A 57,426-nucleotide genomic window follows, 5' to 3' on the forward strand; every position below is an offset into this window, starting at 1 on the left:
GATTCGGGGTCTGGGTGGGCTTGGGTTCAGGCTTCACCTGCTCCATCTGCTCGGTGCCCTGCAGCACGATCTCCTGCGCTGCATCCGCATCCGCCGAGGACTCCACCTGCGCCTTCACAGCCTGCAGGATGCCGTCCAGCTGGGCCAGCGCCTCCTGCGAATAGTTGTTTTCCATCAGCGCACGGTAGCGGCTTTCCAGCTCAGCCACCGCATCCTTCTTTGTCTGGGCCAGCGCCTGGTGCCCGGCCAGACGGGTGGCGATGGCGGGCTGGATGCTGCTCTGGGCAGCCAGCTGCTCATACTTCTCCATCACCAGTGCCAAGCGGTCCGCCTTGTCGCTGGTCACCTGCTCCGGCTCCAGCGCATACAGGTCACTGGCGGCGTTCAGCCAGTCCATGGCGCGGGCGAAGTTCGTCAGCTCCGCGGCTTTTGGCTTGATCTGGGGATAGGCCAGACCGGCGGCTTCGTTTTTGCCTTCCTGGGTATTGAGACTGCTGTAATCCACCAGGGCCTCGGGCCAGGACATGTCCACCGCCTGCCAGGCGCTCTTCGCCGCGGCGGCGCTTTCCTCCGGGGCGGGCTGGGTGGCGGCCAGGGCAGTCTGCTTTTCGGAGCTGCCGGCAGCGGCTTCAATGGCCGTCTGGCCCTCCTGATAAGCGCTCTCGATGGCGTTCCAGTCCTCGCCGATGTACTCCCGCTTGTCGTAGTCGGCGTAGGCCTGATACAGCTCCAGCATGGTCTGGTCCATCCAGACGGCGTAAAGGGTCACGGTGGCGCCGTTTTCGGCAGTGAGGTTCTTCACGCTCTGGCCATCCTCGTATTCCACCGGACCGTCGGGACGGGTGCTCCAGCCTGCGAAGAGTTGGCCGTCTTTGGTGAACTGGCAGCTGGCCAGATTCACGGCGGTGTCATAAATGGCCGGGGTGGGCTGCATATCGCCCTGACCGCCCGCGGCCTCATACCGAATGTTGTAGGAATTGGCCTTCCACTGGGCATACAGGTCCGCCTTGTCGCCATCCATCTTTGCTCCGCCCAGATTGCTCACCTGCTGACCGTTTGCATAGGCGGTACTGCTGCCGTCCGGCCAGGTATTCCAGCCCGCGAAGTGGTAGCCGGTGCGGGTGAATCCGGCCTGGGGCAGCTGGAACTGCTGGCCGTATTCGCTGTTCAGCGGGTCCATGCTGCCCACGCCGCCGTTGGCGTAAAACCGCACGGTATAGCGGTTGGGCACCCGGCGGGCGTAAACGGTCTGGCCGTTGCCAGGGATGTATTTCTCCCGGATGGGCTGGGTGTACTGGCTGTCATAGAACCATTCCGACCGCTCAGAGCCCACGATGGGATCCTGCTCCAGAAAGTCCTCGGTGTCCACCTGCAGGCCGGGCACGTTGGGCAGGACCAGGGTACGCAGGTCGTTGTTGCGGCCCACGAAGCCGCTGTCCTCCAGCTTGGGGTTATGGCTCATGTCCAGAGTGGTGAGCTGGTTATAAGCCACATACAGCCCCTCCAGCACAGGCAGCTTCAGGGTGAGACTGGTCAGCTGGTTGGAACCGGCGTTCAGATTTTTCAGCTGAGTGAAATATTCGATGCCCTGCCAGCTGGCGATTCCCTGATTCTTCACGTTGATGGCGGTCACAGTCTGCAGCTCCTCCTGGGTGAGCACACCGTCCTGGCCGATGCCGTTCAGGTTCTCCGGGCGCAGGAGCCAGGCGCGGAAGGCAGCGTCGGGGAAATTCTCCTCGCTGATCTGCACGCCCTGCTGGGCGGATGCATCTGCCTGCACCTCCTGCTGAGCGGACACATCCACCTGCACGCTCTGCGGCTGCACCTCGGCAGCTTCTTCCTTTGCCCCTTCTTCCGCTTCGGGCTCGTCGGTGTTTTCCGGCTCGGCCATCTCGGGTGCGGCTTCCTTTTCCGCCTCTTCCGGCAGGGGCACGGCGGTTTCCTCAACATCGGTCATTTCCTCCGGTGCGGGCTCCTCGTCGGGGACAGTGTTGCCGACGGTCTCTTCTACGACCTCGTTCTCCACTGCAGCAGGCTCCGCGTCCTCGCTGATTACCGGCACGTTCTCTGCCAAAATCTCCTGCGCAAAAACAGAAACAGGCAGCGACGTCGCCAGCATTGCCAATGCGGCCAACAGGCTCAGACCTCTGTACCAAATATTCTTCTTCAAAGAATCAACCTCCTCTTCGCTTTTTCCAATCCACAGCAAGTAAATATTATTCAATCTTGAACAAATTACATCATCGTTTATTAACCTACGCAATAAAAAGGAAATAAAATCAGCGAAACAGCGAAAAAGCAGGGCTTTCCCCCGCATAAACTGGGAAAAGTCCTACTTTTTCATTCAGTATTTCCGTTGCCGGTCAGCTCAGCTGCTGGTTGAACACCTCGATCAGGCGGCTCCAGGTGGCGGTGCCCACCTTGCCATCCGCCGTCAGGCCCTGCTGGCCCTGGAAGGCCACCACCGACTTTTTGGTGCCGGAACCGAAGTTGCCGTCCACCCTCAGCTGGGGAACCCCGGAAATGCCGTTCAGGTAGCTCTGCAAAAAGCGTACCCAGTCGCCGCGGCTGCCCTGCTTCATCACATAGCCCGCATACCGGGTGACCACCTTGGGCGGATTTTCGGCCCGGACGGCCTCATACACCTTGGCCAGCCCGGCGAAGCTGTTTTTGCCCAGCAGCGCGTCGGCGGTCAGGCCGAACTGAGGCTGGAACCGGCGCAGCGCTGCCGAGGTACCGCTGCCGAACACACCGTCCGTGGAGATGGTCTGGATGCCGGTGTACACCTTGCTCAGAGCGAGCAGCTTCTGCTGCATGCTCTTCACCGCCGCACCCCGCGCGCCGGGAGCCGCCACAATGCCCGGGTAGATCTCGCCCGCGCCGTAGATGCCCGCGTACTGGGTGTACAGGGCGTTCCAGGTGCTCTGTCCGGTCTTTCCGTCCACCGTGAGCCCGGCCATGGTCTGGAACTGCTTCACCGCCTGCACCGTTGCTCCGCCGTACCGGCCGTCCACCGTGACGCTCTGGATCTGAGGCCATTGCTTGCGGATGCCGTTCAGCCAGGTCTGTACCTGGGCCGAGTCCGGCCCCTTGCTTCCGTTTTGCAGCACCGTTCCGAAGTACGGGGGCACTGCTGTGATTGTTGCCATATCTGCATCCCTCCTTGCGCTATTGTATGCGCCAAAGTTCCGGGATGTTCCTCTCAATTTTCGTGCAGCCATTCCTCCAGCCGCTCCACCGCCTCCAGCGCGGCGAAGCGCACTTCATAGCCCTGGCTGTTTTCCAGAATCTCCTGCTGGGCCGCTTGGGGATATTCGGCGGGCTGGGCGGCGGAAAGACAGAGCGCCGGATAAAGCACACAGAACCAGTTGCGGCCCGCGTGTGCCCCCAGCTCCACCCGCAGCGCGTCGTACCGGCCGGCGGGCAGGGTGAAGTCCTCGTAGGCAGTAGTGGGAAAATACATGTTGGTCACATGGACCCGCACCGCCTGGTCGCTCCCCTGCTCATGTACCACTCGCTCGGCCGCCTGCTGGAAGTCATCCAGGTGGGTCTTGGCCGTTTTCAGAGCGGCTTGCTGGTCCGGCAGACCGGCGAAGAGGGTCTGGGCGGTCTTCAGTACCTCATCCCGCACCATCAGCTTGAGGGCCTGGTCCTCCTCACTGTTGGAATTGGCCTGCACATGCAGGCGCAGGGTATCCTGCCGCAGAGAGGTGCAGGCCGCCGAGAAGGGGCCCAGCCAGCCACTCACGGCGATTGCCAGCACCAACCCGGCAGCCAGGGCCGCATGGGCCACCCAATTTGACTTGTTCTCTTTAAGTACACACAAAAACATAAAACGCACGTCCTTTCCTTGGCAGCTTCTGCCAATAGAATGGACGTGCGTTCGTTTTTTTATTCCGCCGGATTGGATTTTTGCTCGGAATTCTTCCCGCCTCTGTTCCGGGCCGGGGCGAGGCGGCGGCTGTTGACCACACGGGCGCCCCAGCGGTCCGGCTGGGCCAGATAGACTTGGCTATAATCCCGGCGCAGGGCGGCGGCGGCCTGCTTTGCAGCGGCTTCGTTGTCAAACACGCCGAACACTGCCGCACCGCTGCCGGTCATCAGGCTGGCCAGCGCGCCGTTTTCGTTCAGCAGCCGCTTGATGGCCGGGGTCTCCTTGGCTCCGCTGCATTCCTCCAGCGCGTTGCCGCTGGCGGCGCACAGAGCATTCAGGTCCCCCGCCTTCACCGCTGCCTCGGCGGCGGCGGAATCCGGGTGGACACTGCTGCCCACCTCATCGTAACGGGCGAAGGCCTCGGGGGTGCTCACGCCCACGCTGGGCATAACCACCACAAACCAGCAGTCCGGGCAGGGAGGCAGGGGCTTGAGGATGTCACCGATGCCCTGCACCCGGCAGGTGCCGCCCAGAATCGCAAAGGGCACGTCCGCACCGATGGTGGCGCCGATGGCGCACAGCTCGGTGATGGACAGCTTTGCCCCGTACAGCTCGTTCATGCCCACCAGCACGGCGGCGGCATCGGCGCTGCCGCCCGCCATGCCCGCCCGCACCGGGGTGGCCTTGTGAACCTCGATCTCCACACCGGCCAGCAGACCGGTATAGTGGAAGAAGGCCAGCGCCGCCTTGTAGGCGGTGTTCTTTTCGTTGGCCGGGATGCGGCTGCCGGGCAGGCGCAGGATCAGATCCCGGCTTTTGCGCAGCACCACCCGCTCGTGCAGGGTGATGGTCTGCATGATCATATCCAGCGCGTGGTAGCCGCCGGGCAAAAGGCCGGTCACGTCCAGCGTCAGGTTCAGCTTGGCCGGGGCCAGCACGGTTACCTGTTTCATGGCTCACACCTCGTTACAAAAATTCGATTACAGTTTTTTCAGCAAAAAGGACCGCCGGGTGTCGATGGCCTTCACCGGGCACATCTCGTGGCAGCAGAAGCACCGGATGCATTTGGCCGGATGGATGTGCGCCTTGCCCTCCACCGTAATGGTGTGCTGGGGGCAGATCTCGGCGCACTTGCCACAGCCGATGCACCGGCGTTTGTTGATCACCGGGCGGGGGGCCAGCAGCCGTTCCACCGCGGGCACCGCCCAGCGCACCGCCCGGGGGGCCTTGTCGGCAAAGTCCACGCTGCCCCAGCTGGAGGGCAGCCGGTAACCGGGAATGGAGCGGCACAGCTCCCCTTCCCCCTTGGCGCAGGCCAGGTCGAACCGCTCCGGGCACAGGCCCCGGCCGATGGCCGCGTTCAAGTAGGGCACGTCCTTGGGGCGAATATTCAGCATATGGCAGAGGGCAAGGTCCATCTGCAGATGATTCTCCGCCGCTGCCACAAGGCCCACCATACGGGGCGTGCCGCCCGCCGGGCCGTCGCCCTCCTGGGCCAGGATGCCGTCCAGCACTGCGAAGCCGGGCTTCACGCAGCCCAACAAATCAATGAGCATCTCGCCGAAGCGCTCCTTATCCGGGAAGCGCATGTGCCACTCGGCCTTCTGCAGGCCGGGAATACAGCCGAACAGATTCTTGGTGGCGGCGGAAAGGCCGGTCATCATGTGGGTCTTGAGCTTGGGCAGGTTGATGAGCACGTCGCAGTCCAGCACCGGCTCGATCAGGGTGAAGGCACGGACCAGTCTGCCGCCGGATGCCTTTTCCCGGCTCTTGCAGTCGGTGTAAAGCACCGCTCCCTCCTCCCGGCACACGTCAGCCAGGCCGCTCACTTTATAGATGCTCCGCAGGATGGCCGGGTTGTAGACCCCTCCGGGGGAATCCGCCACGGTAATGCTGGCAGCGCCCCGGCGGCGCACCGCCCGGATCACCGCCCGCACCAGGACCGGGTGGGTGGTCACCGCCCGTTCCGGCGCGTGCTTGGCCAGAAGATTCGGCTTCAACAGTACCTTCTTGCCCGCCAGGGTATCGGCGATGGGCAGCTGGCTCAGCAGACGCTCCACCGCGGCGTCCATTGTTTGCTGGTCATAGCTTGCCGCGGCGGCAAAATACACGTTGTTATCCATTCACACCCTCGTCCCGCAGCTGCTGCAAAAAGGCCTCGATCCGGTCCAGCGCCTGCTTCAGATGGCTCACGGAATAGGCGTAGCTGATGCGCACGAAACCCTCGCCGCAGTCGCCGAAGGCGGTGCCGGGCACCACCGCCACCCGCTTGGCATAGAGCAGCTTTTCGCAGAATTCATCGCTGGAAAGCCCGGTGGACTGGATGCTGGGGAACACATAGAAGGCGCCCTTCGGCTCAAAGCAGGAAAGGCCCATCTCGTTCAGGCGGCTGACCAAAAAGCGGCGGCGCATGTCGTATTCCTGGCGCATGCGCTCGATCTCGTCGTCACATTCCCGCATGGCCACCACCGCTGCGTACTGACTGGTGGTGGGCGCGCACATGATGCAGTTCTGGTGCAGCTTGGTCATCACGGCGATCACCTCGCGGGGACCGCAGGCAAAGCCCATGCGCCAGCCGGTCATGGCGAAGGCCTTGGAGAAGCCGTTCACCACCACGGTGCGCTCGGCCATGCCGGGCAGACTGGCGATGCTCACATGAGGATGGTCGCAGTAGTTCAGCTCGGCGTAGATCTCGTCCGACAGGACCATAATGTTGGTATCCCGCAGCACCTCGGCAATGGCTTCCAGGTCCTCCCGCTCCATCACCGCGCCGGTGGGGTTGCAGGGGAAGGGCATGATGAGCAGCTTGGTCTTGGGGGTGATGGCTGCTTTCAGCTCGGCTGCGGTGAGCCGGAACTGGTTTTCCGCCTTCAGAGGCACCGGCACCGGCACGCCGCCGGTGAGGGTGGTGATGGGCTGGTAGCACACAAAACAGGGCTCGGGGATGATGACCTCGTCGCCCGGGGCCACCAGACTGCGGATGCACATGTCGATGGCTTCGCTGCCGCCCACCGTGACCAGGATCTGGCCCAGCGGGTCGTAGGAAAGGCCGAACCGCCGGTCCATATAGGCGGCGATCTCCTGCCGCAGCTCCTTCATACCGGCGTTGGCGGTGTAGCTGGTCTTGCCCTTCTGCAGGCTTTTGATGCCCGCGTCACGGATGCGCCAGGGGGTCTTGAAGTCCGGCTCGCCCACGCCCAGGCTGATGCAGTCGTCCATTTCGGCGGCGATGTCGAAAAATTTACGGATGCCCGAGGGCCGCATTTCGGCGGCCGCCGGGGCAATCAAACGGCTGTAATCCATCACAGCGTAGCCCACTCCCTTTCGTCCGGCTCTTCCTCGGCGTACATCACGCCATCCTTTTTATAGGTGCGCAGCACAAAATGGGTGGCGGTGGACAGCACGTCGTCCATGGGAGAAAGGCGCTTGGCCACGAAGAGGGCGATCTCCTGGAAGCTGTGGCCCGCGATCACCAGCTGCAGATCGTAGCCGCCGCTCATGAGCAGCACGCTCTGCACCTCGTCAAACTGGCTGATGGCCATGGCGATCTCGTCAAAGCCGTGGCTCTTCTTGGGGCGCACCCGCAGCTCGATCACGGCCTGCACCTTGTCGGTGCTCACCTTTTCCCAGTCCACCATGGCCCGGTAACCACGGATCACGCCTTTCTTGGCGTAATCGTCCATCTGGGCGGCCACTTCCTCGGGGCTGATGCTCAGCATGGCGGCCAGTTCTTCCACGCTCAGGCGGGCGTTTTCCTCCAACAATTTCAGCAAACGTTCCATACAGTGGGTCACTTCTTTCTTTGTTGATTGGCCCCTCTGGGGCAAATTCGGCAATTTACCTTGGGCAATACTGCATAATTCCAGGTGGTGGAGCGCACCGGAAAATTTTGGTGCGATACGCCGCCTGAGCCCTTGGGCGTGAATTGTGCGGTGTTGCCCTTATTATAAAAAAAAATACTCTTAAAGTAAACCACGGGGCTGCAAAATCTGCTATAATGGCAATAACGTCTTGCAGCCGCCAGCGGCTGCAAACCGCCGCAAATCGGGCACCGCGCTGTGCGCCGTGCCGCCGCTGAGGGAGGATTTTGGTTTATGAAAGCTGTTATCACCGTTGTCGGAAAGGACACCGTGGGCGTAATCGCCAAGGTCAGCGCCGTGTGCGCCGAACTGAACATCAACGTGGAGGACGTGACCCAGAGCATCATGCAGGATATGTTCTGCATGATCATGCTGGTGAACCTGAGCAAATGCGCTCAGGATATGGAGACGGTCCGCTCCCGTTTTGCCGCTGTAGCCGACGAGATGGGCATGGAGCTGCACATCACCCGCGAAGAAGTCTTCGACGCGATGCATCACATTTGAGAAGGGGGCCGTTCCATTGAGCATGATCAACACCAGCGACATCCTGGAGACCATCGGGATGATCACCTCGGAAAATCTGGACGTGCGCACCGTGACCATGGGCATCAGCCTGCTGGACTGCGCCGACCCGGACCCCAAAAAGGCCTGCGAGAAGATCTATAACAAGATCACCGAAAAAGCCGCCCGCCTGGTGCCGGTGGTGGAGAAGATCTCCACCGATTACGGCATCCCCATCATCAACAAGCGCATCAGCGTGACCCCCATCGCCATGCTGCTGGCCAGCGCCCCCACCGCCGACCCGGTGGACTACGCCAAGGCCCTGGACCGTGCGGCCAAGGCTGTGGGCGTGAACTTCATCGGCGGCTTCGGCGCGCTGGTACACAAGGGCTTTTCCGCCGGAGATGAGCGGCTGATCGCCTCCATTCCCCAGGCGCTGGCTGAGACCGACATCGTGTGCAGCAGCGTGAACATCGGCTCTACCAAGACCGGCATCAACATGGACGCGGTGAAGCTGATGGGCGGCGTGGTGCGCAAGGCCGCCGAGGTCACCGCCGACAACCAGTGCATGGGCGCCGCCAAGCTGGTGGTATTCTGCAACGCCCCCGAGGACAACCCCTTTATGGCTGGCGCGTTCCACGGCGTGGGCGAGCCGGACTGCGTGGTACACGTGGGCGTTTCCGGCCCCGGCGCGGTGCGCGCGGCCCTGGCAAAGCTGCCCAAGGACGCACCGCTGGACGAGGTGGCTGAGCTGGTAAAGCGCACTGCCTTCAAGATCACCCGCATGGGCCAGCTGGTGGGCAATCTGGCCGCCAAGGAGTTGGGCGTACCCTTCGGCATCGTGGACCTGTCGCTGGCTCCCACCCCGGCCATCGGCGACAGCGTGGCCAACATTCTGGAAGAGATGGGTCTGGAGAGCTGCGGCTGCTGCGGCACCACCGCCGCCCTGGCCCTGCTGAACGACGCGGTGAAGAAGGGCGGCGTGATGGCCTCCAACCATGTGGGCGGCCTGTCCGGTGCTTTCATCCCCGTGAGTGAGGACGACGGCATGATCCAGGCGGCCCGCTGCGGCAGCCTGTGCCTGGAGAAACTGGAAGCCATGACCGCCGTGTGCAGCGTGGGCATCGATATGGTGGTGCTGCCCGGCGACACTTCCGCCGAGGTGATCAGCGCTCTGATCGCCGACGAAGCAGCCATCGGCATGGTAAACACCAAGACCACCGCCGTGCGCGTGATCCCCGCCATCGGCCGCAAAGCCGGCGAGGAGCTGGACTTCGGCGGTCTGTTGGGTTATGCGCCCATCATGCCCATCAGCACCTACAGCCCCAGCGTGTTCATCAACCGGGGCGGCCGCATCCCCGCTCCCCTGCAGGCGCTGAAAAACTGAGGTTTCCCCCTCATCTTTATGCAGACAAAACAAAAAAGAGGCCTTCCGCCGGAAGGCCTCTTTTTTTATGTTCTCTTACATTATATAAGAACAGGAAAGCCCCCGGCCCGGGGAGAGGTTCGGGCCAGGGGCAGTTTGTTATGGAGGCAGCGAAGGATCAGCCCTTAACGAAGGCGCCTTCCTTCATGATGACCTTCATGTTGTCCACGGCGATGGCGCGGATGTTCTCCAGGGGGTTGCCCTCGATGACCAGCAGGTCGGCGCACTTACCGGCTTCCAGAGTACCGGTCACGTCGTCCACCTTCAGCATCTCGGCGCCCACCTTGGTGGCGGCCACGATGGTATCCATCTCGGAGATACCGGCGCACTCCACGAAGGAGTACATCTCGCCGATGGCGGTAGTGCCATAGGGAGTCAGGCTGCTGCAGAAGGAGTCGGAACCGATGGTCAGGCCGATGCCCTTGGCCTTGGCCTTGCGCAGGTTGGCGTAGATGCGGTTCAGCTCCTTCTCAACAACGGTCTCACCGGGCTGAGAGTCGTGCATCTCGGGGATGTACACGGGGGGATAGGTCTTGAACCACTCGTGCAGGAACTGGATGGTGGGGCAGAAGTAGATGCCCTTCTCGGCCATGATGTCCAGGCACTCGTCGTTCAGAGCCTGGCCGTGGATGATCAGATGCACGCCGGCCTTGGCGGAATCCAGAGCGCCGCCGAAGCCCTCGGCATGGCTCCATACGGGAATGCCAACCATGTTGCACTCGTCCACAACGGCCTTGATCTCTTCAAAGGTGTAGTGCTGATCGGTCTTCTTGTCCCAGCGCCAGATGCCGCCGCCGGTGGACCAGATCTTGATGGCGTCAGGGCTCTGACGCAGACGGCGGCGAACTGCCTTGCGCAGCTCCCAGGGACCGTCTACACGCTCAGCCCAGGGATGGCTCTCGTCGTTGTACCAGCTGGGCAGCTTGTGGCTGTCGCCGTGGCCGCAGGTGCGGGCGAAGCCCAGGCCGGTGCCCACCACGCGGGGGCCGGTCATAACGCCGCGCTCGATCATGTCGCGGATCTGCAGGCCGCTGCGGCTGATCTCACCAACGGTGGTCAGGCCGTGCTCCAGGCACTCGTGAGCCTGCTGAACAGCAACCACGGTCTTCTGGATGGGATCTTCCAGTACCCAATCGGTGTCGTCATCGGTCAGGTTGCCGGAGAAGTGCAGATGGGTGTCGATCAGGCCGGGCATGATGGTCTTGCCGGTGATGTCGTGGGTCTCGTAGTCGGGGCCGTACTCCTTCTTGGGACCGGCGTAAACGATCTTCTTGTCTTCTACCAGGACCAGAGAGTCCTTGACCGGCTCGGCGCCGGTGCCGTCGATCAGCAGACCGCCAACGAATGCTACCTTACTCATAATGAAACAAACCTCCTGTTTCTTTGTTTGTGTATGTACCGAAGCGTATTTTGGGCGCTTATAGGTTCTTTTTCGATTACTTTTTGCTCTTGGAGCCCTTGGTGACCGCCATCAGGATCAGACCGATGACCAGCCAGCCCAGAACGATGCCCCATTCCACGCCGTTCAGAGCGGCGGGGCTGAAGGGTACCACCATCAGCAGGATCACGATGGAACCGGCGGCAATGGCGGCGGCGATGCCCAGCTTGCCGCCGGGGACCTTATAGGGACGGGGCAGATCGGGCTCGGTGTAGCGCATGCGCAGGCAGGCCAGGCTTACCATGGTGCAGCTGAAGATGAAGGCCAGCGCGGAAACGTTGGTCAGGCTCAGCAGCATGTTCTTGCCCAGGAAGGGGCCGACCACGGTGATGACCGCCAGGATGGTGCAGGCCATCTTGGGGCAGCCGGACTTTTGATCCAGCACGGCGAAGGGTTCGGGCAGCTGGCCCTTGCGGCCCATGGCCAGCATGATGCGGCTGGTTGCACCGAAGAAGGAGTTCATGGGACCCATGGGTCCGAGGGTGGCGATAACGAGCATCACCACATAGAAGATCATGCTGATGTCCTTCAGGCAGGCCAGAGCGGGCACGTCCTTGGTGATGAACTCGGTCCAGGGAACGATGGTGCCGAAGGAGTAGATGCAGATGATGTAGAAACCGCCAGCGGCCAGCAGGGCCAGGCTGATGATCTTGCCGAATTTGTTCCAGTCCAGACCCTCGGCGGCCTCCTCAGCCTGCTGGGGAATGGTGTCGAAACCGGCGTAGAAGAACGGGGTCATAACCAGAACGGACACGATACCGGCGAACATGTTGGTACCGGCGGTCTGGGTGGTGCTGCTCTGCACCTGCTGGAAGGAGGGCAGGATGTTGGCGGGACCGCCCTTGAAGAAGGAGATGCCCATGGCCAGCAGCATACCGGCCAGCAGAGCCTTGGTCAGGAAGGCCTGCAGCTTGGCGGCGCTGGAAGCGCCCTTGAAGTTCAGCCAGATCACGTAGAAGGCGAAGCCCAGCGCGATGATGGTGGGGAACAGATAAACGTCCGCGCCCAGGATGCTGTACAGCTTTACCGAACGCAGGATCGGGAACAGATCGCCGAACATCTGGCTTACCAGAGTGGAGATGGCGATGGCTTCCCAGGGGCACAGGATGCCGTTGCCCAGAACCAGGAACCAGCCGGTGATGTAGCTCAGGGTGTGGCCGAAGGTGCGGTCCACATATTCCACGATGCCGCCGGAGATGGGAATGGCGGCGGTGAGCTCACCGAACACCGCGCCGATGGGCACCAGGAACAGTGCGCCGATGCCGAAGGCGATCATTGCAGCGATGGGGCCGCCGCCGGTGACCATCCAGTCGCCAACCTGCAGCACCCAGCCGGTGCCGATGATGGCGCCGAAGCCGATGGTGAAGAAGTTCCACAGCGACAGTGTCTTTTTCATTCCGCCCTGATCGGGCGCCGCTGTTTGGGGAGAATTTGCCATGAAAAGTTCCTCCTTGTTCAGGGCGTTTGGGTATGCCTGCCCCTTGGCCAAAGGCGGCTTTTTGCCCTGTTTTTTCTTCTCTCTCTCCCGCCCGAAAGAACCCCTTCCGGCGGGCACGGCAACACTATACCAATTTTTTCTCAATGTGTGTACAGCTGGCGCACAATCTGCATTTTTATCGTCAAAATCAGCAAAACCAGTTGATTTTATTGACAAAAGCCCATATAATATATACAAAATAAACAAATTTGAGGCGTTTTTTCCTACATCAAATCCCGGGTTTTTTCCCGTTTCGCGCCTAAAAACAGGAGGTTTTTCTGGTTATATGATCCGTTACATCGCACTGTGCGGCCGCGACCGGCAGGAAAATTCCCAGCTCCTTCACAGCCTTACTCCGCTGAACAAACGGGTGGGTCTGGAATTCGTCTTTTTCGACTCCAGCCGCACACTTCTGGACGAATATGTCCGGGGCCGCCGGTTCGATCTGATCCTGCTGGATGTGGGCGAGGATGGGTCCGGGCTTTCGGCGGCGATCCAGCTGCACCAGCTGCACCCGGCCATGAGCCTGATTTTGCTGGCGAGCAGCGAGCGGTGGGCCATTCCCGGTTACCGCACCCGGGCCTGCGGCTATCTGGTGCGGCCCTTCTCCGGCGCAGCTTTGCAGGAGGAGGTCTGGCTGGCGCTGACCCACTGCGAGACCCCGGATTTTTATTACAGCTTCTCCAGCGAGGAGGGCACCGTGCAGATCAAGCACAGCGAGATCTATTATTTTGAATCGGATGTACGGCGCATCACCCTGGTGGGCGAAAGCGCCAGCTACCAGTTCAGCGGCCAGATCAGCCAGATCGCCCAGCAGATGGAGCCCTTCGGCTTTGCCCGCACCCACAAAAGCTATGTGGTGAATCTGCTGCACGTGGAAAACCTGTTCCGGGATGTGCTCACCCTGGCCAACGGCAGCCAGGTTCCCTGCAGCCGGATGCACCACCAGGAGGTGGCCCGCCGCATCCGGGACCGCCAGCCCTCCACCGAGCTGTGGGCTCCGCCCCGCTGCTGATTTCGGCGTTTATTGCTTTTGCCCCGGCGCTGCCGGGGCCTTTCTTTTTGCCCAAAACGCCCCTGTTCCGGCTCTGTGACCCCTCATATTGACATTTGAATCCGCAGGTGCTACACTGATGCAGCGTATAGGCATTATAATAAAGTATGATCTTATATAAAAAGGCGGGGCTTGCGGCCTCGTTTTTCCAAAAGAGGGGTTTACGCAATGACACTTGATCAACTGCCGATTGGCAAAACCGCCACCATCACGGCGGTGAACGGCTCCGGCGCACTGCGCCGCCATTTTCTGGATATGGGCCTTACCCCCCGCACCCAGGTAACGCTGCGCAAGGTCGCTCCCATGGGCGACCCCATTGAGCTGGAGCTGCGGGGCTACGAGCTGACCCTGCGCCTGGAGGACGCGAAGAGCATCGCCATCGGGGGCGTGCACACCCGCACCCCCGAGGAGGTGGAGGCCGAGCATCATCACCAGCACGACCTGCGCGCCGTGGAGCCCATCGCCCACCCGGGCCTGGGCGAGTCTGCCGCCAAGCGGGGCCGCACCGCGAACGCCCTGCCCGCGGGCACGCCCATCACCTTTGCGTTGGCGGGCAACCAGAACTGCGGCAAGACCACCCTGTTCAACCAGCTCACCGGCTCCAACCAGCACGTGGGCAACTTCCCCGGCGTGACCGTGGACCGCAAGGACGGCCAGATCCGCAAGCACCCGGAGGCCACTGTGGTGGACCTGCCGGGCATCTATTCCCTGTCGCCCTATTCCAATGAGGAGATCGTGACCCGGGATTTCCTCATCAACGAGCGGCCCCAGGGCATTATCAACATTGTGGATGCCACCAACATCGAGCGCAACCTGTATCTGACCATGCAGCTGATCGAGCTGGGCATCCCCATGGTGCTGGCTCTGAACATGATGGACGAGATGCGGGCCAACGGCAACACCGTGCTGGTGAACCAGCTGGAGGAAGAGCTGGGCATCCCGGTGGTGCCCATCAGCGCCGCCAAGAACGAGGGCATCGACGAGCTGATCCAGCACGCCATGCAGGTGGCCCTGAACCAGGAAAAGCCCGCCCGTGTAGACTTCTGCGCCGGGGCCATGCACCGGTGCATCCACGCCATCTGCCATCTGATCGAGGACCACGCCCAGCGGGCCCGGGTTCCCCTGCGCTTCGCCGCCACCAAGCTGGTGGAGGGCGACGGCCCCATGCTGGAGCGGCTGCATCTTTCCGACAATGAGAAGGATCTTCTGGAGCACGCCATCACCGAGATGGAAGCCGACCTTTCCACCGACCGGGAGGCTGCCCTGGCGGATATGCGCTACGCCTTCATCGGCGTGCTGTGCGAGCATACCGTGATCAAGAAGGGCGAGAGCCGGGAGCACGCCCGTAGCGTGAAGATCGACAGCCTGCTCACTCACCGTTTCCTGGCGATTCCCATCTTTCTGGGCATCATGGGCCTGGTGTTCTGGCTCACCTTCGGCCTGATCGGCCAGGGGCTGAGCGACCTGCTGGGCATGGGACTGGACGCGCTCACCGCCCTGGTGGACACCGCCCTGACCAATTACGGCATCAACCCGGTGGTGCAGAGCCTGGTGATCGACGGCATCTTCGCCGGTGTGGGCAGCGTGCTCACCTTCCTGCCCATCATCGTGGTGCTGTTCTTCTTCCTCTCCATTCTGGAGGACTCCGGCTACATGGCCCGCGTGGCCTTTGTGATGGACAAGCTGCTGCGCAAGATCGGCCTTTCCGGCCGCAGCTTTGTGCCCATGCTCATCGGCTTCGGCTGCAGCGTGCCCGCCATCATGGCCACCCGCACTTTGTCCAGTGAGCGGGACCGGAAGATGACCATCCTGCTCACCCCCTTCATGAGCTGCTCGGCCAAGCTGCCCATCTACGCCATGTTCACCGCCGCCTTCTTCCCCAAATATCAGGCGCTGGTGATGATCGGCCTGTACCTGACCGGCATTCTGGTGGGCATCCTGTTCGGTCTGCTGCTCAAGGGCACCGCCTTCAAGGGCGAGCCCGTTCCCTTCGTGATGGAGCTGCCCAACTACCGCCTGCCCAGCGCCGCCAGCGTGCTGCGGCTGATGTGGGAAAAGGCCAAGGACTTTTTGACCAAGGCCTTCACCGTGATCTTTGTAGCCTCCATCATCATCTGGTTTTTGCAGACCTTCGACGCCCGGCTGAATGTGGTGACCGATTCCTCCGCCAGCCTGCTGGCCATGCTGGGCGGTCTGATCGCTCCTCTGTTCGCGCCCCTGGGCTTCGGCGACTGGCGGGTATCCACCGCGCTCATCACCGGCTTCACCGCCAAGGAAGCGGTGGTCTCCACCCTGGCGGTGCTCACCGGCTCCAGCCTGAACACCCTGCCCCAGGCGCTGGGCGGCCTGTTCACCCCCTTCACCGCCTTCGTGTTCCTGATCTTCACCCTGCTCTACACCCCCTGTGTGGCAGCCATCGCCGCCGTGAAGCGGGAGATGGGCGGCGTCAAGGGCGCGCTCACCGTGGTGGTGGCCCAGTGCGGCATCGCCTGGCTGGTCGCCTTCGCGGTGCGCTGCGTTGGAATGCTGTTCGGACTGTAAGCTGATTCCATTTTACCGGCCGGGCGTTTTGCCCGGCTCTGATCCGGAGGTTTTACTCATGAATCTGCCCACCATTCTGGTGCTTTTGATCGTCGTGGTCTGCTTTGTGGCCGCTCTGGTGTTCATCTGCAAAAACGGCGGCTTCGGCGGCGAGTGCAGCGGGGATTGCTCCAGCTGCGCCGCCCGCTGCGAAGCGGCCAAGCAGAACAAGGAAGACGGCAAGAAATAACCTTTTCATCCCTTCGACCCAAAAGGCGGTCGGGAGCTGATGCTCCCGACCGCCTTTTTCTTTGCCCTGCTGCCGCCCGCCGCATAAATTCAGGCTCATATTCATGCATATTTTTCAAATATATATTCAAATAGGACTTTCCTCAGCTTATTTTTCACTTTTACTTATACAGAAAGCCTTCATTTTAGATTCATCTTTAATTAATAAATTCCCACAAAATAAGAATAAATATGCCGTAAATCCCGTTATTTTTTAGACTATATGCATTTTATTCATCAAATCGCACATCGTTTTCCTCTTTTGCCGCGCTGCTTTGTCAAAGTATACAGTCTTATAAAAATTCATTGACATTGTATATTTATTCAGCTATAATGAGTCCATCGCAACCAGAACAGCGGCTTTGAGGGGGCCGCTTCATCAAGGAGGAAACACAGTATGAAAAAGTTGATCGCATTCGCATTGGCATCCATTCTTACCCTGGGCCTGACCGCCTGCGGCGGCGCTTCGTCCACCGCTTCTTCCGCGACGGAAAGCACCGGTTCTTCCACCAGCACCGACGGCGCAACGCCCACCCTGGACGCCATCAAGGAGAAGGGCACCTTCACCCTGATGACCGCCACCGGCTTCCCGCCCTTTGAGTATCTGGGCGCGGATGGTCAGCCTGCCGGTGTGGACATCGAGGTGGGCAAGCTGGTGGCCGATGAGCTGGGCGTGGACTACGAGGTTCTGGACATGGACTTCGGCCTGCTGATCGAGGCACTGAAGAGCGGCAAGGGCGACATGATCGGCGCGGGCATGACCGTAACCGACGAACGTGCCCAGCAGGTGGACTTCACCGTTACCTACGCCACCGCCGGTCAGGTGTTGCTGCTGCCCGCTGACAGCACCATCACCAGCGCCGAGGAGCTGAAGGACGGCGACTACACCGTGACCGTGCAGGCCAACACCACCGGCGACATCTATGTACAGCAGACTCTGGGCATCTCTTCTCCCCTGCAGTTCAAGAACGCGGTGGAATGTGCCGCTGCCCTGGCCGCAGGCAAGGCTGACGCCGCTGTGATCGACAGCGTGGCCGCCAACACCATCGTGAAGAACTACGAGGGCGAGCTGAAGGTTCTGGACGAGATGGTCACCGAAGAGAACTACGCGCTGGCCATCGCCAAGGGCCAGGAGGATCTGGTGGAGTTCGTGAACCAGGTCATCGAGAAGAACATTGAAAACGGCACCATCGACAAGCTGCTGGAAGAGCACACCGCTCTTTCCAGCGAGGGCTGATAAACCCGGAGCGGCGGGGCCCCAAGCCGGGCCCCGCGTTCCACAGTGAGGTTTTAGTATGGAAAAGCTTTTGAACGACCTTTACATGGCCGTTATCTATCAAAACCGGTGGCAGGTGTATCTGGAGGGCCTGGGCAACACCCTGCTCATCACCGCCTGCGCTCTGCTCATCGGCATCCTGATCGGCCTTGTGGTGGCGCTGGTGCGCATCACCTGCGCACCCCGGAAAAACTTCCTGCAAAAGCTGGGCGGCTGGGTGTGCGGGCTGTATACCACCGTGATCCGCGGCACGCCCGTGATCGTGCAGCTGCTGATCCTTTACACCGTGATCCTGGCCAGCAGCGAGGGCATCATCGTCTGCATCGTGGGCTTCGGCATCAACTCCGGCGCCTACCTGGCCGAGGTGGCCCGAAGCGGCATCGCCTCGGTGGACCCGGGCCAGATGGAGGCCGGGCGAAGCCTGGGCCTTGGCTACGGGGTGACCATGCGCAAGATCGTGCTGCCCCAGGCCGTGAAGAACATTCTTCCCGCCCTGTTCAACGAGTTCATCGCTCTGTTAAAGGAAACCAGCGTTGCCGGTTACATCGCGGTGCGCGACCTGACCAAAGCCTCGGACGGCATCCGCGGCATCACCTTCAACAGCGTTCCGCTGTATCTGGCGGCCATCATTTACCTGGTGTTCGTCATCGGCATCACCCAGATTCAAAAGCAGGTGGAAAGGAGGCTGGCGCAAAGTGATCGCGGTTAACAACCTGACCAAAGACTTCGGCGGAGTTCAGGTGCTCAAGGGCATCACCGAGACCATCTCCCCCGGCGAAAAAATCGCCATCATCGGACCTTCCGGCTCGGGCAAATCCACCTTTCTGCGCTGTCTGAATCTGCTGGAGACCCCCACAAGCGGGCAGATCTTCTTCAAGGGGCAGGACATCACCGCCCCCGGCACCGACATCAACCAGGTGCGCCAGCACATGGGCATGGTGTTCCAGCACTTCAACCTCTTCCCCCACCTGACCGTGCGGGAAAACATCACCCTGGCGCCGGTGCAGCTGAAGCTGCAAACCAAGGACGAGGCCAACGCCAAGGCCGAGGAGCTTTTGAAGCGCATCGGATTATACGACAAGATCGACACCTACCCCAGCAAGCTTTCCGGCGGCCAGAAGCAGCGCATCGCCATTGTGCGGGCGCTGGCCATGGACCCGGAGGTGCTGCTCTTCGACGAACCCACCAGCGCACTGGACCCGGAAATGGTGGGCGAGGTTCTGGGTGTGATGAAGGACCTGGCCGACCAGGGCATGACCATGGTGATCGTGACCCACGAGATGGGCTTTGCCCGTGAGGTGGCCACCCGGGTCCTCTTTATGGACGGCGGCCAGGTGCTGGAGCAAAACCCGCCTGCCGAATTTTTTGAACACCCCAAAAACGAGCGTCTTTGTTCGTTCCTGTCCAAGGTGCTTTGAATTTCATACAAGCAAAATCAAACAAAATCAAAAACAACCGGCCCCGCTGCGGGTTGTCTGAAAGGAAGTCATTCTCATGAAAACTCAGTACAACAAGGTTCTGCTGGCCTACTCCGGCGGTCTGGACACCTCCATCATCATTCCCTGGCTGAAGGAAAACTACGGCTGCGAGGTCATCGCCGCCTCCGCTGACGTGGGCCAGGGCACCGAGCTGGACGGCCTGGAGGAAAAGGCCATCAAGACCGGCGCTTCCAAGCTGTATGTGCTGGACCTGACCGACGAGTTCATCGACGACTACGTCTTCCCCACCCTGCAGGCCGGGGCCAAGTACGAGGGCACCTATCTGCTGGGCACCAGCTTCGCCCGCCCGCCCATCGCCAAGCACCTGGTGGAGATCGCCGAGAAGGAAGGCTGCGACGCCATCTGCCACGGCTGCACCGGCAAGGGCAACGACCAGGTCCGCTTTGAGCTGAGCATCAAGGCCTTTGCGCCCGACATGCCCATCATCGCCCCCTGGAGAGAATGGGACATCAAGAGCCGCGAGGAGGAAATCGACTACGCCGAGACCCACAATGTACCCCTGAAGATCAGCCGGGAGACCAACTACTCCAAGGACAAAAACCTCTGGCACCTGAGCCACGAGGGTCTGGATCTGGAGGACCCCAGCCTGGAGCCCCAGTACCAGAAGCCCGGCTTCCTGGAGCTGGGCGTGAGCCCGGAGCAGGCCCCGGACACCCCCACCTATGTGACCATCCATTTTGAGAAGGGCATTCCCACCGCGGTGGACGGCGTGACCATGAAGGGCAGCGACATCGTGCGCACCCTGAACAAGCTGGGCGGCGAAAACGGCATCGGCATCATCGACATCGTGGAGAACCGTCTGGTGGGCATGAAGAGCCGCGGCGTATACGAGACCCCCGGCGGCGAGATCCTCTACTTCGCCCACGCGCAGCTGGAGATGCTCTGCCTGGACAAGGCAACCTCCCACTACAAGGCTCTGGTGGCTCAGAAGTTCGCCGACATCGTGTACGACGGCCAGTGGTACACCCCGCTGCGCGAGGCCCTGAGCGCCTTTGTCACCGAGACCCAGAAGACCGTGACCGGCGATGTGAAGCTGAAGCTCTACAAGGGCAACATCATCCCCGCGGGCACCACCTCCCCCTACAGCCTGTACAGCGAGGAGCTGGCCACCTTCGGCGAGGACGGCATCTACGACCAGAAGGATTCCGCCGGATTCATCAACCTGTTCGGCCTGCCCGTCACCGTGCAGGCAAAGTGCAAAAAGAACTGGCCCAAGGAGTGAGAAGCAATGTTTCAGCATGTGATCGTAAAGACTCCCTGCAAAGCCATGGTGAACGGCATTACCGATCACCCCGAGCTGGGGACCCCCGACTATGAAAAGGCTCTGGCCCAGCACGCAGCCTACATCGAGGCGCTGAAGCAGTGCGGTGTGGACGTGACCGTGCTGCCGCCGGATGAAGCCTATCCGGACAGCTGTTTCGTGGAGGACCCGGCCATTGTGACCAAATACTGCGCCATCGTAACCAACCCGGGCGCAGACACCCGCAAGGGCGAGACCGCTGCCATCGAGCCGGTGCTGGAAAAGTTCTACCCCAAGGAGAAGATCTTCCACATCACCGACCCGGGCACCCTGGAGGGCGGCGACGTGATGATGTGCGGCGACACCTTCTATGTGGGCCGCTCCGCCCGCACCAACGAGGCGGGCATCCAGCAGCTGACCGAAATTCTGGGCCAGTTCGGATGTCAGGTGGTGGAGGTTCCCCTCACCGAGGTGCTCCACCTGAAAACCGGTGTGGTCTACCTGGAAAACAACAACATGCTCACCGCCGGTGAGTTCTGCCAAAAGCCCGCCTTTGCCAGCTACAACAAGGTGACCATTCCCGCCGAGGAGGCTTACGCGGCCAACTGCATCTGGGTAAACGGCACCGTGCTGGTTCCCGAAGGCTACCCCACCGTGCTGAAGGCGGTGCAGGAGCTGGGCTACCAGACCATCGTGTGCGACACCTCGGAATACCGCAAGATCGACGGCGGCCTGAGCTGCCTGTCCCTCCGTTTTTAAACCAGAAGAAGCGCCCCGGGTATCTGAATACCCGGGGCGCTTTCTGTTATCATCCTGCAAAAAGGGAACGCAGCCTTCGCCGCGCTCCCTTTGCGTTTGTATTCAATCGTTCTGCGCCTTGTGTACGATCCACACCTCGTGGGCCGCAACCGTGGTTTCCAGATCGTCCACCTTTTTCTCCAGGCGGTCCAGCCGCTCGTTGGCCTGCACCACGCCGTCCGCCACCTGGCGGATCATGGGCATAATCTGGCTTTCCGCCACCACGTTCATGTGGTTCTTCATCCGCTCCTCGCTGGCAGTGACAGCCTCATTGATTTTTTGCGTCATCCGCTCTTCGCTGGCGGCGATGGCTGCATGGATGGAATCTTCCATATAGCCTTTCATCCGCTCCTCGCTGGCAGCGATGGCTGTGTTGATCAAACCCGCAAGGGCCTGCATGTCTTCCTGGGTCAGCATGGTGCGCTCCTTTCCGCCGGGGGCTGCTTTCTTCACTCATCTGTTGCATTGCTCAGTATAGCATAGCTGCCCCGGGGGAATCAATGCGTTTTTTGCCCAAAACAAGCTGGAAGTTTTTTCCCGGTTTACGGTGCGGGCACCGTCTCCGGCTGCCGGGTACAGATCTGCCGCAGCTTTTCCACCAGGCGCTCGTTGTCCGCCCGGGTGCCCACCGCCAGGCGGCACCAGCTGCTGTCCAGCCCGTGGAAGGTGGCGCAGCTGCGCACCATCAGGCCCGCGGCCGTCAGGGTATCCGCAAAGCCCTCCGGGCCCTGCACCAGCACAAAGTTCACCCGGCTGTCCAGCACCGTCAGGCCCAGCTGCCGCAGCTGTTCGGTCAGCCAGGGACGCTCGGTCTCCAGCAGAGCGCGGGTCTTTTCCAGATGCTCCGGCTGGCGCAGCGCCGCCAGCGCCGCAGCCTGGGCCGGGCCGCTCACTCCGAATCGGGGACCGGCGGCGGCCATCTGCCACACCAGCTCCTCATGGGACGAGATGGCGTAGCCCACCCGCAGGCCGGGCATGCCCCAGGCCTTGGAGAAGCTGTCCACCACCACAAGACCCGGACAGTACACCGCATCCTGCTTGAGGGAGTGCTCCTGCCCGTCCCGGGCAAGCTCGATAAAGCTCTCGTCCACCACGCACAGCACATCCCGCTCAGCGCACAGCTTCACCAGATTCATCAGACTGCTGCGGGGCAAAAGCGCCCCGGTGGGGTTACCCGGATTGCACAGCACCAACATCTGCGCGCCTTCCAGGGCCTGCTCCACCGCGCCGGCCGCGGGCACAAATTCCTGCTCAGGGCCGGCCATTAGGTGCACCAGCTCGCAGCCGGTCTTCTCCAGCGCACGGCCGTATTCCTCGTAGGCGGGCTCCAGGATCACCGCCTTCTTCGGCTGCACCGCCCGGGCCAGCCGCCAGATCACCTCGTCTGCGCCCGAGGCCACGAACACACTCTTGGTCAGCACCTCATACCGGTCCGCCAGGGCTGCCCTTAGCGCGGTGCAGTCCGGGTCCGGGTATGTATCGGCGGCGGTCAGGGCGGCGGCAGCGGCCTGGGCGGCCGCCGGGGGCATACCCAGCGGGTTGCTGCTGCCGGAGGCATCCAGCGTGCGCGTTGCCAGCGGCGGCATGGCCGGGGCCTCGATGCCCAGAAAGTCCAGCAGCGCCCCGGCCTGGGCCATGGTCTCATCGAAGCCCTGCTGGTACAGCGCCCGCAGCTTGTTCACGTCCTTCTCGGTGCGGGTCACGGTGACCGGCGTCTGGGGCCGGATCACAAAGGCCTTGCCTTCCTGCTCCAGCGCCTCGATCCGGCGCACCCGGCGGTTGTAGTCCTCCGCCTGATGCAGGCAGGCCTCCATCAGCTGGGGGTGATTTTTGTAGCGGCGGCGGTACATCTGGTCGATGGCCGGGCCCTGGCCCTTTTTGCGGAAGCCCTTCTGCCGGGTGAGCACCACCACCAGCTTGCCCGACGGGAAGGGCAGCTCCTCCGGCAGAGGAATGCAGCTGGCGATGCCGCCGTCCAGGCAGACGTCCTCACCCACCTTTATCATGCTGCACAACAGCGGCATGCTGCAGCTGGCCCGGCAGGCGTTGAAGAACTCCTCGCCCATCTCTTTATCGTGGTAGAAGATGGCCTTGCCGGTGCGGCAGTCAGTGGCCACCGCCCACATGCTCTGGTCCGAATGGAAAAAGGTCTCGTAATCGAAGGGCACCAGCTCATGGCTGAGCTGCCCGAACAAGAAATCAAAGTTGAAGTAGCTGAAGGTCTTCAGCAGGTGGGACGGCCCCATGTAGCGGGGGTCGTTCACGTAATTCAGGTTGATGTCCCGGCTGCGGCCCGGCTGGCGGGACAGATAGCTCAGCGCGTTCAGCGAGCCCGCGCTCACGCCCACCACATTGGGGATGCGCACCCCAAGCTCCATCAGCGCGTCCAGCACACCCGAGGTGTATACACCCCGCAGCGCGCCGCCCTCCAAAATCAATGTATCGGTCTGGTTCATGGTCTTTCCCTCACTTCCTCCGGGCGGGAGTTCTGCCCCACCCGCTTGCTGGTGCAAAAAAGAAATATACTGTTTAGTATAGTACAAAATTATAAAAAAATCATGCCCCGCTGTGAAAAAACAGACGAGGCATGATTTTTCAATGATAATACCGGCCGACCATCTTGTCCAGGTCCAGCACCGCGCGCTCGGCGCCGCGGGCCACCTTCTTGGCCATCTTTTTCATCTTGCGGGTGTTCTTGCCCTTGGTCCCGGCGGCCACCCCGGCCGCCACCGCCATGGTCGCGGCGGTCAGGCCCGCGGCTGCCATCATGGTTTTCTTTTCCATTTTGTGTTCTCCTCCCTGGGTAAAATCTGCAAGCGCCTGCGCTTGCGTTACAGGGTTTAGTCTGCCCCGCTTTTCCTGACCTATACGGTTTTCTTACGGATTCTCTCTTTCTTTGCGGCGGGAATTGTGATAGACTATATAAGTTAAGAGTCGTTTGCCCCCACTGCGGGCGAAGGCTCTTGTTCAAAGGAGTGACCTGTTTTTGAAGCATAACGCACCTAAAACCATTTTGTGCATTCATGATCTGTCCGGCATGGGACGCTGCAGCCTGAGCGTTGCCGCACCGGTGCTGGCCACAATGGGCCACCAGCCCGTTCTTCTGCCCACCACCCTGCTTTCCACCCACACCGGCGGCTTGGGCAAGCCGGTGGTGCAGCCGCTGGCCGCCTACGGCGAAGCCGCGCTGGACCACTACCGCAAGCTGGGCGTAGAGTTCGACTGCATCTATTCCGGCTACCTGGCCAGCGAGGCCGAGCAGCAGCTGGTGCTCAAGGCCTTTTCCTACTGGCCCGGCGCGCTGAAGGTGGTGGACCCGGTTCTGGCCGACCACGGGCGTTTTTACACCGGCATGCAGCCTCTGCTGCCCGGCATGCGCGAACTGTGCCGCCAGGCGGACCTGATCCTGCCCAACCTGACCGAGGCCTGCTTCTTGCTGGGCCGGGAATACTGCGCCGAGGAATTCACCCCCGAGCAGGCCCAGGCTCTGGCGGACGAGGTGAGCGCCAATGTGCAGCGGGCGGTGGTGACCGGCCTGCCCCTGGCAAAGCACCTGGCTTGCGCGGGTTCCAGCGGACGGGACCGCTTTGTGGTCAAGCGCCTGCGCATCGACCGCAGCTACCCCGGCACCGGCGATCTGTTCGCCGCCGTTCTGGTGGGCTGCCTGTTGCGCGGCAACGCTCTTTCCGCCGCGGCTGACGCTGCCGCCGACTTTGTGGCCGAGGCCATCAACAACACAGCGCCCACCGCGGACCCGGCCTTCGGCGTATGGTTCGAGCCGCTGCTGGGCCGCCTGAGCGGAGGAAACTGAAGATGCCTGTTTTGAACATCGTTCTGGTGGAACCCCAGATTCCGGAGAACACCGGCAACATCGCCCGCACCTGCGCGGTGACCGGCGCCCGGCTGCATCTGGTGCGCCCTCTGGGCTTCGAGGTGACGGACAAGCACCTGAAACGGGCGGGGCTGGATTACTGGCACCTGCTGGACATTACTTATTATGATGATTTGGCGGACTTTTTCGCCAAAAACAGCGGCCCCTTCTTTTATTTCACCAGCAAGGGCCGCCACCGCCACACCGACGTGACCTACCCGGACGGAAGCTATCTGGTGTTCGGGCGGGAGGACGCCGGCCTGCCGGAGCGGCTGCTGTTTGAAAACCCGGACCACTGTGTGCGGATGCCCATGCGCAAGGGCGTGCGCTGCCTGAATCTTTCCAACTCGGTGGCCGTCGGGGTATACGAAGCGCTTCGCCAATGGGATTTTGCGGACCTGGAGAGCCAGGGCCAACTGACCAAATACGAATGGAAGTGAGGAGTACCATGCGTAAGATCGCCGTTTTGACCGACTCTGCCTGTGACATTCCTGTGGAACTTCAGGAAAAGTACGGCATCGACATCCTGCCCTTCACCATCACGCTGGACGGCGTGAGCTATGTGGAGCGCAAGGACTTCACCTTTGATGAATACTACCAGATGCTGCGCGAGGCCAAGGGCACGCCCAGCACCGCCCACATCACCGCCATGCAGTTCTGCGACCAGTTCTGCAAGTATCTGGATGAGGGCTACACCGACGTGCTGTATGTGAGCATCAACTCCACCGGCAGCGCCACTCACGACGCCGCCGTGATGGGTGTGGACCTGCTGAACGAGGAGCGTCCCGGCCACGAGCTGCGGGTGCACATTGTGGACAGCCACACCTATTCCTTCATCTACGGCTGGCCGGTCTGCGAGGCTGCCCGCCTTCTGCGCAACGGCGCCGAACTGGAATATGTGATGAACATGCTCAACGAGCGCTTTGCCCGTGCCGAGGTAGTACTCTCCGCCTTCAGCCTGAAGGTGATGAAGAAGAGCGGCCGTGTTTCGGCTGCCGCCGCCTTCGCGGGCGAGCTGCTGGGCCTGCGTCCCATCATCAGCCTGATCGACGGCAAGAGCAAGGTAGAGGCCAAGGTGCGCGGCGACGCCGCCGTGCCCGGCGCGCTGATCAAGTACGTGCGCAGCCGCGTGGACAACATCGACGAGGACTTCGAGTACATGATCGCCTGCACCGACATCCCCGCGGTGGATGACCTGATCAAGCAGTGCAAGAAGGAGTTCGGCCACGGTCCCCTGCATGTGTTCAAGCTGGGCGCCGCGGTGGCCAGCAACACCGGCCCGGACACCATTGCCATTGTGTATCAGGGTCGCCCCCGCCGCTGATTTTCAATCACAGCAACAAAAAACACCCCGGCAGCCGCCGGGGTGTTTTTCTTTGTGTTCAGGCCTTTCCCTCCGAGCCTGCCAGGCGGATGATCCGCTTCACATCCTCGCACAGGGCGTCGCTGGCGTACTGGCTCACCTTCCAGGAATGGCCCTGGTGGTCCAGCTCGTCCATTGCCCGCCGGTAGTGCTCCAGATACTTCCAGCGGATCTCGGTACCGAAGTTGATCTTGGCCACGCCCAGCCGGATAGCCTGTTTGACCAAGCTCTCCTCCATGCCGGTGCAGCCGTGCAGCACCAGCGGAAGATCGGTAAAGGTGCGCACCTGCTCCAGCACCTCCAGGTGGATATCCGGCCTGCCCTTGTAATAACCGTGGGCGTTGCCGATGCCGATGGCCAGGGTATCCGGCCGGCACAGCTGCAGAAACTGGCGCACCTGCTCGGGGCGAGCGATGTTTTTGTTCTCCAGCGCCACGCCGTTTTCCAGCCGGAGCAGCTCGCCCACCTCCGCCTCCACCGGCACCGCCCGGTCCCGGGCCATGGCCAGCACCTGATTGGTGAGAGCCGCGTTTTCTTCCACCGGCAGGCGGGAGCCGTCGATCATCAGGCTGGTGAAGCCCAGCTCCAGCGCCTGGGCGCAGAGGTCCGCGCTGTCGCCGTGGTCCAGATGGATGGACACCGGCACCTCCACCTGCCCGGCGCACCATTGGGCGGTGCGCACGAACCAGTCGTGGCCGGAATAGGCCCCGGTGCCCGGATAATGGGCCAGAATCATGGGGCTGCCCAGCTCCTGGGCCGCCTTGCAGCAGGCCCGGATAATATCGTAGTTGCCGCCCTGGGTGTTGATGGCGGGAATGGCGTAGCCCTCCCGGGCAGCTTTGCGCAGCTGGTCCAGGTTGTTGGTCAGCATGGCCTGCTCTCTCCTTTCCAAACGACACGGCGGCCGCTGCCCCATTGCCGGGTGCAGGGCCGCCGAAGAATGCGATTCTTTGCTTACAGCTGGGGCTTGAAGGTGACGAAACGGCGCAGCTCCTCGCCGATCAGCGGGCGGCACCAGTCCACGAAGGCGGGGGTCACGTCCCGGCCGTCGGCGCTGATGAACTCATCCGGCATCTTGCGCTCGTGCAGCATCACCTGCTCCACCGGGATCAGGAAGGTCTCGGACTTGTAGACCGGACCGGGCACACGGCGGAAGCCCACCATCACACCGTTCTCCCCGTTCAGGGCGGCGCGGCAGGCCTCGGCACCGGCGATCACCGCCTCCTCCCGGTCCACGCTGGATTGGAAGGCGATGGAGGACCGGTTGCAGATGCCCGGCTTTTCGCTGCGGGCTTTGATGCCCAGCTTCTGAATCACCAGGTTGGCCAGATGGGCGCTCACATCGCCGTAGTAGACCGAGCGGCCCACCTTGAAGATGGGCGGCACGATGGAGGAGCCGTCCGGATTGCACAGGCCCTCGCTGGTCACGATGACCACGCCGCCCTTTTTGCGGTGCAGCTGGAGCACCCGCTCCAGGAACTCCTCCTCGTTGAAGGGGCGCTCGGGCAGGTAGATCATATCCGGGCCGTCGCCGTTGCCGCTGCGGGCCAGGGCGCTGGCGGCGGCGATCCATCCGGCATTGCGGCCCATGGCCTCGATCACGCTCACGTGGATGGGCAGGCTGCGCACATCCTGGCTCACCTCGCTGGTGATGGCCGCGATGTAACGGGCGGCGGAGCCGAAGCCCGGGGCGTGGTCGGTGACGGCGATGTCGTTGTCGATGGTCTTGGGGATGCCCACCACCCGCACGTCCACGCCCTCGGCCACGCAGGCCTTATAGAGCTTGCCGCAGGCGTCCATGCTGCCGTTGCCGCCGTTGAACAGCACATATTTGATGTCGTGCTTTTTGCAGATGCGGGCCATGTTGGCGTAATCCTCGGCCTCCAGCGGGTCCCGGCTGGTGCCGATGGCGGAGGCGGGGGTCTGCAGCAGCAGGCGCAGCTCCTCCTCGGGCACGGCGCTCAGCTCGCAGAACTGCTCCCGCAGCATGCCGCCGCTGCCGCCGATGGCGCCGTAGACCTTGTCCACCTGGTCCGGGTGCTTTTTGGCTTCGGTCACCGCGCCGTACAGCGAGGAATTGATCACGGCGGTGGGTGCGCCGCCGTGCACGATCAGCAGATTTCCTTTCATGGCTCTTCTCCTTGTCTTATGTGTTCTTGCGTTGAAGGTTTTCCTATATGCAATGGCAGGCCCGCCGCGGGCCGCCAGGGCATGCTTATTCCACCGCGGTGCTGGCCCGGCGGATCAACCGGGTGGACACCCGCACCGGCTCGGGCACCTGACCCTGCTCGATCATGGTCTTGAGCATATCCACCGCGATGCGGGCGATCTCGGCCCGGGGGATCTCCATGCTGGTGAGCGGAGGCGCCACATACTGGCCCAGGCTGGAATTGTCAAAGCCGATGACCGCGATGTCCTGGGGGATGCGCCTGCCCTCGGCCTGGGCTGCCTGCATGGCGATGCAGGCCACCTTGTCATTCCGGCCGAAGATGGCGTTTACCGGCTGGCCGCTGCGCAGGTACTCCCGCACCCGCTGGGCAAGCTGCTCCGGGCTGCCGCAGCCGGTGATGATCCGGCTTACAGGGTCCGGGCAATAGCCGCTCTCCTGCATCTGGTGCACAAAGCCCCGGTAGCGCAGATCGTCCATATTGCTGAAATTCCCCCGGGCGCTGTAGCGGTCGATGTACAGAATATCCTTGCGGCCCAAACCGCCCAGATACTGCACGCACTCCCGCGCGCCCTCGTACAGGCCGTTGTCGATCCGGCCTGCTCCTTTTACCTGGGAGTAATCCCGGTTTTCCAGCAGCACCACCGGGATGTTGGCGTCCACAAAGCGCTGGATGAAGGCCTGGGGAAAACTGACCGAGCTGATGAGCAGGCCGTCCGGACGGCGGCCGATGATCTCGTTCACGAACTGCTCGGTGTTCCGGTTGGAACACAGCGAGACCATATAGCCCAGCCCGTAGGCGCACTGGTCCAGCTCGTTCACCAGCAGGCTGAAATGCTCGGTGACAATCTGGTCCGCGATGAAGATGATCTGGTTGCTGCTCTTGCCCTTCAGGGCCCGGGCGATGCTGTTGGGCCGGTAGTTCAGCTGGCGCACGGCTTCCTCCACCCGGCGGCGCTTTTCCTTGTCCACATAGCGGTTGTTGTTGATGACGTAAGAGACCACCGTCTCGCTGACTCCGGCCAGGCGGGCCACATCCTTGCGGGTGACCTGCTTGAATTTCGGTTCCATGCTGCGACCTCCTTCATCTAAACACGAGTGTATCTCTCTTTCCCCATTATAAATCCCCCGCATGCCGCCGTCAAATAAAACGGGGCATGTGACTGTAAAACTTTCGGGAGCTTTTTGTTGCACTTTGACGATAAAGTTTGTTATAATACCGGTATGCGCCGCAAGGTGCAAGAGCAACTTAGGATTTTAGGCTCGCCCGGGTTTTGCCCGGGCCCACCCGTTTGGACCTGGCAGTGCCAAACGGATAAAATCTTTCTGCCGGAGTGTAATCATGAATACGAAACGTCTTGTCCGCGCGGCTATGGTGGCCGCTATTTACGTGGTGCTCTGCCTGGTGCTGGCCCCCTTCAGCTACGGCGCCGTTCAGGTGCGTCTGGCCGAGATGCTGTGCCTGTTGCCGGTGTTCGGCGCGGAGTACATCGTGGCTGTGACCCTGGGATGCTTTTTGGCCAACCTGCTGGGCTCCACCCTGGTGGATGTGGTGTTCGGCACCGCCGCCACCCTGCTGGCCTGCCTGCTCACCTGGCTGGTGGGCCGCCTGCGTGTGGGCGGTCTGGCCATCCCGGCCGCTGTGCCGCCCATCCTGAGCAACGCGGTGATCGTAGGTGCGCTGGAGCTCACCTTCTTTCTGCCCGGCGTCACCGGCACCGCTGCGCTGGCGGCCTGGAACGCCCTGACGGTGGGCATCGGTGAGGTGATCAGCTGCGGCATCCTGGGCGTGGCCCTGGTGAAGCTGATCGAGAGCAACACCGGCCTGTGCCGCTTGTTCTGCGAATGAGCCGTTCGTTTTCACTTTAAAATAAGGAAAGGAGGCCGTCATGAAACCGAGTCTTTTGATCTGGGACTGGAACGGGACCCTGCTGGACGATGTGGCCCTGTGCAACCAGTGCCTGAACGACCTGCTGGCCGGGCACGGCTACGCCCAGCGGTATGACGCGGCCGCCTATAAGGAAATTTTCGGGTTTCCCATCCAGGATTATTACCTGCGCGCGGGCTTTGATTTCAGCCGCCACCCCTATGAAGAGCTGGCCGAAGTCTACATGGCCCAGTACTTGCCCGCCGCCGAGGGCTGCGGGCTCTGCCCCGGCGCCCGGGAGACGCTGGAATGGGCGAAGGAGACCGGCATCCGCCAGGTGATCCTTTCCGCCTCCCAGCTGCCCATCCTGCGCCGCCAGGTGGAGGAGCGTTCGCTTTCTGGCTTCTTTGATGAGTTGCTCGGCCAGAGCGACATCTACGCCCGGGGCAAAAAGGAGACCGGCCTTTCCTATTTAAAAGAAAGCGGCATCGACCCGGCCAGCGCCGTGCTGGTGGGCGACACCCTGCACGACTTTGAGGTGGCCCGGGCCATGGGTACCGGCTGTGTGCTCTGCGCCGCCGGGCACCAGAGCCGGGCGCGGCTGGAGGCCGCCGGGGTCCCGGTGATCGGCACCCTGGCCGAGCTGCCCGCCTGCCTGGAACAGCTGTAAACAATAACAAAAACGCCCTCCCGGCCGGGAGGGCGTTTTCTTTATAAAATAAGCGTCAGGCCACGAACAGGAACACCGCCAGAAAATGGAGCAGGCTCCCCGCCAGAATGAACAGGTGGAACAGCTCGTGGAAGCCCCAGTTGGGACCCAGGTTGGGGCGCTTGATGATGTAGATCACCGCGCCCGCCGAGTAGCTGATGCCGCCCGCTGCCACCAGCGCCAGACAGGCCGCAGGCATGGAGGCGAAGGCGGGCAGGTCCACCAGGATGGACCAGCCCATGGCCAAGTAGATCAATGTGCCGATCCAGCGGGGGGCATCCAGCCAGACCAGCTTGAACAGAATGCCCAGAAAGGCCGCCGCCCACAGACAGCCCAGAAAGATCTCCCGCTCGCCGGCAGGCATATAGGCCACGCAGAAGGGGGTGTAGCTGCCCGCGATGAGCACATAGATCATGGCATGATCCAGCTTGCGCAGCCGCCGCAGCGGGGCCGCCGCGCACAGCGCGTAATGATAGATGCTGCTGGCGGAATACAGCGCCACCAGCGAAAGGCCAAACAGGGCCACCCCCGCCAGCACCAGAGCGCTGGAGCCCTGCCACAGGCTGCGGCCCACCAACAAAAAGGTGGCGATCACACCGCCCACGGCGCCCCAGAAATGGGTATAGCTGCTCATGGGCTCACGTCCCTTTGCAAAATACCGGCTCACGAAATCCCCTCCTCGAAATCATCTAGTTTTAAAAACTACATTCTATTATTAGTATAACCAGTTTATGCAGTAAAATCAATGTCTGACAAAAAAATTAACAAATATTCCACCACCCCGCTTTGACAGGGGGCTATGGATGATGTATGATATTAGAATAGCGTAGTATGGGCTTTCTATACACGCACGGCGCGCCGCTCACTTGCGCGGCCGCTTTTGTGTATCAACGATATAGAGAAGAATGTGAGTGATCGATTTGGCATTTTTAGACAAGCTCTTCGGTTCCTTCTCCGACAAGGAGCTGAAAAAGATCCGCCCCATCGCCGATAAGGTGATCGCGCTGGAGAGCGAGATGGCCGCCAAGACCGACGCGGAGCTGCAGGCCATGACCCCCGCGCTGAAGGAGCGGCTGGCAAACGGAGAGACTCTGGACGATATCCTGCCCGAGGCCTTTGCCGTCTGCCGTGAGGCCAGCTGGCGTGTGCTGGGCATGAAGCACTTCCCGGTACAGATCATCGGTGGTATCGTGCTGCACCGCGCCTGCATCGCCGAGATGCAGACCGGTGAAGGTAAGACCCTGGTGGCCACCCTGCCCGTTTACCTGAACGCGCTGGCCGGCAAGGGCGTGCATGTGGTAACCGTGAACGATTACCTGGCCCGCCGCGACTCCGAGTGGATGGGCAAGCTGTACCGCTGGCTGGGCCTGAAGGTGGGCCTGATCGTGCAGGGCATCACCAACGAGCAGCGCCACGCCGCTTACAATGCGGACATCACCTACGGCACCAACAATGAGTTCGGCTTCGACTACCTGCGCGACAACATGGTGGTCTACAAGGAGAACATGGTGCAGCGCGGCCACTTCTTCGCCATCGTGGACGAGGTGGACTCCATCCTGATCGACGAGGCCCGTACTCCCCTGATCATCAGCGGCAAGGGCGACGATTCCAGCGACCTGTACCAGCAGGCCGACGCCTTCGCCAAGACCCTGAAGATGAGCAAGATCGTGGAGCTGGACGACAAGGAAGACCAGGACGCCCAGGTGGACGGCGACTACGTGGTGGACGAAAAGCACAAGACCGCCACCCTGACCCAGTCCGGCGTGAAGAAGGCCGAGGCCTACTTCCATGTGGAGAACCTGTCCGACGCGGCCAACATGACCCTGGCCCATCACATCAACCAGGCCATCAAGGCCCGGGGCGTGATGCAGCGGGACATCGACTACGTGGTGCGTGACGGCGAAGTCATCATCGTGGACGAGTTCACCGGCCGACTGATGATCGGCCGCCGCTACAACGAAGGCCTGCACCAGGCCATCGAGGCCAAGGAAGGCGTGAAGGTTGCCGCCGAGAGCAAGACTCTGGCCACCATCACCTTCCAGAACTACTTCCGCATGTACGAGAAGTTGGCCGGTATGACCGGTACCGCCAAGACCGAGGCGGACGAGTTCATCGAGATCTACGGCCTGCAGATCGTGACCGTGCCCACCAACAAGCCCCAGCTGCGCAAGGACGAGCCGGACAGCGTGTACAAAACCGTAAAGGGCAAGTATGACGCGGTGGTCAAGCAGGTTGCCGAGTGCCACGCCAAGGGCCAGCCCGTTCTGGTGGGTACCGTGAGCATTGAAAAGAGCGAGACCCTGAGCAAGCTGCTCAGCCGCCAGGGCATCAAGCACAATGTGCTGAACGCCAAGAACCACGAGAAGGAAGCCGAGATCGTGGCCCAGGCCGGTAAGAAGGGCGCTGTGACCATCGCCACCAACATGGCCGGCCGTGGTACCGATATCATGCTGGGCGGTAACGCCGAGTACATGGCCAAGGCCCAGCTGCGCAAGGAAGGCTTCGCCGAGGAGCTGATCGTGGAAGCTGACGGTCACGGCGAGACCGACAACGAAGAGATCCTGGCCGCCCGCGCCCGCTTCGACGAGCTGCTGGCTGCCCACAAGGCCGAGATCGCCAAGGAGGCCGAGGAGGTACGCGCCGCCGGCGGTCTGTACATCATCGGCACCGAGCGGCACGAGAGCCGCCGGATCGACAACCAGCTGCGTGGCCGTTCCGGCCGTCAGGGCGACCCGGGCGCTTCCCGCTTCTTCCTGAGCCTGGAGGACGACCTGATGCGTCTGTTCGGCGGTGAGCGGGTGCAGAGCCTGATGGATACCCTGGGCCTGGACGACGAGACCCCCATTGAGAACAAGATGATCACCAACACCATCGAGAGCGCCCAGAAGAAGCTGGAAGCCCAGAACTTCAGCACCCGTAAGAACGTGCTGCAGTTTGACGATGTGATGAACAAGCAGCGTGAGATCATCTACGGCCAGCGCCGTCAGGTGCTGAACGGCGAGGACCTGAAGGACACCCTGCGCTCCATGATGAAGGACAACATCGAGGGCAGCGTGGCCACCTTCTGCGCCGGTGATGATTCCTCCGCCTGGGATCTGGCCGCCCTGCGCCGCCACTACCTGGGCTGGCTGACCATGGACAGCGACCTGCACTACGAGGAGGACCAGCTCAAGAGCCTGAAGCGTGAGGACGTGAGCAAGTTCCTGCTGGACCGCGGCACCCTGATTCTGGACGGCAAGGAGAAGAAGTACGGCTCCAACATCATGCGCGAGCTGGAGCGTATGTGCCTGCTGCGCAACGTGGACACCAAGTGGATGGACCACATTGACGCCATGGACCAGCTGCGTCAGGGCATCTACCTGCGCAGCTACGGCCAGCGCGACCCCGTTGTGGAATACCGTCTGGAAGGCTTCGAGATGTTCGATTCCATGATCGACAGCATCAAGGAAGACACCGTGCGCATGCTGCTGACCATCGAGCTGAAGATCCAGCCCCAGCAGCAGGCCCCCGTGGTGGAGCGCACCCAGGTTGCCAAGCCCACCGGCGACGCCGCCACCCCCGGCAAGAACGTGAAGGCCACCAGCTCCTCCGGCCCCGTGAAGGTGGAGAAGATTGGCCGCAACGATCCCTGCCCCTGCGGCAGCGGTCTGAAGTGGAAGAAGTGCACCTGCAAGGAGTACCATCCCGACCTGTAAACCGGTAAAATAAGCGCCCGCCGGACTCGGAGAAAGAGTCCGGCGGGCGTTTTTTCTGTCCAAAATGAAAAGGCCGCGTTTCCACAGCTTACCGGAAACGCGGCCTTTCTGTTTTTTATCCGAGAGCGTGATTGCCGCCCCTTGTTATCCGCCGATCTGCGCCATGCGGCGGTGCTCGGTGATCTCTTCGTACTTGTCAAAGCAGTGGTGGGCGGGCTTTTGCTCCACCGCCCGGGCAATGGCCGCCCGCAGCGCCTCGTCCAATGCGCCGGTGCGCAGCAGCTGCCGCAGGTCCACCGACGCGTCATAGCACAGGCAGGGCTTGAGCTGGCCGGTGCTGGTGAGCCGCAGCCGGTTGCACTGGTCACAGAACCGGTGGCTCACCGCGTCGATCCAGCCGATGCGGCCCCGCAAAGCCGCGCTGGCCTCGTAATGGGCCGGGCCGTTGCCCCGCCGCTCGTTCACCGGGTGCAGGTCCGGCCAGCGCTCCAACAACAGCGCCCGGGCCTTTTCGGGCGACAGGCCGCCGCCTGCGCCGCCCTCGCCAATGGGCATCAGCTCGATGAACCGCACGTCCAGCGGCCATTGTTCCGCCAGGGCCGCCAGCCGCACCACCTCCGACTCGGCGCCGGCCAGCAGCACGCAGTTCAGCTTGGTGCGGATGCCCGCCGCCATGGCCGCGCGCACGCCCCGCAGCACCTGTTCCAGAACATCATACCCGGTGATGGCCGCGTAGCGGGCCGGGTCCAGCGCGTCGATGCTCACGTTCACCGCGTCCAGCCCTGCCCGGGCCAGCGGCAGCGCCAGATCCTCCAACAGCACTCCGTTGGTGGTCAGGGTCACCTGGCCGCAGCCCGGCAGGTTTTTCAGCTGCTCCACGAACTCCACCGCGCCCCGGCGCACCAGCGGCTCGCCGCCGGTCACCTTGAAGTTGCAGATGCCCAGGTCGATGGCCGCCCGTGCCGCCCGCAAAATCTCCTCATAGCGCAAAATCTCCGTATGGGGCACAAAGTCCGCCCCGTTCGGCATGCAGTACCGGCAGCGCAGATTGCACCGGTCGGTGAGTGAGATCCGCAGATAGTCGATGCTGCGGCCGTAACGATCCTTCATCGGGTCGATTCCCCTTTCCCGCCTCGGGCAGGCCTGGCCCCGGGCGGCTTCCTTGTATTTTAATAAATATAACGCCTTTTATTAAAAAAGTCAATCAATCCCCCGGCCCGCCGGGCGGCCCTCACAGGCCCAGTGCCTGCAGGACCACCACCGCGGCGGCGCTCACCGCCAGCGCGGGCAGATAGTTCAGGGTCTTGATCTGCTTGATGCCCAGAATCCCCAGGCCGGAGCTGAAGATCAGCGCACCGCCCACCAGGCTCAGTTCGCAGAGCAGCTCGGCCGTCACATAAGGTTCGATGGCCCCTGCCAGCAGGTAGATGCTCCCCTGCCAGCAAAAGAGCACCAGCGCCGCCAGGGCAATGCCGATGCCGAAGGTGGAGGCCAGCACCGTGGAGGTGATGCCGTCCAGCACCGCGTTGGTGAACAGATAGGTGTTATCCCCCTGCAAGGCGCTCTGCATGGGGCCCAGGATGCTCAGCGTCCCGGCGCAGAACAAAAGGATGGCGGTGGAAAGACCCTTGCCCAGCTCACTGCCGCCCGCCAGCGGCAGCTTGTTCACCGCCTTCTGGAACAGGGTATCCAGCGAGATGGCGGTGCCCAGCACGCCGCCCACTGCCAGACTCACGATGAACAGCACCGAGTACCGGCTCTGGGGCATGGCCTGTACCACCGAATTGACGCCCAGCAGGGTGGCCGCCAGCCCCATGCCGTTCATCAGGGCTTCCTTGTAGCGCTCGCCCAGGCCGCTTTTCAGCCGGCTGCCCACCAGACTTCCCGCCAGGATGGTGGCCGTGTTTGCAATGGTTCCGATCACTTGCTCGTTTCCCTCCCCGATTCGCCTGCCCCCACGCTCAGCCGCGCAGGGTATAGATCACGCTGGGCCGCCCGCCGGTGGAGTAATCCACCCGGGAATCGGCCCGGCCGCATTCCGCCAAGTAATGCACGTAGTGGCGGGCGGTCACCGCCGAAAAGCCGGTCTTCATGGCCAGCTGCTCGCAGGTCAGCCCCTGGGGGTTTTCCTGCAGGCAGGCACAGATGGCCTCCAGCGTTCTGGGCTGCAGGCCCTTAGGCAGCGGCTTCTCCTCCGGCTTTTCCTCCGCCGGGGCGGCCGTGCCCCGGTGCAGCAGCTCGTCCAGCTGCTGCTGGTTCACGCTCTGGGACCGGATGGCCTGCCTGCGCCGGTCGAAGGCGTCCAGCGCCTGGCAGAACCGCTCGTATTCAAAGGGCTTGACCAGATAGTCCACCACCCCCAGCCGCATGGCCGTTTCCACGGTGGCGGTGTCGCTGGCGGCAGTGATCATGATCACATCGGTGCTCACCCCTGCCGCACGCAGCTGGCGCAGCACGTCCAGCCCGTCCATCTGGGGCATATACATATCCAGAATCACCAGATCCGCCGGGTGACTGCGCAGGTATTCCAGCGCGGCCCGGCCATCCGGACATTCCCGGCACACCTGAAAGCGCGGGTCCTTTTCGGTATAGCGGCGGTTGAGCATGGCCACCATGGGGTCATCCTCCACGATCACGACTTGGTACAATCTCTCTCCTCCTTTTCACGCGGCCCTCCGGCATTCTCCTCCTGGGGCGGGATATGAATGGTGAAGGTGGTGCCCAAACCCACCACCGATTCCACCCGCACATCGCCGCCGTAGGCCTGCACGATGCTCTGCACCAGGGCAAGACCGGTACCCCGGCCCTCGCCCTTGGTGGAAAAGCCCTGCTCGAACATCCGCTGCTGCACCTTGGGCGCGATGCCGCAGCCGGTGTCCTCCACGCAGATGAGCAGGCCCTGGGCCTCCTCCTGGATGCAGACCTCCACCTCCCGCACCGCGCCGTCTGCCACGTGCTTGAAGGAGTCGAAGGCATTCTCGATCAGGTTGCCCAGCACCGAGATCATGGCGTCGATGGGCAGGCAGCGGCTGCCATGAGGGAAGTGACTGGAAGCATCCAGCCGAAAGACCACCCGCAGCTCCTGGGCGCGGCTGAGCTTACCGATGAGCAGCGCCGCCACCGCGGGCTCCTGGATGCGGCCGGTGATGCCGCCCATGGACTGGGCCCGTACCTTGGTCAGCTCCAGCACATAGCGCTCGGCCTCCTTGTATTCCTCCAGCTGCAACAGGCCCAGAATCACATGCAGCTTGTTCATGAATTCATGGGTGTTGGCCCGCAGCGCCTCCACCACGTGGTTCACGCCGGTCAGATCCTCGGCCAGACGCACCATCTCGGTGCGGTTGCGGAAGATGGCCACCGCGCCCACGGTTCGGCCGTTCTTCACAATGGGCATCCGGTCCGCCAGGATCTTCACATGCACCAGCGATTTTAAGGGCACGTTGTATTCCGCCTTGCCGCTGTGCAGCACCCGGTCCAGCGTGCTGGCCGGGTAGACCTGGTGCAGGGGCTGACCCACCGCCTCGTCCACCGGCAGCTCCAGCATCTGCTTTGCCGCCGCGTTCAGGTAGATGATGCGCTCGTTTTCGTCAATGGCCATCACGCCCTCTTCCAGCGCGTCCCAGATATCCGCCCGCTGCACCATCAGCCGGTGCAGGTCCTCGGGCTCGTAGCCCGCCAGCTCGCTTTTGATGTAGCGGGCCAGCCGCCGGGCCCAGAAGCCGCCGATGCACAGCGCCACCGCCGCGATGACCAGGTACTGCAGCACGGTTCCGGCCACCATCCGGTACACCGACCGCATGTAGACTCCCACCACGGCATAGCCCAGCAGGTTGCCCTCCTCGTCGAAGACCTTGGCGCAGGCGCAGCGCTCCATGCCGTTTTCGGTCTCGCCCTCCTGCAGAAAAACCGGGTCGGTCCTGCTCGGGTCCGGCTGGACCACTCCCTGCAGCCCGCTTCGGGTGCTGGCCCCGGCCAGCATGGAGCCCTCCGTATCGATGACCACCGCCACGTCCAGGTCGCTCACCCGGTGCACCACCTGCTGCAGCAGCGCCGTGACCGACTGGTCGCCGTCTCCCTCCAGCAGGCCCCGCACGTCCTGGGTGCGGGCCAGCAGATACGCCACGTCCAGCATGTTCCGGTCCATCATCTGGTGGCTGGAACGCAGATTCAGCCACAGGCTGCTGCCCATGGCGATGAGCACCGTGAGCACGATCAGCGCCACGCTCAGGGTGACCAGCTGAGCATTCAGGGTCTTTTTCAGATGAGCAAGCAGTTTCACGGTCGGTCCCCCTCCCCTATTTCAGGCGATATATGTAATATGATAGCACATTTTCCCCCCCTGCGCCAAATGCTCCGCCGGAGCAGAGAGCATCTTTCGTACAGGTTTTCCACAATGAAAACAACTGTTGTGCAAACCGCCAACCATATTTTTCAAAGACGCTTTTTTTACTTTTTTTACTTTCGTAAGCCTTACACTTCCGGGGCGTTTGTCATAGAATAGGCAGGTACCGAAAAGGGGGGAGATTTATTGGATATCAAGGAAGAACTCATCGAAGCGCTGCAACCGAAAACCGCCTTTGAGATCCCGCTGTTCGGCGGAATCCCGGTGCCGGAATCCGCACTCAACAGCTGGATTCTCATCGCGCTCTTCACCATTTTCTGCATCTGGCTGACCCACGGCATGAAAAAGGTGCCCGGCCGCCGGCAGATGGTGGCGGAAATCCTGGTTGGGTTCATCAACAACTTCTGCAAGGACAACCTGGGCGAACACTGGCGCACCTTTGCGCCCTACATCGGCACCATGGGCATCTATCTGGTGCTGGCGAACCTGTCCGAGTTCATCGGCCTCACGCCGCCCACCAAGGACCTGAACGTGACCGCGGGCCTGGCATTCCTGGCAGTTCTGCTGATCTACGGCTCCAGCTTCCGCATCAAGGGCCTTCGAGGCGGTCTGCACAAGTTCGTGGAGCCTTCACCCATTGTGGCCCCGCTGAACATTCTGGAAATCGGCATCCGGCCGCTGTCGCTTTGTATGCGGCTGTTCGGCAACGTGTTCGCCGCCTTCATCATCATGGAGCTGGTGAAGATGCTGGTTCCCATCGCAGTGCCCATTCCCCTGAGCCTTTACTTTGACGCATTCGACGGTATCATTCAGGCTGTGGTGTTCGTGTTCCTCACGACCCTGTTCCTGAGTGAAGCCATTGAATAAAACCATCTTACTTTAAAAATGTATTGAATTTTAGGAGGAACTTATTATGACTACCGCTTTTGCTGCCGCTATCGCCGTTCTGGTTGGCCTGGGTGCCGGTATCGGCATTGGTTTTGCCACCGCCAAGTCCAACGAAGCCATCGCCCGTCAGCCTGAGGCTGCCAGCAAGATCAGCAGCAACCTGCTGCTGGGCTGCGCCCTGGCCGAGGCCACCGCGATCTACGGCTTCCTGATCGCCATCCTGCTGATCTTCATGCAGTAATCGAGGGGGCGATGAGCCGTGTCGATTTTAAACCTTGACGCAAACATTATTTATGTGTTCATCAACCTGGCGATTCTGCTGGTTCTGATGAAGATCTTTTTGTTCGGGCCGGTCACAAAAATGCTGGACGAGCGGTCCAAGGAAATTGCCGACACCATCGACGGCGCCAACGCCAAAATGGAGCAGGCCGAGCAGAGCCGTCAGGAGTATGAGGCTCAGCTGCTGAACGCCAAGAAAGAGGCCCAGGACATTGTGGACGCGGCCAAAAAGCGCGGTCAGCAGGAGTACGAGGCTCAGCTGGCCAAAGCCCGGGACGACATTGCCCGCATGCAGGCCGACGCCCAGAAGCAGGCCCAGGCCGACCGTGACGCCATGCTGGAGGGCGCCCGCCAGGAGATCGCCATGCTGGCGCTGCTGGCTGCCTCCAAGGTGTCGCAGCAGAAGATGAACAGCCAGGCTGACCGGGAACTGGTCAACGCCTTCCTGGCTGAAGTGGAGGAGACCGCATGAGCCTGACTGCCGCCCGTTATGCGAGCGCTTTGTATCAGGCCGGCTGCACCGAGGACGAGCTGCGCGACACCGCGCAGCTCATTCTGGAAAATAAGCCCCTGCTGGAAGCGCTGGTCAGCCCGGCGGTCCGCTTGGAGGAAAAGCAGGCGGTACTGCGCCGCCTGCCCTTCGCAAGCTGCCCGGACCGGCTGATGCATTTTTATGAACTGCTGGCAAAAAAGGGCCGCTTTGCCCTGCTTGCCGATATCGTATATGAATATCATCTGCTCACGCTGGCCGCTGCCAACCAGACGGTTTGCGTGATGCGCTGCGCCCAGATGCCGGACGAGGCCATGGTGGTGGACATCGCCAAGGCCATGTGCCGCCGCCACGGCCGCGACGGCGTGGAGATGCAGGTGATCGTTGATCCGTCCCTGGTGGGCGGCTTCGTCCTGGAGATCGACGGGACGACCTATAACAAGAGTGTGAGCGGGCAGCTGCATCGTTTGGCGCGCCGCCTGCAAGAGAGGTGAAGCCACAGTGAATCAATCCGAAGAGATCATTTCCATTCTCCGCCAGGAGATTGAAGCATACGACAGCCGCGCCACTCACGAAGAGACCGGTACCGTGATCGAGATCGGCGACGGCATTGCCACCGTGTACGGCCTGGACAAGGCGGTTTACGGCGAGCTGGTGGAATTTGAGACCGGCGCCAAGGGCATCGTTCTGAACCTGGAGCGGGACAGCGTGGGCGTTGTTCTGCTGGGCAGCGAAGAGGGCCTGGCCGAGGGCAGCGTGGTCAAGCGCACCGGCCGTGCGGCGGACGTTCCCGCCGGTGAGGCCATGATCGGCCGCACCCTGAACGCCCTGGGTGAGCCCATCGACGGCCTGGGCGCCATCGAGGCTGCCGCCCGCATGCCCATCGAGCGCGAGGCCTCCGGCGTTGTGAGCCGCGAGCCCGTAAACGTGCCTTTGCAGACCGGCATTCTGGCCATCGACTCCATGGTGCCCATCGGCCGCGGCCAGCGCGAGCTGATCATCGGCGACCGCCAGACCGGCAAGACCGCCATCGCGGTGGATACCATCCTGAACCAGAAAGGCAAGGATGTGATCTGCATCTACGTGGCCATCGGTCAGAAGGCCTCCACCATCGCTCAGCTGCGCAACAACTTTGTGAAGTACGGCGCCATGGACTACACCATCATCGTGTCCAGCCCGGCCAGCGAGCCTGCACCCCTGCAGTACATCGCTCCCTACTCAGCCACTGCCATCGGCGAGTATTTTATGTCCAAGGGCAAGGACGTGCTGATCGTTTACGACGATCTGTCCAAGCATGCGGTGGCCTACCGCGCCCTGAGCCTGCTGCTGCACCGCAGCCCCGGCCGTGAGGCTTACCCTGGCGACGTGTTCTATCTGCACAGCCGCCTGCTGGAGCGCTCCTGCCGCCTGACCAAGGAATACGGCGGCGGCTCCATGACCGCTCTGCCCATCATCGAGACCCAGGCGGGCGACGTTTCCGCCTACATCCCCACCAACGTGATTTCCATCACCGACGGCCAGATCTATCTGGAGAGCAGCCTGTTCTTCGCAGGCCAGCGCCCCGCCGTAAACGTGGGCCTTTCCGTGAGCCGTGTGGGCGGCAGCGCCCAGACCAAGGCCGTGAAGAAGACCGCCGGTACCCTGCGTATCGACCTGGCCCGCTTCCGCGAGCTGGAGGTGTTCACCCAGTTCAGCTCTGACCTGGACAAGGCCACCCAGACCGCTCTGGACCACGGCAAGCAGCTGATGGAGATCCTCAAGCAGCCTCTGTATCATCCCATGAACGTGAGCCGCCAGGCGGTCATCCTGTACATCTCCACCGGCAGCCTGCTGGCGGATGTGCCTCTGGCCAAGTCCCGCGAGGTGGCTCAGGGCTTTGTGGACTACCTGGAAAATACCCAGCCCCAGCTGCTGGAAGAGATCGAATCCACCGGCGCGCTTTCCGCCGCTGTTGCCGAGAGCATCCGCGCCGAACTGGATGCCTATAAGGGACAGGTGAGCGCGCAATGGCAAGCATAAAAGAGATCCGTACCCGCATCAAGAGCGTGGATCAGACCCTGAAGATCACCAATGCCATGTATCTGATCTCCTCCTCCAAGATGCGCAAGGCCCGCCAGCAGCTGAATGGCGTGGAGCCTTACTTCCAGAAGATTCAGGATACCATTGCCGATATTCTGTATCACTCCGAGGAATTCCGGCATCCCTTCATGGACACCCGCCCCGAGAAAAAGCACCGCACGGTGGGTTACATCGTGATCACCGGCGACAAGGGCCTGGCGGGCGCCTACAACCACAACGTGCTCAAGCTGGCCGAGGAAAAGCTGGCCGTCGCCGAGAATCCGGTCCTTTTTGTGATCGGTCAGGTGGGCCGGGCCTACTTTGCCGGCAAGAACGTGAACGTGGACGGCGAGTTCCTTTACACCGCCCAGGACCCCACCGTGACCAGAGCGCGGGACATCAGCGACACCATGGTGGACCTGTTTTTGCGGGGCCAGCTGGACGAGGTGCATGTGATCTACACCGAGATGGTGAATCCCGTTCTGATGCGGCCCGCCACCTACCAGCTGCTTCCCCTCACCCGGGAGCAGTTCGCCCACAAGGAAGCCCAGTACACCGCCGGCCAGTACAACCGGCAGGTGGTGTACGTTCCCTCCGAGCACAAGGTCATGGATAGGATCGTGCCCGGTTACCTGAAGGGCGTGCTCTTCGGCTGCCTGGTGGAATCCTTCTGCAGCGAGCAGAATGCCCGCATGACCGCCATGGATTCCTCCACCAAAAATGCCCGCGAGATGATCCGCACCCTTTCGCTGGAATACAACCGGGCCCGGCAGACCGCCATTACCCAGGAGATCACCGAGATCGTGGGCGGCGCCCAGCAAAAGGGCGGCAAGGTCCGCCCCGAGCGTCACATGCAGCCCGCGCTTACCCTGCTGGTGAGCGCCGACGGCAGCGTGCTGCACCGCTCCTGATTTCCTTTCTTACTTGTTCGATTATTGAAAGCGAGGAACCGATATGCAAAACAAAGGCACCATCGCACAGGTTCTGGGCCCCATTGTGGACGTTGAGTTCAAGGACGGCAAGCTGCCCGCCATCAACGATGCCCTGACCGTGCAGCTGAACGGCGCCGAGCAGGTCATGGAGGTCGCCCAGCATGTGGGCGGCAACACCGTGCGCTGCATCATGCTCAGCCCCAGCGAGGGCCTGGGCCGCGGCGTGGAAGTGACCGCCAAGGGCGCGCCCATTGAAGTGCCCGTGGGCGAAAAATGCCTGGGCCGCATGTTCAACGTTCTGGGCCATGCCATCGACGGCCGCGAGGAAGTGACCGACTCCGAGAAGTGGTCCATCCACCGCGAGCCCCCCAAGTTCGTGGATCAGAGCCCCGTGGTTCAGATCCAGGAGACCGGCATCAAGGTCATCGACCTGCTGGCTCCCTATGCCCGTGGCGGTAAGATCGGCCTGTTCGGCGGCGCGGGCGTTGGCAAGACCGTGCTGATTCAGGAATTGATCCGCAACATCGCCACCGAGCACGGCGGCTACTCCATCTTCACCGGCGTGGGCGAGCGTACCCGTGAGGGCAACGATTTGTGGCGCGAGATGAGCGAGTCCGGCGTTCTGGAGAAGACCGCCCTGGTCTTCGGCCAGATGAACGAGCCCCCGGGAGCCCGTATGCGCGTTGCTCTGACCGGTCTGACCATGGCCGAGTACTTCCGCGATCAGGAAAAGCGCGACGTGCTGCTGTTCATCGACAACATCTTCCGTTACGTGCAGGCCGGCAGCGAGGTTTCCGCCCTGATGGGCCGTATGCCCAGCGCCGTGGGCTACCAGCCCACCCTGGCCAACGAGGTGGGCGCTCTGCAGGAGCGAATCACCTCCACCAAGAACGGCGCCATCACCAGCGTGCAGGCCGTTTACGTGCCCGCCGATGACCTGACCGACCCCGCGCCCGCCACCACCTTCACCCATCTGGACGCCACCACCGTGCTGAGCCGTAAGATCGTGGAGCAGGGCATCTACCCCGCTGTGGACCCCCTGGAGTCCACCAGCCGTATTCTGGAGCCCGACGTGGTGGGCCAGCGCCATTACAACGTGGCCCGCGGCGTGCAGGAGCTGCTGCAGCGCTACAAGGAGCTGCAGGACATCATCGCCATTCTGGGCATGGAAGAGCTGGGCGAAAACGACAAGAAGACCGTGGAGCGGGCCCGCCGCATCCAGCAGTTCTTCAGCCAGCCCTTCTTCGTGGCCGAGCAGTTCACCGGCCTGCAGGGCAAATATGTGCCCCTGGCCGAGACCATCAACAGCTTCGAAGCCATTCTGGGCGGCGAGCTGGACCAGTACCCCGAGACCGCGTTCTCCAACGTGGGCACCGTGGATGACGTGCGTGAGAAGGCCCGGGCACAGGGGGCGATCTGATGGCTGACCTGTTTCTGGAGATCATCACCCCCGAGCGCCAGTTCTACATCGGCCCCGCCGAGGAGCTGGTCATCCCCGCCATCGACGGCCTGTACGGTGTGCAGCCGGGCCATGAGCCCGCTGTGACCGCCATGGAGCCGGGCGAATTGCGGTACAAGGTGGACGGTGAGTGGCACATTGCCGCCATCGGCCAGGGCTTTGTGGAGATCATGCCCGAGCGTGCCATCGTGCTGGTGAGCACCGCCGAAAAGCCCGAGGAGATCGACGCCAAGCGCGCCCAGGAAGCCAAGGAGCGCGCCGAGGAACGCATGCGCCAGAAGAAGAGCGTGGAGGAGTATTACCGCTCCAAGGCTGCTCTGGCCCGTGCCATGGCCCGCCTGAAGGTATCCGGCCGGCGCTGATTTTCCCCTTCTTTTCTCAGCTTTTTCCTTCTTCATTCTGTTTTGCCCCGCAGGGCGGCCCGTTCGGGCGGCCCTGCGGGGTCTTTTTTCGCGCTTGCCAAGGCCGGGCGGCCCATTCTATAATAAGAGCGGGAAGGGGTTTCCCTTCCCTAAAAAATTTTTTGAAAGCAATGCAATAAACGTTTTGTTCCGTGCATTACTAGAACGACAGGAGACAACGGATATGATGCTTGTGCTTGGCACAATGGCCCAGGAAGCCCGTGCCGCGAACCCCAACGGGGAGCTGGAGGCGCTGATCGGCGGCATTGCCGCGGGCAGCCGGGAGGATCTGGCCGAACTTTACCGCCGTACCCGGGCGGCGGTGTATGGCCTGGCCCTCTCTTACCTGAAAAACGGCGCGGAGGCCGAGGACGTGGCCCAGGACACCTTCGTGAAGGTGTGGGCCGCCGCCCCCTCCTACCGGCCCCAGGGCAAGCCCATGGCCTGGCTGCTCACCATCGCCCGGAATCTGGCGCTGGGGCGGCTGCGCACCGCGGCCCGCATCCAGGATCTTTCCGAGGCCCAATGGTCCGCCTTTTCCATCGAGAGCGACACCCTCACCGCCGACGACCGCACCGTGCTGGCCGCGGCGCTGGGCCGCCTTTCCGATGAAGAACGGCACATCGTGGTGCTGCATGCAGTCTGCGGGCTCAAACATCGGGAGATCGCCCAGTTTTTAGGCCTGGCGCTTCCCACCGTGCTTTCCAAGTATCACCGGTCCCTGAAAAAGCTGAAAACCATTCTGGAAGGAGATGACGCGCAATGACCGACCGCAATGTGGAACAGGCGCTGCGCACCGCTTTGGAACACGCGGCACCCAACGACGTGGAAAGCGTTCTCCTTCGCTGTGATGACCGGAAAGGAAACGTGATCCCCATGACGAATCAGAACCACGAAAAGAATAACCGCAAGCCCCTGCGCCTGGCCGCTCTGGCCGCTGCCGCCTGCCTGGTACTGGCCATTGGCGGAGGCTCGATTTACTACAACCAGTCCCAGACCGCCGCGTCCATCGTCTCGCTGGACGTGAACCCCAGCATCGAGCTGGTGCTCAACCGCCGCGAGCGGGTGCTGCGGGCCACTCCCCTCAACGAGGACGCCGCCGCCGTGCTGGACGGCATGGACCTGAAGGGCTCCACTCTGGATGTGGCGGTGAACGCGCTGATGGGCTCGCTGCTGAAAAACGGCTATGTGGATGAGCTGGCAAACTCCATCCTGATCACCGTGGAGGACGACAACGCCACCCGCGCCGCCCAGCTGGAAAGCCAGCTCACCGAGACGGTGAACGCGGTGATGACCTCCAGCTCCATCAACGGGGCCATCCTGAGCCAGACCGTAAACCAGAATCAGGACCTGCAGGCCAAGGCCGACGAATACGGCATCTCGCTGGGCAAGGCCCAGCTGATTCAGCAGCTGGTGGACCAGAACCCCACTCTCACCTTTGAGAGCCTGGCCGGCCAGACCGTGAACGATCTGAACCTGCTGCTCTCCAGCCAGGCCACCGCCCTTTCCGCCGTGACCTCCACCGGCCGCGCCAGCGACGGCGGCTACATCGGCACCGAGGTGGCCAAGAACGCCGCTCTGGCCCACGCGGGCCTGACCGCCGACCAGGTGACCGTGTCCAAGGTGGACTTTGACATGGAGGACGGCCGGATGGTCTACGAGGTGGAATTCTGGGCCGGAAACGTGGAATATGAGTACGACGTGGACGCCACCACCGGCGAGATCGTGAAGAACCGCACCGAGCGCTACACCACCGCCGCGGGCCAGGCTGCCTCCATCGACGAGGCTGCCGCCAAGGCCGCCGCGCTGAACGCCTTCGGTCTGAGCGAGAGCCAGGCGGAGGGCATCCGGGTGATCCCCAGCTACGACGACGGGCGCTTTGTTTACAAGGTAAAATTCTGGACCGGCAGCACCGAATACTTCTGCGAGGTGGACGGCGCGGGCCAGATCGTGAAGAGCGAGAAGGAGGAGCACTCCTCCTCCGGCGCGGCTGCCGCCAGCGGCACCGACGTGGGCCTGGAGGCCGCCAAGACCGCCGCTTTGAAGCACGCGGGCCTTTCCGCCGACCAGGTGACCGGCCTGACCGCCAAGCTGGACTGGGACGACGGCCAGCGGGTGTATGAGGTGGAGTTCTGGCAGGGCAGCACCGAATACGAATACGAGATCAATGCAGACGGCACCGTGCGCCAGTATGAGTCCGAAGCCCACGCCGCCCCCACCGCCATCAGCGCCAATACCGGCAGCTCCGGCACCGGCAGCAGCGCCGCCTCCGGCGACATCGGCGAGGATGGAGCCAAGGCCGCCGCTTTGAAGCACGCGGGCCTGACCGAGGACCAGGTGCAGAACCTGTACATCGAGCGGGACTGGGACGACGGCCGTGTGGAATACGAGGTAAAATTCCTCTCCGGCTCCACCCAGTATGAGTACGAGATCGACGGCGCCACCGGCAGCGTGCAAAAGGGCGAGAACAAAACGCTGGCCTCCGGCACCTCCTTCATCAGTGCCGACCAGGCGCTGGCCAACGCCCTGAGCCACGCCGGGCTGGACCAGTCCGCCATCCGGGAGCTGGAAATGGACAGCGATCTGGATGACAGCACGCCCCACTACTCCATCGACTTCAAGTCCGGCAATCTGGAATACGAATACGAGATCAGCGCCACCGACGGTGCGATCCTGAAATTTGAAAAGGACAACTGAGTTTATTCAAAACGGCTGCGGGACCCTCCGCAGCCGTTTTGCTTTGGTAAAAAAATCCCAAAATATCTTTCCGCTTCCTGGCTTCCGTGGTATAATGACCACAAATACACGGCATTTTTTTGCGCCGCTGCCCACGTTCCGGGCGCCGGGCGCGCGGCCGGACCAACAGCAAGGAGGTTTTTCCATGGTCACATTCAACAATCTGCTGAACAACCCCAACATCCTCACCGCAGCCCAGCTGGGCGGCATGCGGGTGCTGGAATACGAGAAGGACCTGAGCGTCCGCCCCGACAACGCCATCGCCAGCTATTATGCTTCCGAGATGAACGTGCGCCGCCGCCAGCTGCTGCTGGAGCTGAAGGGCGACAGCTACGTGGTGCAGGCCGGGGCCATGCAGTGGATGAGCGGCGCGGTGGAAGCCACCTCCGGCATCAAGGGCGTGGGTGATCTGCTGGGCAAGGCGCTGGCCTCCAAGGCCACCAAGGAGAGCGCGGTGAAGCCGGAATACAAGGGCACCGGCCACCTGATGCTGGAGCCCACCTACAAGCACATCATCCTGCTGGACGTGGGCCAGTGGGACGGTCTGGTGCTGGACGACGGCCTGTTCCTGGCCTGCTCCGGCTCTGTGCAGCAGAAGGTTGTGGCCCGCTCCAACCTGTCCAGCGCGGTGCTGGGCAACGAGGGCCTGTTTAACCTGTGCCTGCGTGGCGCGGGCGTGGCGGCGCTGGAAAGCCCGGTGCCCCGCAGCGAGCTGATCGAGTTCAAGCTGGACAACGACCAGCTGCGCATCGACGGCAACATGGCCATCGCCTGGTCCTCCACTTTGAACTTCACGGTGGAAAAATCCACCCGCAGCCTGATCGGCTCCGCTGTTTCCGGCGAGGGATTGGTGAACGTCTACCGGGGCACCGGCACGGTGCTCATGGCTCCGGTGGTTTGATTTCGGCCCAAATTCCGCAATCCATAGAAAAAGGCTCCCCGGTCGGGGAGCCTTTTTGTTTTACTCAGATTTGCGGGGAGGTTCAGCCCTCAGAGGCGGAGGACGCCGCTTCGGAGGAGGCGGCCAGCTCGGCCTCGCCCTCTTCGGCGTTGGTCATCACATCGCCCATGGTACGGCCCTCGTCGATGTTCATGCCGTAGAGGTAGGTCTGGCCGGTAATCAGGCCCAGCTTCTCGGCTTCCACCGGAGCCTCCGGGCTGCGGAAGTGCTCGTTCAGGATCTCAGCGCAGCTTTCCCGATCCACATAGTAAACCTGGCTGTGGCCGTTGATGTTGGCCGCGCCGCCGGGTGCGCGCACGATGTAGATATTCTCCGGCTCCACCTTCAGCATGGTGGCGTACAAGCCCCAGATCTCGGTGATGTCCAGACTGGTGTCGATGTAATGGGCCACCACCTTGCAGGTGCTGTAATAATCGGCCAGGGTGTAATCGTTCAAAAAGCTCTTGAGCAGAGCCGCGTAGAAGTACTGCTGGGTCTCCAGGCGCTTGTAGTCGGCGGTGGAGTAGTTCCGGTTGCGCAGAATCAGCTCGGCGGTGTCGCCGCTGATGCGGTGGGTGCCCTGCTTGCAGACCACATCCTCATGGCCGGTGTTCTTATCCACGGTGACGATGTCCCAGGGGACGTACATCTCGATGCCGCCCATGTTGTTCAGCATGGTCTTGAAGGCCTGCATGTCGATGACCACATAGTCGTCCACCGGCAGCTTGAACAGCTCGTAGATCTTGTTGGCCAGGTTGTTGATCTTGTTCGTCTGGTCCGGGCCGTTGGCGTAGACCTCGTTGATCTTGCCGGTGTTGGTCTTGATGCCCTCGCCCACTTCCTCGCCCGCGTAGGTGTCGCGGGGGATCTGGAAGGCGTTCACCTTGCCGCTGTCCCGGTCGATCTGCACGTACATGATCACGTCGGTCATGCCCTTGCCCTCGGCGTAGTCGCGGCCGTCGTCGTCGGCGTCGTAGTCGATGCCCACCATCAGCAGGTTGTAGAACCGGTCGCCGCCGGATTCGATGTCCGGGTCGGTCTGCTGGTTCAGGGTGCCCGCCTCGCCCTCATCAAAGGCGGGAGCGATCTGGCTGTAGAGATAGGCCATGGCGCTGCATCCAGCCAGCAGCACCACTGCAACAACGATCACCAGGATCTTGATCCAATTTTTCTTTGCCGGGTTTTCCACGCAGGTTCCCCTTTCTTTTTTGCTCATTTGGTTGATTGCACGGAACAGCCGCCGGGGATGCGAAAAAGCTTGACCGGCGGCTGACAAAAAGCCCGGGCGGATATCCCGGGAGATACTTTCCAACAAGTATCAAAAAAGTAACAACCGATATTATACCGTATTCCCGTCGAAATGGGGAGTATTTTCCCGCATTTTTTCCTTTTCGCACAAATCGTCTTTTACTGTTTTGTGCATTCAGCCGCAGAAATTCCAAATTTTTAATAGTCTTTCCTGTATGATTCTCCATTTTCTGCCAAAAACACAAAAAAGCGAGGCGCTTTCCCTTGGGAAAACGCCCCGCTCACGGAGCTCAGATAAAGGGCTTGTCCTCATCCCACGGCGGACAGACTGGTGCCGGGGAAGTAGTGGGCCAGGATCTGGTCATAGGTCCAGCCGTTGGCCGCATAGCCCCATGCGCCGTACTGGGACAGGCCGCATCCATGGCCGTAGCCGTAACAGGTGATGCTGAAATTGCCGTCCGCATAGGCGATGTCGAAGGCGGCGCTGCGGATGTCCCGCCCGGGGAATCCGGCCAGCACATTCACCTGCAGCTTCTGGCCGGTGATGGTGGCGGTGCCCAGCCGCAGGCTGGTCACATAGCCGGAGGAGTTCTTCACAATATCGCCGAACCAGTCGTTGGGGTCCTCGCTGTAGGCGTACAGGTCCACGCCCAGCTTTTCCATGGCCCGGTCGGCCACCTCCTGCTCGGTGAACACGCGGGTGTTCTGCCAGTTGCTGGCATACTGCTGGTCATAGGGACTTTCCACCGCCACCAGGTATGGACGGGAGGAACCCCACACGTCCTCGCTGGGGTTGGTGCCGAAGGCGGCGCTGGCAAAGTAGGGAGTGAAGGCCACGCGGCCGTTGTAGGTCACGATCTGGTTGGCCACCTCCCGGGCCGCCTGCCGGATGGTCTCGTTGGGTTCCCGTCCGGACACGCTGGGCGCGCCGCCCTGGCTCAGAATCCAGGAATGAGCGGCCACCATCTGGGCCTTATAGGCCTCGACGGGTGCATTCGCTCCCAGCTCGTTGCGGGCGATCATGGCCAGGCATTCCACCAGGTCCATCTCCTGCCGCACGCCGTTCATGGTCACCGTGATGGTGCCCGCGCTGGGCTCAGCGGTGGGCTGAGGCGCCTGGGTCGGCTGCGGGGCCGGGGTGGGCTGGCCCGTACCGGAATCGCCGGAATCACCGGAATCGCCGGGAGCCTGGGTGGGCTGGGGCGCGTCGGTGGCTCCGGGCTTCGGGGTGGTGCCCGGCTTGGGTGTTGCACTGGGCTTGGGACTGGGGGTCGCGGGCGCTTCGGTGGGCGGCGGCGTCAGTGTGGGAATGGGAGTGGCATTGGGGTCCAGCGGATGCACGCCCTCCACCACCTGGTCCTCCTGGGGCATGCCGCTCTCCTGCTGCACGTCGCTGCTGGTGGCGCCGCCGGTGGCGTACCAGTTCATCCAGTACTGGTTCAGGGTCTCCACCGAGGGGGCCTCCTCGCCGCTCTTCTCATACATGGCCAGCGGAAGCAGGGGCTGGTCCGCCTGGACGATCTGCTTGCCCAGCAGAAAGCCCGCCTCGTCCTGCCGCTGCAGGCGGCCGGTGACCGCCAGCTTGCGGCCGGAAGCGTCCGAGGAATCGGCCACCAGGGTGACAAAGCTGTCCTCGTCCTCCAGGTCCACCGGCATCTCATACAGGCTGCGGGCCTTGACCCCCAGCACGAAATTCAGAAAATCCTGCTGGTCGCTCAGGTCCTGCAGGCCGTACAGGTCAAAGGCGGTCTCGCCGGTCTCCGCCGGGTCCCAGTAAAAGACGGCGGCAACCTTATAGCGGTAGGTGCTGCCGTCGGTGTACAGGGTAAAGCCGCAGTTGTCCCGCAGCAGCTCTTCCTCGTCCAGCTGGCTCAGCTGCTGGATACTGCCCGCGGGGCATTCCACAATCTGGTTGGTGCGGGCCTGGCCGGGCTGGCCGCTGCTCACAAAGCGGGCCAGCTCATCGCCCTGGGCCGCCTGCACCGCAAGGCCCACCGCCTGGCCGGGCTGGGCCGCGTCCGGCTGGTAGACCAGGGTGCCGCCCAGCTTGGGCAGCGCCAGATAGGCCGCCACCTGGCTGTTGCTCTGCTGGGCACGGGTCAGGTAGTCCCGGGCGGCGGTATCGTAGTCGGCGGTGCCGTAGCCCGCGCCGGTCATCTGCTGGGCGGCGGGGCGCTCGGCCAGCCACACCACGCCGAAGGCCACAGCGGCAATGAGCAGCACCAGGGCCAGGCAGGCCAGCGGACGGCTGGCCGGGTTCCGTTTTTTGGCGGGCGGCTCGGGCAGCTGGGCAGATTCGTCAAACAGCTGCCGCCCGGCACTGCGCAGATTAGCGGCCCGGCTCCCCTGGGGAACCGAAGCGCCGGACTTCTGCCAGGCCCCATTCGGCGCGGCCGGCCGAGGCGCTGCCGCAGGCCGGGGCCGGGGTGTCTCGGTTTTCGGGGGAACGGGGGTCTGCAGCACCGGTAGCACGGGGGCGGGCTTGCCATAGGCGAAGCTCTGCACCCCTTGTGCCATCTCCAGGCCCAGGGCCAGGCGGCGCAGCATATCAAAGATCCAGTTGGCGGCCAGCATACCGGGCTGGGCACTGGGGGCCAGCACATGCAGATACACCGTCTTTGCCCCGCACACCAGCACAAAGCCGGGCTGCACGCCCTGGGCAGGCTGATAGCTCACCGCCCAGTCCGCGCCGGAGAGGGCCAGCGCCTGATGGGCACGGCCCGCCGCAGGCTGCACCGGGCAGTCGGGATATTTGTCCAGCAGGGCCCGGGGCGGCGCCAGACGGTCCGCCTTGGTGGGATGCCGGTAGCTGTGGTCGCCGAAATCGTAAACCGCGGCGGCCTCCTGCTCACTGCGGATACGTGCCTCCAGCAGATGGCCGGTGGCCTCATCCGCCGCCACGAACAGCTTGTGCTTTTTGGCCAGGCCGGTCAAAGCCGCCTTGGCCAGCTCGGTATCGCCCTCGCCGAACACTGCCGGGCCGAACTGCTCCCGGAAATATTCATTCCACTGTTTGCAGGTCCGGCTGGCCTCGGCCTCGCTGTCGGCCCGCACATTTACGCAGACCACCAGTTCTTCTTCCCTGCTCAACAGCCGCAGGCCCGGGCAGCCCTGGGCCGCCGCGGCCTTCAGCACCGCCTGGGCCTTTGCCTGGGGCACGCCGAACAGCCGCAGCGCCAGCATGCGGTTGGCTTGCGCCATTGCTTCCACCTCGTTTCCCTTTTCTTCCTTGTTGTTATTCCTTCATCGCTTGTTTCTGCTGCGCCAAATCCTCGGCGCTCAGTTTATCCGCGCCGGGCATGGGCAGCCCCAGCGCCAGCCGCCGGGCATAATCCAGCGCCCGGTTGGCGGCGCTGATGCGGATGCTCTGCCGGTCCCGGTTGCCCAGCAGCAACTTTGCCACATAGACCTCATCGCCCCGGGCCGCGCCCACATAAACAAGACCCACCGGCTTTTCGGCGGTTCCGCCGCCGGGGCCTGCAATGCCGGTGAGCGAGACGGCGATATCCGCCCCGCTGACCCGGGCTGCACCCAGCGCCATCTGTGCGGCGGTCTGCCAGCTCACCGCACCCACGGTGGCAAGCGTTGCTTCGCTCACCCCCAGCAGCTTGTGCTTGGCTTCATTGGCGTAAGTACAGAAGCCGAAGCCGAACACCTCCGAGGAGCCGGGCACCTGGGTGATGCGCTGGCTCACAAGGCCGCCGGTGCAGCTCTCGGCGGTAGCAACGGTCAGCTTCTTTTCGGTGAGGGTCTGCACCAGGGTGTGCTCCAGGTCGTTTGCGTCCTCGCCGTAGATCACATCCCCCAGAATGGCGCGGAATTTTTCCGCATAGGCCCGGCAGGCCGCTTCGCCCTCCCTGTGGCTGGCGGCCCGGGCGGTAATGCGAATCTGCACCTCGCCGGTCTTTGCGTAGATGGCAGCGGTGGGATTCTCGTTCTCAAACAGGTGGCCCACCTGTTCCTCCACGTGGCTCTCGCCGACGCCGGTGATGCGCAACGTCAGGCTGTGCAACACCCGCTGCGTCCCATCCGACAGGAAGGGCCACACCTGCTCGGTCCACAGGGGTTTTAACTCGCTGGGCGGGCCGGGCAGCAGCACCGCCCGTTTTCCATTCTTCTGAAACCAGACCGCCGGGGCGGTGCCGTTATGGTTTTCAAACCAGCCGCCCTTTTGGGGCACCATGGCCTGCTTCTCGTTGTGAGGCGGCATGTGCCGGCCGGTGGCAGCGAAGTAGGCCTGGATGTTTTCCAGGATAGAGGGCTCCAGATACAGGGTATCGTCAAAACAACGGGCCACCGTCTCTTTGGTCAGGTCGTCCGCCGTGGGGCCAAGCCCGCCGGAGAAGACCAGCAGGTCGCTGCGCTCCAGCGCCTCGCTCACCAGCTGAGCCAGACGGCCCTCGTTGTCGCCCACCACCCACTGGTGGTGGACCGTGATGCCCAGCGCCGCCAGCTCCTTGGCCAGGAACTGGGCGTTGGTGTTCAGAATATCGCCGAGCAGCAGCTCGGTGCCCACGCAGATGATCTCCGCCTTCAACTTGGTTTCCCTCTTTCCCACGGTTTACTGATGGCGCAGCCTTTGGGTGAGTTTTCCACCACCGGTGCGCCTTGTTGTTTAAAAATCCTCCAGCTCGGACAGGTCGTCCTCCTGCTTCTGATCCCGCATGTCGATGCGGATGCGCTCCACGTTGGCGGCCGCCTGCTCCTCCAGCTCGGCCAGGCCGGGCATGGCGGCCTCCGCCGCTTCGATCTCGGCCAGGGTGGGCTTGGTCTTGGGATGGGGCGGGGTGAAGATGGTGCAGCAGTCCTCAAAGGGCAGGATGCTGGTCTCGAAGGTACCGATCTTGCGGGCCACCACCGTGATCTCGCTCTTGTCCATGCCGATCAGCGGGCGCAGCACCGGCAGGTCCTGGGCCGCGTCGGTGCAGGCCAGGGCATACAGGGTCTGGCTGGCCACCTGGGCCAGGCTCTCGCCGGTGACCAGGGCCTTGGCGTCGATCTCCTTGGCGATGCGGTTGGCAATGCGCATCATGCTGCGGCGCATGAGCACGGTGAACAGCACGTCGGGCGCGTTGTCCCGGATGTACTCCTGCGGGGTGGTGTAGGGCACCACATACAGCACACAGTTGCCGGTGTAGGGGGCGATCAGCCGGGCCAGATCCCGCACCTTGTCCTGTGCGGCCTGGCTGGTGTACGGCGGGCTTGCAAAGTGAATGTGATGCAGCGCCAGGCCGCGGCGGGCCATGTACCAGGCAGCCACCGGGCTGTCGATACCGCCGCTGAGCATGGTGATGGCGCGGCCGCTGGTGCCCACCGGCAGGCCGCCCGCGCCGGGCACCTTGGGCCCGTGCACGTAGGCGCCGTAGTCCCGCACCTCCACCATGACCACGATGTCAGGATGGTGCACATCCACCCGCAGGTGGGGGTGCTTGCTCAGCAGGAAGCCGCCCAGCTCCCGGCACAGTTCGGGGCTTTTCAGCGGGAAGGATTTATCTGCCCGTTTGGCCTCCACCTTGAAGGTCTTGAGGTTCCGCAGGATGGGGCCCAGGTATTCCTCGGCGGTGGCCTTGATGGCGTCGATGTTCTTGTCGCAGACGGCGGCGCGGCTGAGGGCGGCCAGGCCGAATACCTTGCTCACCCGGTCGTAGGCCTCCTCCATGTTGGCTTCGGCTTCCTCGTCCCGGGGCTCCACGTACATGGTGCTCTGGGCCTTGTAGACCTGGAACTTGCCCAGATCCTTCACCCGCCAGCGCAGGGATTTGCTGAGCATCGATTCGAAGGTGGCCCGGTTCAGGCCCTTCAGGGCCATCTCGCCCTGGTAGCACATGATGATTTCTTTCATTGTAATGGTTAACTCCTTTATTTTGGGTCAGATCCTGACGATTTTACCGGATGCGGGCCAGCGTTTCCATGCCCTCGGCAAGGCCGGCCAGCAGCGCGTCCACGTCGGCCTCGGTGTTATTGCCGCAGAGGCTGATGCGCAAGGCGGTGTCCGCCCGCAGGGGTTCCAGCCCCATGGCGGCAAGCGTGTGGCTGGCCGCGCCTTTCGAGCAGGCCGACCCGCTGGACACATACACGTTCTTGGTTTCCAGAAAATGCAGCATGGTCTCGCTCTTGATGCACATGGTGCTCACGTTCACCACCTCGGCCACTGCGTCCGCCGGGCTGTTGAACAGGAGGCCGGGCATTGCTTCCAGTCCCTGGCGTAGCCGCCGGTTCAGCTTCGCCATGCGTGCGGTGCGCTCGGCCATGCTCTTGTAGCCCAGCAGCGCGGCCTTGGCCATGCCCACCGCGTAGGGCAGGTTTTCGGTGCCGGGGCGCACGCCCTTTTCCTGACCGCCGCCGTGGCCCCGCTCCTGCCCGCCGCCCAGGTAAGGCGGCTCAATGTTATAGCCCCGGCGCAGGTACAAAGCACCCACGCCCTTGGGCGCATGAATCTTGTGGCCGCTCACCGTGAAGCTGTCGATGCCGTCCAGCTTCACCGGCACCCGCAGCCAGGCCTGCACCCCGTCCACATGCACGGCGGTGCGCGGGTTCTTTTCCTTCACCCGTTTTGCCAGCCGGTTCACATCCACCAGCGTACCGATCTCGTTATTCACCTGCATGCAGCTCACCAGAATGGTGTTTTTGTCCACCGCGTTCACGAAGGCATCCAGGTCCAGATGGCCGGTCTCGTCCGGATTGATGGTCACCACATCGAAGCCCAGCTGCCGCAGCCGTTCCATGGGCA

At 62.5% G+C, this 57,426-nt stretch carries 52 protein-coding genes and 1 riboswitch (1 of these 53 only partly in view); of the genes, 27 read left to right on the forward strand and 25 right to left on the reverse strand.

The features are described from left to right. From B5G03_RS10500 to B5G03_RS10530, 7 genes are all read right to left on the reverse strand, one after another. A partial coding sequence (locus B5G03_RS10500; RefSeq protein WP_206423619.1) for an InlB B-repeat-containing protein occupies window positions 1-2,170 on the reverse strand: 2,170 nt, incomplete at its 3' end. 193 nt (window positions 2,171-2,363) lie between these two features. Continuing rightward, window positions 2,364-3,149, reverse strand: coding sequence for a peptidoglycan-binding domain-containing protein (locus B5G03_RS10505; RefSeq protein WP_162613387.1), 786 nt, complete (start codon window positions 3,147-3,149; stop codon window positions 2,364-2,366). 53 nt (window positions 3,150-3,202) lie between these two features. After that, a complete protein-coding gene (locus tag B5G03_RS10510) occupies window positions 3,203-3,832 on the reverse strand; it encodes a stage II sporulation protein R (protein ID WP_087181660.1) in 630 nt (209 codons plus the stop codon). 59 nt (window positions 3,833-3,891) lie between these two features. Further along, a complete protein-coding gene (gene ispE / locus B5G03_RS10515) occupies window positions 3,892-4,827 on the reverse strand; it encodes a 4-(cytidine 5'-diphospho)-2-C-methyl-D-erythritol kinase (RefSeq protein WP_087181661.1) in 936 nt (311 codons plus the stop codon). A 27-nt stretch (window positions 4,828-4,854) separates the two neighbouring features. Beyond that, a complete protein-coding gene (locus tag B5G03_RS10520) occupies window positions 4,855-5,997 on the reverse strand; it encodes a DUF362 domain-containing protein (RefSeq protein WP_087181662.1) in 1,143 nt (380 codons plus the stop codon). Then, on the reverse strand, window positions 5,990-7,177 hold the full coding sequence (locus B5G03_RS10525) for a pyridoxal phosphate-dependent aminotransferase (protein WP_087181663.1): 1,188 nt from the start codon (window positions 7,175-7,177) through the stop codon (window positions 5,990-5,992). The genes B5G03_RS10520 and B5G03_RS10525 overlap by 8 nt, the downstream gene beginning before the upstream one ends. After that, the gene (locus tag B5G03_RS10530) at window positions 7,177-7,656 is read right to left on the reverse strand and encodes an Lrp/AsnC family transcriptional regulator (RefSeq protein WP_087181664.1); all 480 of its coding nucleotides are present in this window, start codon (window positions 7,654-7,656) and stop codon (window positions 7,177-7,179) included. Before B5G03_RS10530 ends, B5G03_RS10525 begins: the two co-directional genes overlap by 1 nt. Before the next feature lie 312 nt (window positions 7,657-7,968). On the opposite strand from B5G03_RS10530, the gene B5G03_RS10535 reads away from it, so the two are divergent. Further along, window positions 7,969-8,238, forward strand: a complete 270-nt coding sequence (locus tag B5G03_RS10535) for an ACT domain-containing protein (protein ID WP_087181665.1) — start codon at window positions 7,969-7,971, stop codon at window positions 8,236-8,238. A 22-nt stretch (window positions 8,239-8,260) separates the two neighbouring features. Then, a complete protein-coding gene (locus B5G03_RS10540; RefSeq protein WP_087181749.1) occupies window positions 8,261-9,622 on the forward strand; it encodes a PFL family protein in 1,362 nt (453 codons plus the stop codon). Window positions 9,623-9,779: 157 nt separating this feature from the next. Here the strand turns inward: B5G03_RS10540 and B5G03_RS10545 are convergent, their stop codons facing one another. Together B5G03_RS10545 and B5G03_RS10550 are read right to left on the reverse strand one after the other, a co-directional pair. Next, window positions 9,780-11,021: a metal-dependent hydrolase family protein gene (locus tag B5G03_RS10545; RefSeq protein WP_087181666.1), complete on the reverse strand. Its 1,242-nt coding sequence runs from the start codon at window positions 11,019-11,021 to the stop codon at window positions 9,780-9,782. A gap of 76 nt (window positions 11,022-11,097) precedes the next feature. Next, window positions 11,098-12,537 carry an APC family permease gene (locus B5G03_RS10550; RefSeq protein WP_087181667.1) on the reverse strand — a complete coding sequence of 480 codons (1,440 nt, stop codon included), beginning with the start codon at window positions 12,535-12,537 and terminating at the stop codon, window positions 11,098-11,100. Window positions 12,538-12,862: 325 nt separating this feature from the next. Here B5G03_RS10550 and B5G03_RS10555 point away from each other — a divergent pair, with 325 nt between their 5' ends. The 8 genes from B5G03_RS10555 to B5G03_RS10585 all read left to right on the forward strand — a co-directional run bounded on the left by B5G03_RS10555 (window position 12,863) and on the right by B5G03_RS10585 (window position 21,212). Further along, window positions 12,863-13,591, forward strand: coding sequence for a LytR/AlgR family response regulator transcription factor (locus B5G03_RS10555; RefSeq protein ID WP_162613388.1), 729 nt, complete (start codon window positions 12,863-12,865; stop codon window positions 13,589-13,591). A 207-nt stretch (window positions 13,592-13,798) separates the two neighbouring features. Continuing rightward, window positions 13,799-16,171: a ferrous iron transport protein B gene (gene feoB, locus B5G03_RS10560; RefSeq protein WP_087181669.1), complete on the forward strand. Its 2,373-nt coding sequence runs from the start codon at window positions 13,799-13,801 to the stop codon at window positions 16,169-16,171. A gap of 58 nt (window positions 16,172-16,229) precedes the next feature. After that, window positions 16,230-16,400 carry a FeoB-associated Cys-rich membrane protein gene (locus B5G03_RS17085; RefSeq protein WP_140401678.1) on the forward strand — a complete coding sequence of 57 codons (171 nt, stop codon included), beginning with the start codon at window positions 16,230-16,232 and terminating at the stop codon, window positions 16,398-16,400. A gap of 435 nt (window positions 16,401-16,835) precedes the next feature. Further along, on the forward strand, window positions 16,836-17,675 hold the full coding sequence (locus B5G03_RS10565) for an ABC transporter substrate-binding protein (RefSeq protein WP_087181670.1): 840 nt from the start codon (window positions 16,836-16,838) through the stop codon (window positions 17,673-17,675). Between the two features lie 58 nt (window positions 17,676-17,733). Continuing rightward, on the forward strand, window positions 17,734-18,423 hold the full coding sequence (locus B5G03_RS10570) for an amino acid ABC transporter permease (RefSeq protein WP_087181671.1): 690 nt from the start codon (window positions 17,734-17,736) through the stop codon (window positions 18,421-18,423). Then, window positions 18,410-19,132, forward strand: coding sequence for an amino acid ABC transporter ATP-binding protein (locus B5G03_RS10575; RefSeq protein ID WP_087181672.1), 723 nt, complete (start codon window positions 18,410-18,412; stop codon window positions 19,130-19,132). Before B5G03_RS10570 ends, B5G03_RS10575 begins: the two co-directional genes overlap by 14 nt. A gap of 76 nt (window positions 19,133-19,208) precedes the next feature. Then, window positions 19,209-20,435 (forward strand): argininosuccinate synthase, encoded by a 1,227-nt coding sequence (locus B5G03_RS10580; protein WP_087181673.1) that lies wholly within the window; start codon window positions 19,209-19,211, stop codon window positions 20,433-20,435. Between the two features lie 6 nt (window positions 20,436-20,441). Continuing rightward, window positions 20,442-21,212, forward strand: coding sequence for a dimethylarginine dimethylaminohydrolase family protein (locus B5G03_RS10585; RefSeq protein WP_087181674.1), 771 nt, complete (start codon window positions 20,442-20,444; stop codon window positions 21,210-21,212). A gap of 102 nt (window positions 21,213-21,314) precedes the next feature. Here the strand turns inward: B5G03_RS10585 and B5G03_RS10590 are convergent, their stop codons facing one another. The 3 genes from B5G03_RS10590 to B5G03_RS10600 form a co-directional block, all read right to left on the reverse strand. Next, window positions 21,315-21,668, reverse strand: a complete 354-nt coding sequence (locus tag B5G03_RS10590; protein ID WP_087181675.1) for a hypothetical protein — start codon at window positions 21,666-21,668, stop codon at window positions 21,315-21,317. 125 nt (window positions 21,669-21,793) lie between these two features. Then, complete coding sequence (locus B5G03_RS10595) at window positions 21,794-23,707, reverse strand: aminotransferase class I/II-fold pyridoxal phosphate-dependent enzyme (RefSeq protein WP_087181676.1); 1,914 nt, start codon at window positions 23,705-23,707, stop codon at window positions 21,794-21,796. Between the two features lie 139 nt (window positions 23,708-23,846). Next, window positions 23,847-24,035: a hypothetical protein gene (locus B5G03_RS10600; protein ID WP_087181677.1), complete on the reverse strand. Its 189-nt coding sequence runs from the start codon at window positions 24,033-24,035 to the stop codon at window positions 23,847-23,849. 202 nt (window positions 24,036-24,237) lie between these two features. On the opposite strand from B5G03_RS10600, the gene B5G03_RS10605 reads away from it, so the two are divergent. Genes B5G03_RS10605 through B5G03_RS10615 form a run of 3 tightly spaced genes read left to right on the forward strand, consistent with a single transcriptional unit; the run spans window position 24,238 to window position 26,446 of the window. Next, the gene (locus tag B5G03_RS10605; protein WP_242962408.1) at window positions 24,238-25,062 is read left to right on the forward strand and encodes a bifunctional hydroxymethylpyrimidine kinase/phosphomethylpyrimidine kinase; all 825 of its coding nucleotides are present in this window, start codon (window positions 24,238-24,240) and stop codon (window positions 25,060-25,062) included. Between the two features lie 2 nt (window positions 25,063-25,064). After that, window positions 25,065-25,562 (forward strand): tRNA (cytidine(34)-2'-O)-methyltransferase, encoded by a 498-nt coding sequence (locus tag B5G03_RS10610; protein WP_087181678.1) that lies wholly within the window; start codon window positions 25,065-25,067, stop codon window positions 25,560-25,562. A gap of 8 nt (window positions 25,563-25,570) precedes the next feature. After that, window positions 25,571-26,446: a DegV family protein gene (locus tag B5G03_RS10615; RefSeq protein ID WP_242962410.1), complete on the forward strand. Its 876-nt coding sequence runs from the start codon at window positions 25,571-25,573 to the stop codon at window positions 26,444-26,446. Between the two features lie 58 nt (window positions 26,447-26,504). Here the strand turns inward: B5G03_RS10615 and B5G03_RS10620 are convergent, their stop codons facing one another. The 3 genes from B5G03_RS10620 to B5G03_RS10630 form a co-directional block, all read right to left on the reverse strand. Then, entirely contained in the window at window positions 26,505-27,356 is an 852-nt protein-coding gene (locus tag B5G03_RS10620; RefSeq protein WP_087181680.1) for a class II fructose-bisphosphate aldolase, read from the reverse strand. An 83-nt stretch (window positions 27,357-27,439) separates the two neighbouring features. Continuing rightward, a complete protein-coding gene (locus B5G03_RS10625) occupies window positions 27,440-28,615 on the reverse strand; it encodes a diphosphate--fructose-6-phosphate 1-phosphotransferase (RefSeq protein ID WP_087181681.1) in 1,176 nt (391 codons plus the stop codon). A gap of 85 nt (window positions 28,616-28,700) precedes the next feature. Next, window positions 28,701-29,723, reverse strand: coding sequence for a LacI family DNA-binding transcriptional regulator (locus tag B5G03_RS10630; protein ID WP_087181682.1), 1,023 nt, complete (start codon window positions 29,721-29,723; stop codon window positions 28,701-28,703). A 171-nt stretch (window positions 29,724-29,894) separates the two neighbouring features. Next, a riboswitch (PreQ1-III riboswitch) is annotated at window positions 29,895-29,987 on the forward strand. A gap of 7 nt (window positions 29,988-29,994) precedes the next feature. Between B5G03_RS10630 and B5G03_RS10635 the strand changes: the two genes are divergently transcribed. Together B5G03_RS10635 and B5G03_RS10640 are read left to right on the forward strand one after the other, a co-directional pair. Then, window positions 29,995-30,501 (forward strand): QueT transporter family protein, encoded by a 507-nt coding sequence (locus B5G03_RS10635; protein ID WP_087181683.1) that lies wholly within the window; start codon window positions 29,995-29,997, stop codon window positions 30,499-30,501. Window positions 30,502-30,541: 40 nt separating this feature from the next. Then, window positions 30,542-31,189 (forward strand): HAD family hydrolase, encoded by a 648-nt coding sequence (locus B5G03_RS10640; RefSeq protein WP_087181684.1) that lies wholly within the window; start codon window positions 30,542-30,544, stop codon window positions 31,187-31,189. Window positions 31,190-31,244: 55 nt separating this feature from the next. Here the strand turns inward: B5G03_RS10640 and trhA are convergent, their stop codons facing one another. Continuing rightward, on the reverse strand, window positions 31,245-31,895 hold the full coding sequence (trhA, locus tag B5G03_RS10645) for a PAQR family membrane homeostasis protein TrhA (protein ID WP_087181685.1): 651 nt from the start codon (window positions 31,893-31,895) through the stop codon (window positions 31,245-31,247). Between the two features lie 253 nt (window positions 31,896-32,148). Here trhA and secA point away from each other — a divergent pair, with 253 nt between their 5' ends. Beyond that, window positions 32,149-34,923: a preprotein translocase subunit SecA gene (secA, locus tag B5G03_RS10650; protein WP_087181751.1), complete on the forward strand. Its 2,775-nt coding sequence runs from the start codon at window positions 32,149-32,151 to the stop codon at window positions 34,921-34,923. Between the two features lie 144 nt (window positions 34,924-35,067). Here the strand turns inward: secA and moaA are convergent, their stop codons facing one another. From moaA to B5G03_RS10670, 4 genes are all read right to left on the reverse strand, one after another. After that, window positions 35,068-36,033 (reverse strand): GTP 3',8-cyclase MoaA, encoded by a 966-nt coding sequence (moaA, locus tag B5G03_RS10655; protein WP_087181686.1) that lies wholly within the window; start codon window positions 36,031-36,033, stop codon window positions 35,068-35,070. A 121-nt stretch (window positions 36,034-36,154) separates the two neighbouring features. Further along, on the reverse strand, window positions 36,155-36,847 hold the full coding sequence (locus B5G03_RS10660; RefSeq protein WP_087181687.1) for a DUF554 domain-containing protein: 693 nt from the start codon (window positions 36,845-36,847) through the stop codon (window positions 36,155-36,157). 37 nt (window positions 36,848-36,884) lie between these two features. Further along, entirely contained in the window at window positions 36,885-37,571 is a 687-nt protein-coding gene (locus tag B5G03_RS10665; protein ID WP_087181688.1) for a response regulator, read from the reverse strand. Further along, entirely contained in the window at window positions 37,556-39,202 is a 1,647-nt protein-coding gene (locus B5G03_RS10670) for an ATP-binding protein (protein WP_087181689.1), read from the reverse strand. The genes B5G03_RS10665 and B5G03_RS10670 overlap by 16 nt, the downstream gene beginning before the upstream one ends. 249 nt (window positions 39,203-39,451) lie before the next feature. On the opposite strand from B5G03_RS10670, the gene B5G03_RS10675 reads away from it, so the two are divergent. The 11 genes from B5G03_RS10675 to B5G03_RS10725 all read left to right on the forward strand — a co-directional run bounded on the left by B5G03_RS10675 (window position 39,452) and on the right by B5G03_RS10725 (window position 49,409). Continuing rightward, a complete protein-coding gene (locus B5G03_RS10675; RefSeq protein WP_087181690.1) occupies window positions 39,452-40,132 on the forward strand; it encodes a F0F1 ATP synthase subunit A in 681 nt (226 codons plus the stop codon). 46 nt (window positions 40,133-40,178) lie between these two features. Next, on the forward strand, window positions 40,179-40,394 hold the full coding sequence (gene atpE, locus B5G03_RS10680; protein ID WP_058963829.1) for an ATP synthase F0 subunit C: 216 nt from the start codon (window positions 40,179-40,181) through the stop codon (window positions 40,392-40,394). 18 nt (window positions 40,395-40,412) lie between these two features. Beyond that, a complete protein-coding gene (gene atpF / locus B5G03_RS10685; RefSeq protein WP_087181691.1) occupies window positions 40,413-40,904 on the forward strand; it encodes a F0F1 ATP synthase subunit B in 492 nt (163 codons plus the stop codon). Next, window positions 40,901-41,416 (forward strand): ATP synthase F1 subunit delta, encoded by a 516-nt coding sequence (atpH, locus tag B5G03_RS10690; RefSeq protein ID WP_087181692.1) that lies wholly within the window; start codon window positions 40,901-40,903, stop codon window positions 41,414-41,416. The genes atpF and atpH overlap by 4 nt, the downstream gene beginning before the upstream one ends. Before the next feature lie 7 nt (window positions 41,417-41,423). Then, window positions 41,424-42,941 carry a F0F1 ATP synthase subunit alpha gene (gene atpA / locus B5G03_RS10695; protein WP_087181693.1) on the forward strand — a complete coding sequence of 506 codons (1,518 nt, stop codon included), beginning with the start codon at window positions 41,424-41,426 and terminating at the stop codon, window positions 42,939-42,941. Further along, window positions 42,929-43,891, forward strand: a complete 963-nt coding sequence (gene atpG, locus B5G03_RS10700) for an ATP synthase F1 subunit gamma (RefSeq protein ID WP_087181694.1) — start codon at window positions 42,929-42,931, stop codon at window positions 43,889-43,891. Before atpA ends, atpG begins: the two co-directional genes overlap by 13 nt. Window positions 43,892-43,934: 43 nt before the next feature. Then, entirely contained in the window at window positions 43,935-45,332 is a 1,398-nt protein-coding gene (gene atpD / locus B5G03_RS10705; RefSeq protein WP_087181695.1) for a F0F1 ATP synthase subunit beta, read from the forward strand. Further along, entirely contained in the window at window positions 45,332-45,733 is a 402-nt protein-coding gene (locus B5G03_RS10710; protein WP_087181696.1) for a F0F1 ATP synthase subunit epsilon, read from the forward strand. The genes atpD and B5G03_RS10710 overlap by 1 nt, the downstream gene beginning before the upstream one ends. 223 nt (window positions 45,734-45,956) lie before the next feature. Beyond that, window positions 45,957-46,538 carry an RNA polymerase sigma factor gene (locus B5G03_RS10715; RefSeq protein WP_087181697.1) on the forward strand — a complete coding sequence of 194 codons (582 nt, stop codon included), beginning with the start codon at window positions 45,957-45,959 and terminating at the stop codon, window positions 46,536-46,538. Beyond that, window positions 46,535-48,469, forward strand: coding sequence for a PepSY domain-containing protein (locus B5G03_RS10720; protein WP_087181698.1), 1,935 nt, complete (start codon window positions 46,535-46,537; stop codon window positions 48,467-48,469). Before B5G03_RS10715 ends, B5G03_RS10720 begins: the two co-directional genes overlap by 4 nt. Window positions 48,470-48,653: 184 nt before the next feature. Next, on the forward strand, window positions 48,654-49,409 hold the full coding sequence (locus B5G03_RS10725; RefSeq protein WP_087181699.1) for an AIM24 family protein: 756 nt from the start codon (window positions 48,654-48,656) through the stop codon (window positions 49,407-49,409). A gap of 82 nt (window positions 49,410-49,491) precedes the next feature. Here the strand turns inward: B5G03_RS10725 and B5G03_RS10730 are convergent, their stop codons facing one another. The 5 genes from B5G03_RS10730 to B5G03_RS10750 all read right to left on the reverse strand — a co-directional run. Then, window positions 49,492-50,637, reverse strand: a complete 1,146-nt coding sequence (locus tag B5G03_RS10730) for an LCP family protein (RefSeq protein ID WP_162613389.1) — start codon at window positions 50,635-50,637, stop codon at window positions 49,492-49,494. A gap of 368 nt (window positions 50,638-51,005) precedes the next feature. After that, entirely contained in the window at window positions 51,006-53,897 is a 2,892-nt protein-coding gene (locus B5G03_RS10735) for a SpoIID/LytB domain-containing protein (RefSeq protein WP_087181701.1), read from the reverse strand. Between the two features lie 34 nt (window positions 53,898-53,931). Next, window positions 53,932-55,233: a competence/damage-inducible protein A gene (locus tag B5G03_RS10740; protein ID WP_087181702.1), complete on the reverse strand. Its 1,302-nt coding sequence runs from the start codon at window positions 55,231-55,233 to the stop codon at window positions 53,932-53,934. A 78-nt stretch (window positions 55,234-55,311) separates the two neighbouring features. Beyond that, window positions 55,312-56,538: a tRNA uracil 4-sulfurtransferase ThiI gene (thiI, locus tag B5G03_RS10745; RefSeq protein ID WP_087181703.1), complete on the reverse strand. Its 1,227-nt coding sequence runs from the start codon at window positions 56,536-56,538 to the stop codon at window positions 55,312-55,314. Between the two features lie 43 nt (window positions 56,539-56,581). Further along, window positions 56,582-57,426: the 3' portion of a cysteine desulfurase family protein gene (locus B5G03_RS10750; protein WP_087181704.1), read on the reverse strand. Its footprint extends 325 nt past the window's final position; only the last 845 of its 1,170 coding nucleotides appear in the window; its start codon lies off the right edge, out of view; the stop codon is at window positions 56,582-56,584.

The sequence above is a fragment of the Gemmiger sp. An50 genome, assembly GCF_002161595.1.
Lineage (GTDB): Bacteria > Bacillota > Clostridia > Oscillospirales > Ruminococcaceae > Allofournierella.

What these genes read in the sequence shown, in the direction of transcription:
- B5G03_RS10550 (WP_087181667.1), bottom strand. Translation starts at nt 12,537, where the DNA reads ATGGCAAATTCTCCCCAAACAGCGGCGCCCGATCAGGGCGGAATGAAA.
- atpH (WP_087181692.1), top strand. Translation starts at nt 40,901, where the DNA reads ATGAGCCTGACTGCCGCCCGTTATGCGAGCGCTTTGTATCAGGCCGGC.
- B5G03_RS10735 (WP_087181701.1), bottom strand. Translation starts at nt 53,897, where the DNA reads ATGGCGCAAGCCAACCGCATGCTGGCGCTGCGGCTGTTCGGCGTGCCC.
- B5G03_RS10620 (WP_087181680.1), bottom strand. Translation starts at nt 27,356, where the DNA reads ATGCTGACCAACAACCTGGACCAGCTGCGCAAAGCTGCCCGGGAGGGC.
- B5G03_RS10580 (WP_087181673.1), top strand. Translation starts at nt 19,209, where the DNA reads ATGAAAACTCAGTACAACAAGGTTCTGCTGGCCTACTCCGGCGGTCTG.
- B5G03_RS10545 (WP_087181666.1), bottom strand. Translation starts at nt 11,021, where the DNA reads ATGAGTAAGGTAGCATTCGTTGGCGGTCTGCTGATCGACGGCACCGGC.
- thiI (WP_087181703.1), bottom strand. Translation starts at nt 56,538, where the DNA reads ATGAAAGAAATCATCATGTGCTACCAGGGCGAGATGGCCCTGAAGGGC.
- B5G03_RS10540 (WP_087181749.1), top strand. Translation starts at nt 8,261, where the DNA reads ATGATCAACACCAGCGACATCCTGGAGACCATCGGGATGATCACCTCG.
- moaA (WP_087181686.1), bottom strand. Translation starts at nt 36,033, where the DNA reads ATGAAGGATCGTTACGGCCGCAGCATCGACTATCTGCGGATCTCACTC.
- B5G03_RS10600 (WP_087181677.1), bottom strand. Translation starts at nt 24,035, where the DNA reads ATGGAAAAGAAAACCATGATGGCAGCCGCGGGCCTGACCGCCGCGACC.
- B5G03_RS10630 (WP_087181682.1), bottom strand. Translation starts at nt 29,723, where the DNA reads ATGGAACCGAAATTCAAGCAGGTCACCCGCAAGGATGTGGCCCGCCTG.
- B5G03_RS10535 (WP_087181665.1), top strand. Translation starts at nt 7,969, where the DNA reads ATGAAAGCTGTTATCACCGTTGTCGGAAAGGACACCGTGGGCGTAATC.
- atpD (WP_087181695.1), top strand. Translation starts at nt 43,935, where the DNA reads ATGCAAAACAAAGGCACCATCGCACAGGTTCTGGGCCCCATTGTGGAC.
- B5G03_RS10710 (WP_087181696.1), top strand. Translation starts at nt 45,332, where the DNA reads ATGGCTGACCTGTTTCTGGAGATCATCACCCCCGAGCGCCAGTTCTAC.
- B5G03_RS10610 (WP_087181678.1), top strand. Translation starts at nt 25,065, where the DNA reads ATGCCTGTTTTGAACATCGTTCTGGTGGAACCCCAGATTCCGGAGAAC.
- B5G03_RS10590 (WP_087181675.1), bottom strand. Translation starts at nt 21,668, where the DNA reads ATGCTGACCCAGGAAGACATGCAGGCCCTTGCGGGTTTGATCAACACA.
- B5G03_RS10530 (WP_087181664.1), bottom strand. Translation starts at nt 7,656, where the DNA reads ATGGAACGTTTGCTGAAATTGTTGGAGGAAAACGCCCGCCTGAGCGTG.
- B5G03_RS10720 (WP_087181698.1), top strand. Translation starts at nt 46,535, where the DNA reads ATGACCGACCGCAATGTGGAACAGGCGCTGCGCACCGCTTTGGAACAC.
- B5G03_RS10625 (WP_087181681.1), bottom strand. Translation starts at nt 28,615, where the DNA reads ATGAAAGGAAATCTGCTGATCGTGCACGGCGGCGCACCCACCGCCGTG.
- B5G03_RS10510 (WP_087181660.1), bottom strand. Translation starts at nt 3,832, where the DNA reads ATGTTTTTGTGTGTACTTAAAGAGAACAAGTCAAATTGGGTGGCCCAT.
- ispE (WP_087181661.1), bottom strand. Translation starts at nt 4,827, where the DNA reads ATGAAACAGGTAACCGTGCTGGCCCCGGCCAAGCTGAACCTGACGCTG.
- B5G03_RS10520 (WP_087181662.1), bottom strand. Translation starts at nt 5,997, where the DNA reads ATGGATAACAACGTGTATTTTGCCGCCGCGGCAAGCTATGACCAGCAA.
- B5G03_RS10570 (WP_087181671.1), top strand. Translation starts at nt 17,734, where the DNA reads ATGGAAAAGCTTTTGAACGACCTTTACATGGCCGTTATCTATCAAAAC.
- B5G03_RS10725 (WP_087181699.1), top strand. Translation starts at nt 48,654, where the DNA reads ATGGTCACATTCAACAATCTGCTGAACAACCCCAACATCCTCACCGCA.
- B5G03_RS10505 (WP_162613387.1), bottom strand. Translation starts at nt 3,149, where the DNA reads ATGGCAACAATCACAGCAGTGCCCCCGTACTTCGGAACGGTGCTGCAA.
- atpE (WP_058963829.1), top strand. Translation starts at nt 40,179, where the DNA reads ATGACTACCGCTTTTGCTGCCGCTATCGCCGTTCTGGTTGGCCTGGGT.
- B5G03_RS10615 (WP_242962410.1), top strand. Translation starts at nt 25,571, where the DNA reads ATGCGTAAGATCGCCGTTTTGACCGACTCTGCCTGTGACATTCCTGTG.
- B5G03_RS10525 (WP_087181663.1), bottom strand. Translation starts at nt 7,177, where the DNA reads ATGGATTACAGCCGTTTGATTGCCCCGGCGGCCGCCGAAATGCGGCCC.
- B5G03_RS10565 (WP_087181670.1), top strand. Translation starts at nt 16,836, where the DNA reads ATGAAAAAGTTGATCGCATTCGCATTGGCATCCATTCTTACCCTGGGC.
- B5G03_RS10635 (WP_087181683.1), top strand. Translation starts at nt 29,995, where the DNA reads ATGAATACGAAACGTCTTGTCCGCGCGGCTATGGTGGCCGCTATTTAC.
- B5G03_RS10640 (WP_087181684.1), top strand. Translation starts at nt 30,542, where the DNA reads ATGAAACCGAGTCTTTTGATCTGGGACTGGAACGGGACCCTGCTGGAC.
- B5G03_RS10585 (WP_087181674.1), top strand. Translation starts at nt 20,442, where the DNA reads ATGTTTCAGCATGTGATCGTAAAGACTCCCTGCAAAGCCATGGTGAAC.
- atpG (WP_087181694.1), top strand. Translation starts at nt 42,929, where the DNA reads ATGGCAAGCATAAAAGAGATCCGTACCCGCATCAAGAGCGTGGATCAG.
- B5G03_RS10715 (WP_087181697.1), top strand. Translation starts at nt 45,957, where the DNA reads ATGATGCTTGTGCTTGGCACAATGGCCCAGGAAGCCCGTGCCGCGAAC.
- B5G03_RS10595 (WP_087181676.1), bottom strand. Translation starts at nt 23,707, where the DNA reads ATGAACCAGACCGATACATTGATTTTGGAGGGCGGCGCGCTGCGGGGT.
- B5G03_RS17085 (WP_140401678.1), top strand. Translation starts at nt 16,230, where the DNA reads ATGAATCTGCCCACCATTCTGGTGCTTTTGATCGTCGTGGTCTGCTTT.
- feoB (WP_087181669.1), top strand. Translation starts at nt 13,799, where the DNA reads ATGACACTTGATCAACTGCCGATTGGCAAAACCGCCACCATCACGGCG.
- B5G03_RS10555 (WP_162613388.1), top strand. Translation starts at nt 12,863, where the DNA reads ATGATCCGTTACATCGCACTGTGCGGCCGCGACCGGCAGGAAAATTCC.